The organism is Mycobacterium vicinigordonae (genome assembly GCF_013466425.1).
Taxonomy (GTDB): Bacteria; Actinomycetota; Actinomycetes; order Mycobacteriales; family Mycobacteriaceae; genus Mycobacterium; species Mycobacterium vicinigordonae.
On record NZ_CP059165.1, the window covers coordinates 2,067,350 to 2,124,202 of the forward strand.

General features: G+C 63.7%; 52 protein-coding genes, 2 tRNA genes and 1 pseudogene (1 of these 55 running past the window's edge). 30 read left to right on the top strand and 25 right to left on the bottom strand.

The genetic code is table 11. The annotated features are described in order from the left end of the window. Positions 1 to 61 carry the 5' end (the start) of an MFS transporter gene (locus H0P51_RS09425; protein WP_180917662.1) on the bottom strand. Its footprint begins 1,181 nt before the window's first position, so only the first 61 of its 1,242 coding nucleotides appear in the window; it begins with the start codon at positions 59 to 61; its stop codon lies beyond the left edge, outside the window. Positions 62 to 154: 93 nt separating this feature from the next. On the opposite strand from H0P51_RS09425, the gene H0P51_RS09430 reads away from it, so the two are divergent. Continuing rightward, positions 155 to 784 (top strand): hypothetical protein, encoded by a 630-nt coding sequence (locus H0P51_RS09430; protein WP_180917663.1) that lies wholly within the window; start codon positions 155 to 157, stop codon positions 782 to 784. A 7-nt stretch (positions 785 to 791) separates the two neighbouring features. Here the strand turns inward: H0P51_RS09430 and H0P51_RS09435 are convergent, their stop codons facing one another. Then, positions 792 to 1,964 (bottom strand): hypothetical protein, encoded by a 1,173-nt coding sequence (locus tag H0P51_RS09435; RefSeq protein ID WP_180917664.1) that lies wholly within the window; start codon positions 1,962 to 1,964, stop codon positions 792 to 794. Positions 1,965 to 2,136: 172 nt separating this feature from the next. Between H0P51_RS09435 and H0P51_RS09440 the strand changes: the two genes are divergently transcribed. The 4 genes from H0P51_RS09440 to H0P51_RS09455 all read left to right on the top strand — a co-directional run bounded on the left by H0P51_RS09440 (position 2,137) and on the right by H0P51_RS09455 (position 4,766). Continuing rightward, positions 2,137 to 2,943, top strand: a complete 807-nt coding sequence (locus H0P51_RS09440; RefSeq protein ID WP_180917665.1) for a fumarylacetoacetate hydrolase family protein — start codon at positions 2,137 to 2,139, stop codon at positions 2,941 to 2,943. A gap of 50 nt (positions 2,944 to 2,993) precedes the next feature. Beyond that, positions 2,994 to 4,400, top strand: coding sequence for a glutamate--tRNA ligase (gene gltX / locus H0P51_RS09445; protein ID WP_246398767.1), 1,407 nt, complete (start codon positions 2,994 to 2,996; stop codon positions 4,398 to 4,400). A 138-nt stretch (positions 4,401 to 4,538) separates the two neighbouring features. Beyond that, a tRNA-Gln gene (locus H0P51_RS09450) sits at positions 4,539 to 4,610 on the top strand. A gap of 83 nt (positions 4,611 to 4,693) precedes the next feature. After that, positions 4,694 to 4,766: transfer RNA gene (locus tag H0P51_RS09455), tRNA-Glu, on the top strand. Between the two features lie 11 nt (positions 4,767 to 4,777). On the opposite strand, the gene H0P51_RS09460 is transcribed toward H0P51_RS09455, so the two are convergent. Further along, the gene (locus tag H0P51_RS09460) at positions 4,778 to 5,296 is read right to left on the bottom strand and encodes a PPOX class F420-dependent oxidoreductase (protein ID WP_180917667.1); all 519 of its coding nucleotides are present in this window, start codon (positions 5,294 to 5,296) and stop codon (positions 4,778 to 4,780) included. A gap of 54 nt (positions 5,297 to 5,350) precedes the next feature. Further along, positions 5,351 to 6,052, bottom strand: coding sequence for an IclR family transcriptional regulator (locus tag H0P51_RS09465; protein WP_180917668.1), 702 nt, complete (start codon positions 6,050 to 6,052; stop codon positions 5,351 to 5,353). Between the two features lie 177 nt (positions 6,053 to 6,229). Between H0P51_RS09465 and leuC the strand changes: the two genes are divergently transcribed. The 3 genes from leuC (at position 6,230) to H0P51_RS09480 (ending at position 9,151) form a co-directional block, all read left to right on the top strand. Continuing rightward, positions 6,230 to 7,651 carry a 3-isopropylmalate dehydratase large subunit gene (gene leuC, locus H0P51_RS09470; protein WP_180917669.1) on the top strand — a complete coding sequence of 474 codons (1,422 nt, stop codon included), beginning with the start codon at positions 6,230 to 6,232 and terminating at the stop codon, positions 7,649 to 7,651. A gap of 34 nt (positions 7,652 to 7,685) precedes the next feature. Beyond that, positions 7,686 to 8,282 (top strand): 3-isopropylmalate dehydratase small subunit, encoded by a 597-nt coding sequence (gene leuD, locus H0P51_RS09475; protein WP_180917670.1) that lies wholly within the window; start codon positions 7,686 to 7,688, stop codon positions 8,280 to 8,282. Positions 8,283 to 8,494: 212 nt separating this feature from the next. Continuing rightward, positions 8,495 to 9,151, top strand: a complete 657-nt coding sequence (locus H0P51_RS09480) for an HU family DNA-binding protein (RefSeq protein WP_180917671.1) — start codon at positions 8,495 to 8,497, stop codon at positions 9,149 to 9,151. Positions 9,152 to 9,224: 73 nt separating this feature from the next. Here the strand turns inward: H0P51_RS09480 and mutT1 are convergent, their stop codons facing one another. The 3 genes from mutT1 to cofC form a co-directional block, all read right to left on the bottom strand. Continuing rightward, positions 9,225 to 10,157: an 8-oxo-(d)GTP phosphatase MutT1 gene (gene mutT1, locus H0P51_RS09485; RefSeq protein ID WP_180917672.1), complete on the bottom strand. Its 933-nt coding sequence runs from the start codon at positions 10,155 to 10,157 to the stop codon at positions 9,225 to 9,227. Positions 10,158 to 10,228: 71 nt separating this feature from the next. Next, a complete protein-coding gene (locus H0P51_RS09490; protein WP_180918854.1) occupies positions 10,229 to 12,442 on the bottom strand; it encodes an RNA degradosome polyphosphate kinase in 2,214 nt (737 codons plus the stop codon). Positions 12,443 to 12,516: 74 nt separating this feature from the next. Next, the gene (cofC, locus tag H0P51_RS09495; RefSeq protein WP_180917673.1) at positions 12,517 to 13,173 is read right to left on the bottom strand and encodes a 2-phospho-L-lactate guanylyltransferase; all 657 of its coding nucleotides are present in this window, start codon (positions 13,171 to 13,173) and stop codon (positions 12,517 to 12,519) included. 122 nt (positions 13,174 to 13,295) lie between these two features. Between cofC and H0P51_RS09500 the strand changes: the two genes are divergently transcribed. Then, on the top strand, positions 13,296 to 14,303 hold the full coding sequence (locus tag H0P51_RS09500) for an NAD(P)H-dependent glycerol-3-phosphate dehydrogenase (protein WP_180917674.1): 1,008 nt from the start codon (positions 13,296 to 13,298) through the stop codon (positions 14,301 to 14,303). 126 nt (positions 14,304 to 14,429) lie between these two features. After that, positions 14,430 to 15,539, top strand: coding sequence for a D-alanine--D-alanine ligase family protein (locus H0P51_RS09505; RefSeq protein WP_180917675.1), 1,110 nt, complete (start codon positions 14,430 to 14,432; stop codon positions 15,537 to 15,539). Here the strand turns inward: H0P51_RS09505 and H0P51_RS09510 are convergent. After that, a complete protein-coding gene (locus H0P51_RS09510) occupies positions 15,536 to 16,126 on the bottom strand; it encodes a DUF3515 domain-containing protein (RefSeq protein ID WP_180917676.1) in 591 nt (196 codons plus the stop codon). The two genes, H0P51_RS09505 and H0P51_RS09510, sit on opposite strands and share 4 nt — an antisense overlap. Positions 16,127 to 16,190: 64 nt before the next feature. Here H0P51_RS09510 and H0P51_RS09515 point away from each other — a divergent pair, with 64 nt between their 5' ends. Both H0P51_RS09515 and H0P51_RS09520 read left to right on the top strand, forming a co-directional pair. Next, positions 16,191 to 17,141: a thiamine-phosphate kinase gene (locus tag H0P51_RS09515; protein ID WP_246398769.1), complete on the top strand. Its 951-nt coding sequence runs from the start codon at positions 16,191 to 16,193 to the stop codon at positions 17,139 to 17,141. Positions 17,142 to 17,246: 105 nt separating this feature from the next. Then, positions 17,247 to 17,930, top strand: coding sequence for a uracil-DNA glycosylase (locus tag H0P51_RS09520; protein WP_180917678.1), 684 nt, complete (start codon positions 17,247 to 17,249; stop codon positions 17,928 to 17,930). Between the two features lie 373 nt (positions 17,931 to 18,303). On the opposite strand, the gene H0P51_RS09525 is transcribed toward H0P51_RS09520, so the two are convergent. Beyond that, positions 18,304 to 18,747 (bottom strand): nuclear transport factor 2 family protein, encoded by a 444-nt coding sequence (locus tag H0P51_RS09525; protein ID WP_180917679.1) that lies wholly within the window; start codon positions 18,745 to 18,747, stop codon positions 18,304 to 18,306. 518 nt (positions 18,748 to 19,265) lie between these two features. Beyond that, positions 19,266 to 20,093: a mycofactocin-coupled SDR family oxidoreductase gene (locus tag H0P51_RS09530; RefSeq protein WP_180917680.1), complete on the bottom strand. Its 828-nt coding sequence runs from the start codon at positions 20,091 to 20,093 to the stop codon at positions 19,266 to 19,268. Positions 20,094 to 20,411: 318 nt separating this feature from the next. On the opposite strand from H0P51_RS09530, the gene H0P51_RS09535 reads away from it, so the two are divergent. The 4 genes from H0P51_RS09535 to H0P51_RS09550 all read left to right on the top strand — a co-directional run bounded on the left by H0P51_RS09535 (position 20,412) and on the right by H0P51_RS09550 (position 24,563). Further along, positions 20,412 to 21,596 (top strand): acyl-CoA dehydrogenase family protein, encoded by a 1,185-nt coding sequence (locus H0P51_RS09535; RefSeq protein WP_180917681.1) that lies wholly within the window; start codon positions 20,412 to 20,414, stop codon positions 21,594 to 21,596. Positions 21,597 to 21,613: 17 nt separating this feature from the next. Next, on the top strand, positions 21,614 to 22,564 hold the full coding sequence (locus H0P51_RS09540) for an acyl-CoA dehydrogenase family protein (protein ID WP_180918855.1): 951 nt from the start codon (positions 21,614 to 21,616) through the stop codon (positions 22,562 to 22,564). A gap of 18 nt (positions 22,565 to 22,582) precedes the next feature. Then, entirely contained in the window at positions 22,583 to 23,725 is a 1,143-nt protein-coding gene (locus H0P51_RS09545; RefSeq protein WP_180917682.1) for an acyl-CoA dehydrogenase family protein, read from the top strand. 97 nt (positions 23,726 to 23,822) lie between these two features. Then, positions 23,823 to 24,563 carry a FadR/GntR family transcriptional regulator gene (locus H0P51_RS09550; RefSeq protein WP_180917683.1) on the top strand — a complete coding sequence of 247 codons (741 nt, stop codon included), beginning with the start codon at positions 23,823 to 23,825 and terminating at the stop codon, positions 24,561 to 24,563. A gap of 620 nt (positions 24,564 to 25,183) precedes the next feature. Here the strand turns inward: H0P51_RS09550 and H0P51_RS09555 are convergent. The 3 genes from H0P51_RS09555 to H0P51_RS09565 are packed head-to-tail and all read right to left on the bottom strand — an operon-like array spanning position 25,184 to position 28,416. Further along, positions 25,184 to 25,996: an enoyl-CoA hydratase/isomerase family protein gene (locus H0P51_RS09555; RefSeq protein WP_180917684.1), complete on the bottom strand. Its 813-nt coding sequence runs from the start codon at positions 25,994 to 25,996 to the stop codon at positions 25,184 to 25,186. Positions 25,997 to 26,005: 9 nt separating this feature from the next. Next, positions 26,006 to 27,166 carry a thiolase C-terminal domain-containing protein gene (locus H0P51_RS09560; protein ID WP_180917685.1) on the bottom strand — a complete coding sequence of 387 codons (1,161 nt, stop codon included), beginning with the start codon at positions 27,164 to 27,166 and terminating at the stop codon, positions 26,006 to 26,008. After that, on the bottom strand, positions 27,163 to 28,416 hold the full coding sequence (locus H0P51_RS09565; protein ID WP_180917686.1) for a Zn-ribbon domain-containing OB-fold protein: 1,254 nt from the start codon (positions 28,414 to 28,416) through the stop codon (positions 27,163 to 27,165). Before H0P51_RS09565 ends, H0P51_RS09560 begins: the two co-directional genes overlap by 4 nt. A gap of 185 nt (positions 28,417 to 28,601) precedes the next feature. On the opposite strand from H0P51_RS09565, the gene H0P51_RS09570 reads away from it, so the two are divergent. The 4 genes from H0P51_RS09570 to H0P51_RS09585 all read left to right on the top strand — a co-directional run bounded on the left by H0P51_RS09570 (position 28,602) and on the right by H0P51_RS09585 (position 33,137). Next, positions 28,602 to 29,381 (top strand): SDR family oxidoreductase, encoded by a 780-nt coding sequence (locus H0P51_RS09570; protein WP_246398771.1) that lies wholly within the window; start codon positions 28,602 to 28,604, stop codon positions 29,379 to 29,381. A gap of 3 nt (positions 29,382 to 29,384) precedes the next feature. After that, positions 29,385 to 30,530, top strand: a complete 1,146-nt coding sequence (locus H0P51_RS09575; RefSeq protein ID WP_180917687.1) for an acyl-CoA dehydrogenase family protein — start codon at positions 29,385 to 29,387, stop codon at positions 30,528 to 30,530. Then, positions 30,527 to 31,648: an acyl-CoA dehydrogenase family protein gene (locus tag H0P51_RS09580; RefSeq protein WP_180917688.1), complete on the top strand. Its 1,122-nt coding sequence runs from the start codon at positions 30,527 to 30,529 to the stop codon at positions 31,646 to 31,648. Before H0P51_RS09575 ends, H0P51_RS09580 begins: the two co-directional genes overlap by 4 nt. A gap of 346 nt (positions 31,649 to 31,994) precedes the next feature. Beyond that, positions 31,995 to 33,137: an acyl-CoA dehydrogenase family protein gene (locus tag H0P51_RS09585; RefSeq protein ID WP_180917689.1), complete on the top strand. Its 1,143-nt coding sequence runs from the start codon at positions 31,995 to 31,997 to the stop codon at positions 33,135 to 33,137. Between the two features lie 428 nt (positions 33,138 to 33,565). Here H0P51_RS09585 and H0P51_RS09590 read toward each other — a convergent pair whose 3' ends face one another. Next, a complete protein-coding gene (locus H0P51_RS09590) occupies positions 33,566 to 34,750 on the bottom strand; it encodes a cytochrome P450 (protein ID WP_180917690.1) in 1,185 nt (394 codons plus the stop codon). Positions 34,751 to 34,919: 169 nt separating this feature from the next. Between H0P51_RS09590 and H0P51_RS09595 the strand changes: the two genes are divergently transcribed. The 4 genes from H0P51_RS09595 to H0P51_RS09610 all read left to right on the top strand — a co-directional run bounded on the left by H0P51_RS09595 (position 34,920) and on the right by H0P51_RS09610 (position 39,097). Further along, a complete protein-coding gene (locus H0P51_RS09595; protein ID WP_180917691.1) occupies positions 34,920 to 35,297 on the top strand; it encodes a hypothetical protein in 378 nt (125 codons plus the stop codon). Positions 35,298 to 35,363: 66 nt separating this feature from the next. Next, positions 35,364 to 36,860, top strand: coding sequence for an aldehyde dehydrogenase family protein (locus H0P51_RS09600; RefSeq protein ID WP_180917692.1), 1,497 nt, complete (start codon positions 35,364 to 35,366; stop codon positions 36,858 to 36,860). 63 nt (positions 36,861 to 36,923) lie between these two features. Then, complete coding sequence (locus H0P51_RS09605) at positions 36,924 to 38,135, top strand: CaiB/BaiF CoA transferase family protein (protein ID WP_180917693.1); 1,212 nt, start codon at positions 36,924 to 36,926, stop codon at positions 38,133 to 38,135. Then, positions 38,135 to 39,097: a VOC family protein gene (locus H0P51_RS09610; RefSeq protein ID WP_180918857.1), complete on the top strand. Its 963-nt coding sequence runs from the start codon at positions 38,135 to 38,137 to the stop codon at positions 39,095 to 39,097. Before H0P51_RS09605 ends, H0P51_RS09610 begins: the two co-directional genes overlap by 1 nt. 15 nt (positions 39,098 to 39,112) lie before the next feature. On the opposite strand, the gene H0P51_RS09615 is transcribed toward H0P51_RS09610, so the two are convergent. The 6 genes from H0P51_RS09615 to H0P51_RS09640 form a co-directional block, all read right to left on the bottom strand. Further along, entirely contained in the window at positions 39,113 to 40,024 is a 912-nt protein-coding gene (locus H0P51_RS09615; RefSeq protein ID WP_180917694.1) for an SDR family NAD(P)-dependent oxidoreductase, read from the bottom strand. A 14-nt stretch (positions 40,025 to 40,038) separates the two neighbouring features. Further along, positions 40,039 to 41,160 carry an acetyl-CoA hydrolase/transferase C-terminal domain-containing protein gene (locus H0P51_RS09620; protein WP_180917695.1) on the bottom strand — a complete coding sequence of 374 codons (1,122 nt, stop codon included), beginning with the start codon at positions 41,158 to 41,160 and terminating at the stop codon, positions 40,039 to 40,041. 58 nt (positions 41,161 to 41,218) lie between these two features. Further along, positions 41,219 to 42,364 carry an acyl-CoA dehydrogenase family protein gene (locus H0P51_RS09625; RefSeq protein WP_180917696.1) on the bottom strand — a complete coding sequence of 382 codons (1,146 nt, stop codon included), beginning with the start codon at positions 42,362 to 42,364 and terminating at the stop codon, positions 41,219 to 41,221. Between the two features lie 154 nt (positions 42,365 to 42,518). Then, complete coding sequence (locus H0P51_RS09630) at positions 42,519 to 43,679, bottom strand: acyl-CoA dehydrogenase family protein (protein ID WP_180917697.1); 1,161 nt, start codon at positions 43,677 to 43,679, stop codon at positions 42,519 to 42,521. Further along, positions 43,676 to 45,172 carry a class I adenylate-forming enzyme family protein gene (locus H0P51_RS09635; protein WP_180918858.1) on the bottom strand — a complete coding sequence of 499 codons (1,497 nt, stop codon included), beginning with the start codon at positions 45,170 to 45,172 and terminating at the stop codon, positions 43,676 to 43,678. Before H0P51_RS09635 ends, H0P51_RS09630 begins: the two co-directional genes overlap by 4 nt. 222 nt (positions 45,173 to 45,394) lie before the next feature. Then, positions 45,395 to 46,549 (bottom strand): thiolase family protein, encoded by a 1,155-nt coding sequence (locus H0P51_RS09640; protein ID WP_180917698.1) that lies wholly within the window; start codon positions 46,547 to 46,549, stop codon positions 45,395 to 45,397. 231 nt (positions 46,550 to 46,780) lie between these two features. Here H0P51_RS09640 and H0P51_RS09645 point away from each other — a divergent pair, with 231 nt between their 5' ends. Next, positions 46,781 to 47,086: a hypothetical protein gene (locus tag H0P51_RS09645; protein ID WP_180917699.1), complete on the top strand. Its 306-nt coding sequence runs from the start codon at positions 46,781 to 46,783 to the stop codon at positions 47,084 to 47,086. Between the two features lie 71 nt (positions 47,087 to 47,157). Here the strand turns inward: H0P51_RS09645 and H0P51_RS09650 are convergent, their stop codons facing one another. Then, positions 47,158 to 48,399 carry an amidohydrolase family protein gene (locus H0P51_RS09650; RefSeq protein WP_180917700.1) on the bottom strand — a complete coding sequence of 414 codons (1,242 nt, stop codon included), beginning with the start codon at positions 48,397 to 48,399 and terminating at the stop codon, positions 47,158 to 47,160. A 145-nt stretch (positions 48,400 to 48,544) separates the two neighbouring features. Between H0P51_RS09650 and H0P51_RS09655 the strand changes: the two genes are divergently transcribed. Next, positions 48,545 to 49,162, top strand: coding sequence for a TetR/AcrR family transcriptional regulator (locus tag H0P51_RS09655; protein ID WP_246398526.1), 618 nt, complete (start codon positions 48,545 to 48,547; stop codon positions 49,160 to 49,162). 168 nt (positions 49,163 to 49,330) lie between these two features. Here H0P51_RS09655 and H0P51_RS09660 read toward each other — a convergent pair whose 3' ends face one another. Both H0P51_RS09660 and H0P51_RS09665 read right to left on the bottom strand, forming a co-directional pair. Next, positions 49,331 to 49,759: a Zn-ribbon domain-containing OB-fold protein gene (locus H0P51_RS09660; RefSeq protein WP_180917701.1), complete on the bottom strand. Its 429-nt coding sequence runs from the start codon at positions 49,757 to 49,759 to the stop codon at positions 49,331 to 49,333. Between the two features lie 46 nt (positions 49,760 to 49,805). Continuing rightward, a pseudogene (locus H0P51_RS09665) lies at positions 49,806 to 50,078 on the bottom strand (acetyl-CoA C-acyltransferase); the annotation flags it as partial. A 92-nt stretch (positions 50,079 to 50,170) separates the two neighbouring features. Here H0P51_RS09665 and H0P51_RS09670 point away from each other — a divergent pair. From H0P51_RS09670 to H0P51_RS09680, 3 genes are all read left to right on the top strand, one after another. Further along, positions 50,171 to 50,629 carry a MaoC family dehydratase gene (locus H0P51_RS09670; RefSeq protein WP_180917703.1) on the top strand — a complete coding sequence of 153 codons (459 nt, stop codon included), beginning with the start codon at positions 50,171 to 50,173 and terminating at the stop codon, positions 50,627 to 50,629. Positions 50,630 to 50,711: 82 nt separating this feature from the next. Next, complete coding sequence (locus H0P51_RS09675) at positions 50,712 to 51,902, top strand: thiolase family protein (protein ID WP_180917704.1); 1,191 nt, start codon at positions 50,712 to 50,714, stop codon at positions 51,900 to 51,902. A 188-nt stretch (positions 51,903 to 52,090) separates the two neighbouring features. Beyond that, positions 52,091 to 53,623: a class I adenylate-forming enzyme family protein gene (locus H0P51_RS09680; RefSeq protein ID WP_180918860.1), complete on the top strand. Its 1,533-nt coding sequence runs from the start codon at positions 52,091 to 52,093 to the stop codon at positions 53,621 to 53,623. Positions 53,624 to 53,743: 120 nt separating this feature from the next. Here the strand turns inward: H0P51_RS09680 and H0P51_RS09685 are convergent, their stop codons facing one another. Together H0P51_RS09685 and H0P51_RS09690 are read right to left on the bottom strand one after the other, a co-directional pair. Then, positions 53,744 to 55,099 (bottom strand): TetR/AcrR family transcriptional regulator, encoded by a 1,356-nt coding sequence (locus tag H0P51_RS09685; RefSeq protein ID WP_425488977.1) that lies wholly within the window; start codon positions 55,097 to 55,099, stop codon positions 53,744 to 53,746. Next, on the bottom strand, positions 55,096 to 55,401 hold the full coding sequence (locus tag H0P51_RS09690) for an acyl-CoA synthetase (RefSeq protein ID WP_180917705.1): 306 nt from the start codon (positions 55,399 to 55,401) through the stop codon (positions 55,096 to 55,098). Before H0P51_RS09690 ends, H0P51_RS09685 begins: the two co-directional genes overlap by 4 nt. Before the next feature lie 117 nt (positions 55,402 to 55,518). On the opposite strand from H0P51_RS09690, the gene H0P51_RS09695 reads away from it, so the two are divergent. Then, positions 55,519 to 56,721 carry an amidohydrolase family protein gene (locus tag H0P51_RS09695; RefSeq protein WP_180917706.1) on the top strand — a complete coding sequence of 401 codons (1,203 nt, stop codon included), beginning with the start codon at positions 55,519 to 55,521 and terminating at the stop codon, positions 56,719 to 56,721. The last annotated feature ends 132 nt before the right edge of the window (positions 56,722 to 56,853 follow it).

Consider the following 56,853-nt stretch of genomic DNA (forward strand, 5'->3'; position numbering starts at 1 on the left):
ACACGAGCGCGACGGCGACCATCGACCAACGCGTAGTGGCGCCGATCGCTTGCGATGACATCAAGCCATGCTTGCATACTGACGATGATTCAGCAGGCCGCGGCCGGGACCAGTTATGCGGGTCCGGCCGCGATCCCGCAGTAGATTCAGCGGTATGCCGTCCCATGCCGCGACCGTTCATGTTCGCGCTGCCATCACCAGTGCCCTGGCGGGGCCGCCCCGCGTGGTCATGGTCGAGGTACCCAACGATGGGTGGTATGTCCAGACGGTGTTTGCCGGACTGCGCCGCAATGTGCCGGTGTATGTGCATGACGCGGAGACCACGAGCAGCGCCGCGTCCGCCGAGCCGGGTTCGCCGCCGCCATTCGGCAGGTATCAGGGACTGGTGCATCCCGGCTATCCGTTTATCGCCGTGCTGGTGACCAACGGAATCGGTACGGTGCAATCCACCTGTCTGGACGAGAACCTGTTTGCCTACTACGCGGATATCGATACTTCAGACGAGGTTGCAGAGCGCGTTCAGCAATTGATCGGCCGGTTGGCTTTCTTAGAACCCGATGCGGCGGTCGACGAGAATCGGCTGGCACCGGGTGCGGGTGTGGTGATCCCGGTGGTCGTGGGGCGGCCGCCGATCGTCTACCGGTTGAATCCCGGCCCCGCGTCCGAGAATGACGGTCCACACGCCGTAATTCGGCATCGCACGTTTGTGGTGCCGCGTGCCGACGGCGAGGCCGTTCGAGCTCTGCGGCAGTTGGGTTTTGCGCCCTGGCGGCCGCCCAATTGATCGAGGGTCAGTCCGGTGGTGGTGCGTCCGCCGCTGCCTGGGGCGCCTCGGAATGCCAAGGAGTAAAGCCCAGTTCTGCGATGTAGGCCAAGGTATTGGCGTCGGGGCGCGGGACGAGGAATTCGAGCAACCAGCCTTCGGTCGGGGCTGTGGTGTCGGGGCGAAGATCGTGAACCATGGGCAGCGCGAATTGCCGCTGCGGGATGATCATGCCCACACCGTCGCTGACTGCCACCCCCTCGGAATGTTGCTGGGCAAGTATGATCTCACTGATCAAACACCTTGCGGTGTAAGCGGTTTGACTGGGCTGCGGATAGTGCGTGAAGTAGTACGCGGCCAGTCGCCGATCGAGGACGGCCGACTCGACGGTCGCATCAACGTCGACACCCAGTATCGCGACGAACGGATGATCCGGGTGCACCACGGCCTGATACAGGTCGAACCGCGGACCACCAGTGTTCCCGCGGGAGACGTAGACCGCACTGGGCCGCCCAGCGTCGGGGAAAAGGCTATCGACGAATTGTTGTTCGTCCCGGGCGGTTACCAGCACGATGCGAGGCTCACCGTGGAATGCCGCGATGATCGCCTGGCGGGCAGCCACCGAATCGACGGCTGGGTACGGCGCCGCCGGCGGGGAATAGGTTTCCGTCGCAGGGCCGACGGATTCGACGACGGTTATCGCGTATTCCGCCGTGCGCGGCCCGGCCACGGTGGGGGGCCCGGTCACGGTGGGCGGCCCGGTCACGGTGGGCGGCCCGGTCACGGTGTCAGGTCCCGTCACCGTGCGGGATCCGGTCGCCTCAGGGGTGTCGAGCATCGCGAGTTGTTCCCTGGCGTAGTCCGATACCCGGGCCTGCGTGGTAGCGCCGCCGTCGATCACTTCGACGATGTCGTCCTGGGTTGCCAGGCGTTCCCACACGCTTCGACCGGCAGCGGTGTCGATGCCGGTGAGCAGTGTGGCGGCATAGACGCGTCCGGCGGGTGTCGATTCGGTCAGCAGTCCAAAAATGCGGCCCAGATTCGCCGACCCCGCGGCACGAATCTGCTGGAACGCCTTGGTCGCCGGGTCCTCGGTATCGCCAGTGTCCGCGCCACCGAGATCCACCGCGCGGGCGCGCCGCAGCTCATTGAAGGCTGCATCCATATCCGGGCCGGCAGATCCCCCGACAGATGAAGCCATCGGTCCAGGATAGCGGCGACCACTCCGGTTGCACTCGAGCCAATCTGCTTGAATTCCTCTGACGAGCCGGTGTCAGCCAGCCGGCAGCCCGCAGCGTGATCGGATCGGGTTTAGTCAGTCGCGGGGTCGGCTGGGGGTGCCGAGCCCCAACCGCTGGAGGTAGGAGAAACGAATGCGCCTTGGTCGAGTCGCCAGCCCGGACGGAGTCGCGTTCGTCAGTATCGACGGTGAACTGGACGACCCCGACGGCATGACGGTCCGCGAAATCGCCGAGCACCCGTTCGGGACGCCGACTTTCACGGGTCGCTCCTGGCCGCTGGCCGACGTGCGGCTGCTGGCACCGATTTTGGCCAGCAAGGTCGTCTGCATCGGCAAGAACTACGCCGACCATATCGCCGAGATGGGCGGTGGCACCGGTCCGGCGCCGGCCGACCCGGTGTTATTTATGAAGCCCAACACCGCAATCATCGGTCCGAATGTACCGATTCGACTGCCCGCCAATGCATCACCGGTCCACTACGAGGGCGAGCTGGCGGTGGTGATCGGCCGGGCATGCAAGGATGTCCCGGCTGTGCAGGCGGCCGAGAACATTCTCGGCTACACCATCGCCAACGACGTGTCGGCGCGCGACCAGCAGAAGTCTGACGGCCAGTGGACCCGAGCCAAAGGCCACGACACCTTCTGCCCGGTCGGCCCCTGGATAGTGACCGATCTCACGCCGTTGGACCCGGCCGATCTGGACCTGCGCACCGAGGTCAACGGCCAGGTAAAACAACACGCCCGGACGTCGCTGATGATTCACGATGTCGGCGCCATCGTCGAGTGGATCTCGGCGGTGATGACCTTGCTGCCAGGTGATCTCATTCTCACCGGAACACCGGCCGGGGTCGGGCCCATCGAGGACGGCGACATCGTTTCGATCACCGTCGAGGGCATCGGCACGCTGTCCAATCCCGTGATACGGAAAGGTAAGTCGTGACTGTACGAGTTCGGTTTTGTCCGTCTCCCACCGGAACGCCGCACGTCGGGATGGTGCGGACGGCGTTGTTCAACTGGGCTTATGCGCGGCATACCGGCGGCACCTTCGTGTTTCGCATAGAGGACACCGACGCTCAGCGTGACAGTGAGGAGAGCTACGCGGCGCTGCTCGACGCGTTGCGCTGGCTGGGCCTGGACTGGGACGAGGGCCCCGAGGTCGGCGGTCCCTATGCGCCGTACCGGCAATCGCAGCGCAGCGATCTCTACCGCGACGTGGTTGACCGGCTGCTCGAGGCGGGTGAGGCCTACCAGGCGTTCTCGACGCCTGATGAGGTCGAGGCGCGTCACATCGCGGCCGGCCGCAACCCGAAGCTCGGCTACGACAATTTCGACCGTCAGCTCACCGCCGAGCAGCGCGCGGTATACCTGGCCGAGGGGCGACAGCCGGTGGTGCGCCTGCGAATGCCCGAGGAAGACCTGAGCTGGGACGACCTGGTACGCGGACCCACCACCTTCGCGGCCGGTTCGGTGCCGGACTTCGCCTTGACCCGGGCGAACGGAGATCCTTTGTACACCTTGGTCAATCCGTGCGACGACGCGCTTATGCGGATCACACACGTGCTGCGCGGCGAGGACCTGCTGCCCTCGACACCGCGTCAGCTGGCGTTGTATCAAGCCTTGATCCGGATCGGGGTTGCCGAACAAATCCCGCAATTCGCGCATCTGCCAACGGTTTTGGGGGAGGGTACCAAGAAGCTATCCAAACGGGACCCCCAGTCGAACCTGTTCGCCCACCGTGACCGCGGCTTCATCCCCGAGGGGCTGCTGAATTACCTTGCGCTGCTCGGCTGGTCGATTGCCGACGACCACGACCTGTTCAGCCTCGACGAAATGGTCGCCGCATTCGACGTCATCGACGTCAACTCCAACCCGGCGCGGTTCGACCAGAAGAAGGCCGACGCCCTCAACTCCGAGCACATCCGGATGCTCGCCCTCGACGACTTCACCGGCCGGCTGCGCGACTATTTCGACACCCATGGTCACCACCTCGGGTTGGATGACGCGCAGTTCACCATCGCCGCCGAACTGATTCAGACCCGCATCGTCGTGCTCGGCGACGCGTGGGACCTGCTGAAGTTCCTCAATGACGACGAGTACGCGATCGAGGACAAGGCCGGCAGCAAGGAATTGGGTGCTGCCGCGGCTCCGGTGCTGGATGCGGCCATCGGGGCGCTCGAGGCCGTGCCGGATTGGACGACCGCGCATATCGAGGATGCCCTCAAGGCAGCCCTGATCGAGCGACTGGGGCTCAAACCGCGCAAGGCTTTCGGGCCGATTCGTGTTGCGGTCACCGGCACCACGATCAGTCCGCCACTTTTCGAGTCGCTGGAGCTGTTGGGCCGCGACCGCAGCCTGCACCGGCTGCGTGCAGCGCGCGGACAGGTTCCCTCGCCGTAGGCGTGCCGAGTGGGCCCTGAGTCTTTGGTACTCTGCACTTCGGCTTTCACACGGTCTAGATCGGCTGGCCACAGCAGTCGCAGGATGCGGGCAGGTTCTCCGCGGAATCGACTCTGACCAGCAGTTATAGGCAGCCAATGGGGTATGGTGTAATTGGCAACACAGCTGATTCTGGTTCAGCCATTCTAGGTTCGAGTCCTGGTACCCCAGCAAAACCCGCCAGCGCCAGCGAGTGCTGAGTGATTAGGTGGGTTTTTCCGGGGTGGGCTATGCTGACTCCTCGGATCATGTCCGGCCCCGTCGTCTAGCGGCCTAGGACGCCGCCCTCTCACGGCGGTAGCGTGGGTTCGAATCCCATCGGGGCTACAGAAAGAGCGTCATCCCGTCTGCTGGTTACCCAGCACGGTTGGCGCGGTCGAGCCGCCCACGGGCATCGGGGGCATTCCCAGTTTGCGGTGATCCCAAGACCGGCTGCGACGACTGACGATGCGTACCCCGACCCGCTTGTTCATCATCTGGTCGACGAACGGCTTCATCTCGTCGCTGTAGGGGCCGGTGTAGCGCTCCCACACGCTGACCCCGACGCGGTGCAGCGTGTCGGGATCGTCGACGATCTCGGCTACGCCCTCGAAGGAAACCCCGCGCAGGGTGTCGTAGGTGTCGCCGTCTTCGAGCAGGAAGCTCACCCGCGGATCGCGCTTGAGGTTGACCGCCTTCTGCGACTTGGCCTTGGTTTCCAGCCAGATCTCGCCGTCGACGACGGCGTACCACATGGCCGTCAGGTGTGGCTGGCCGTCGGGGCCGATAGTGGCCAGCGTGCCGGTGCGGCTGCTGTTGACGAAGTCGGCGATCTCATCGGCGGTCATGACGATGCTCGCGCGCTGATTGGTTCCCATGGCGTCAGTGTGTCAGGTGGTTCGGCCGCCCCGCTGTCGGGTTCGCTGGTGGACTCAGAGCCGGCGGGTGAGCGTCTCGGCGGCGGCCAGCAGGTCCGTTGCCCACCGCACCCCCGGGCGCCGGCCCATCCGATCGATGGGACCGGACACCGAAATGGCCGCCACCACAACGCCGCGGCTGTCGCGCACCGGCGCGGACACGCTGGCGACCCCCGGTTCGCGCTCGGCCACGCTCTGCGCCCAACCGCGGCGGCGCACCTCGGCCAGCGCCCGGTCGGAGAATTTCGCATTGGGTAGCACAGCTTTTTGAGTGGCCGCGTCGCTGTGGGCGAGCAGCACCTTGGCGCCCGATCCTGCAGTCATCGGCAACCTCGTGCCCACCGGAACCGTATCGCGAAGACCCGCAGGCGGTTCCAACGCGGCCACACACACCCGTGTGGTGCCTTCCCGCCGGTACAACTGGACGCTCTCGCCGGTGGTTTCCCGCAGTCGTGGCAATACGGTGGCGCTGGCGGCCAGCAACGGATCACTGACATGGCCGGACAATTCGGTCACCGCCGGTCCGAGTCGCCAGCGGCCGTCCTCGTCGCGAGCCAGGAGCCGGTGCACCTCCAGCGCGGCCGCAACCCGGTAGGTGGTGGCCCGGGGCAGGCCGGTGCGCTCGCACAGTTCGGCGAGCCCGCACGGCGATTCAGTGACGGCGTGCAGGATTCCCACCGCTTTGTCCAGGACACCTATGCCGCTCTGCTGTCTCACACATCAATACTACCGTCTCATAATTTGAGATTCGGTCGCTGGGGCCTGCCAAGACTTTGTGGGAAGCCCGATGGTGCGGCTATGCTGTCTCATGATAAGACATTCGCGTCTCATATTCTGAGATTCCAGCCCAACCGGTTCAGTCGGGACGCGACGAACGAATCGAGGCAATCGCGCATGAGTTCAACCAGCGCCGGGCCGCGCACGCTGGCCGAGAAGGTTTGGAACGACCACGTTGTGGTCTCCGGCGACGGGAGCGCTCCCGATCTGATCTACATCGATCTGCATCTGGTGCACGAGGTCACCAGTCCGCAGGCCTTCGACGGCCTGCGACTGGCCGGCCGCCCGGTGCGGCGGACGGACCTGACCATCGCCACCGAGGACCACAACGTCCCTACCGTTGACATCGACAAGCCGATCGCCGATTTGGTATCACGCACCCAGGTCGAGACGTTGCGACGCAACTGCGCGGAATTCGGTGTGCGGCTATATCCGATGGGCGACATTGAGCAGGGCATCGTGCACGTCGTCGGGCCGCAGCTGGGTCTGACCCAGCCGGGGATGACCATTGTCTGTGGGGATAGTCACACCTCGACCCACGGTGCATTCGGTGCAATCGCAATGGGTATCGGCACATCCGAGGTCGAACACGTGCTCGCCACTCAGACTTTGCCGCTGCGCCCGTTCAAGACGATGGCGGTCAACGTCGACGGCGAGTTGCCCGTCGGTGTGACGGCCAAGGACATCATTCTGGCGGTGATCGCCAAGATCGGAACCGGCGGCGGTCAGGGGCACGTCATCGAATACCGGGGTCGCGCCATCGAATCGCTGTCCATGGAAGGTCGGATGACGATTTGCAACATGAGCATCGAAGCCGGCGCCCGGGCGGGCATGGTGGCACCCGACGAGACCACTTACGAGTATCTGCGCGGCCGCCCGCACGCTCCCACCGGTGCTGACTGGGATGCCGCGCTGGCCTATTGGCAGGGGTTGCGCAGCGATCCGGGCGCGGTTTTCGACACCGAGGTGTACTTGGATGCGGCGTCGTTGAGCCCATTTGTGACCTGGGGGACCAACCCCGGCCAGGGCGTGGCGCTGTCGGCTGCCGTGCCCGATCCCGAACTGATGACCGACGACGCCGAACGCCAGGCGGCCGAGAAAGCGTTGGCGTACATGGACCTTCGGCCCGGAATGGCGATGCGCGACATCGCCGTCGACGCGGTGTTCGTCGGCTCGTGCACAAACGGGCGCATCGAGGACCTGCGGGTGGTCGCCGACATACTGCGGGGCCGCAAAGTGGCCCCGGGCGTACGCATGCTGGTGGTCCCGGGCTCGATGCGGGTACGCGCGCAAGCGGAAGCCGAAGGGCTGGGGGAGATTTTCACCACAGCCGGCGCCGAATGGCGACAGGCGGGCTGCTCGATGTGCCTGGGCATGAACCCCGACCAACTTTCGCCCGGGGAGCGCTGCGCGGCGACGTCCAACCGCAATTTCGAAGGGCGACAGGGCAAGGGCGGCCGGACGCACTTGGTGTCACCGGCCGTTGCCGCGGCTACCGCGGTGCGCGGCGCGCTCTCGTCGCCGGCCGACTTGAACTGACCGAACTCGAAATCGCGCTGAGGGATAGGGAAACATGGAAGCCTTTCACACCCACACTGGCATCGGAGTGCCGCTGCGACGGTCCAATGTCGACACCGACCAGATCATTCCCGCGGTCTTTCTGAAGCGGGTAACCCGAACCGGTTTCGAGGACGGCTTGTTCGCGAGCTGGCGCAGCGACCCGTCATTCGTGCTCAATCTCAGCCCCTTTGATCGCGGCTCAGTCTTGGTTGCCGGGCCGGATTTCGGCACCGGATCATCCCGCGAACACGCTGTGTGGGCACTCATGGACTACGGATTCCGGGTCGTTATCTCATCCCGGTTCGCCGACATTTTTCGCGGTAACGCCGGCAAGTCGGGTCTGTTGGCGGCCGAAGTCGACCAAGATGGTGTCGAACTACTCTGGAAGCTGATCGAGCAGAGTCCGGGGCTGGAAATCACTGTCAATCTTCAAGATCGAAATATCACTGCGGGAACCACGGTGTTGCCGTTCGGGATTGACGATCACACCGCGTGGCGGCTGCTCGAAGGACTCGACGATATTGGCCTTACGCTGCGGAAACTCGACGAAATCCAGTCATTCGAGTCCCGCCGGCCGACCTGGAAACCGCGTACTGTGCCAACCTCATGACGTGTTGCGGCGGCGCGGATTTGTGACTCGGTTACCGCGCTGAACGAAGCTATTCCACGGCGGCGCCACCGGCCCACGGCGGCAATCGGATTGCAGAAATGGCGCCTTTAAAGGTCTGAAATTGCGCGTGGCTCTTGGCAATTTGCCAGCTAAGGGTTTACCGTGTGCACTAGTCGGTTCCAAAACGAGGACCACTGGCTTCGGAGGGTTGGATGAACAAAGCAGAGCTCATAGATGTGCTCACACAGAAATTGGGCTCAGACCGTCGGCAGGCTACCGCCGCTGTCGAGAATGTCGTCGACACGATTGTGCGCGCGGTGCACAAGGGCGAGAGCGTGACCATTACCGGTTTCGGCGTCTTTGAGCAACGGCGCCGAGCGGCTCGCGTGGCCCGCAACCCGCGTACCGGCGAGACGGTCAAGGTGAAGCCCACATCGGTGCCGGCGTTCCGTCCCGGAGCCCAGTTCAAAGCCGTTGTGGCTGGCGCACAAAAGCTCCCGGCTGATGGTCCCGCGGTGAAGCGCGGTGTCGTCGCGGGTGGCGCGAGGAAGACGGCGGCCAAGAAGGCTCCGGCGAAGAAGGCTGCGACCAAGGCTCCGGCCAAGAAGGCTGCCACGAAGGCTCCGGCCAAGAAGGCTGCCACGAAGGCTCCGGCCAAGAAGGCTGCGACCAAGGCTCCGGCCAAGAAGGCTGCGACCAAGGCTCCGGCCAAGAAGGCTGCGACCAAGGCTCCGGCCAAGAAGGCTGCGACCAAGGCTCCGGCCAAGAAGGCTGCCACGAAGGCTCCGGCCAAGAAGGCTGCCACCAAGGCCCCCGCCAAGAAGGCCGCGGCCAAGAAGGCTACCGCCACACGGCGCGGCCGCAAGTAGTACTACACGCAAATACCCTTCGGGTGGCAGCGATGTCGCCCGAAGGGTATTTGTATGGGTGCCAATAGTCGCGTCAGGCCCGCACGTTGGCGGCCAGCGCGCCACCGATGTGGTCGGCGGCGATGAGCCGGCCACCGGCCAGCGACAGTACCCAGGTGCTGCCTTTGTGGTTACGCGACTTGTCCGGACGGATCCCGTCGCGCTCACACCACCAGCTGATCAGATCCGGAATCACCTTGCCCTGCGTGCAGATCACCGGTGTCCCGGGACGTTCGGCGATTTGCAGCACCCGCTGGCGGCCGCGCTTGGGATTCTTCGCGTACGCCTCCTCAGTTAGGTTGGGCTCGTTGTGAATAGCCACACCGAGTTCGGCGGCCAGCGGTTCCACGGTCTGGTGACACCGCACTCGGTCGGCGGCATACACGTGTGTCGCGCCGAACGCGGATAGTTGGGAAACCAGCGCCTCGGCCTGGGCGCGCCCCTTTTTGTCCAGCGGCCGTTTGGTGTCGTCGCCGTGATAGCGAGCCTTGGAGCCCGCTGTGCCGTGCCGCACCACCAGCACGGTCTTGGTGTCTGCCGGATGTTTGACGAACCGTCGCAAGACCTTTCGGTCGGGCGCGTAGTCGAGTGCCTTCATGGCCTCGGACGCCGGCAGCCAGCGCAGTTGATCCACCTCGTCTCCGGGGGTGAAATCTCCGCCCAGGCTTCGGGCCGCCCAGTAGTGCACCTTCTTGATGCCTTGATCGATCGGGTAGGTGATGGTGGTGAGACACCGGCCGAGACGACTGTGCTGGCCGGTTTCTTCGAAGACTTCCCGCACGGCGGCCACCGGTGCGGTCTCACCCGGGTCGACCTTGCCTTTTGGCAGCGACCAGTCGTCGTACCGGGGGCGGTGGATGATGGCGATCTCGACCGACTTGCCTGAACCGCCGACGGGCCGCCACAGCACCGCGCCGGCGGCGTACACGGTCCGGCCCTGGCGGGCCGACGAGCTCTGGGGCGACACTTCAACTCCTGCAGGTCAATTCGAACAGGTCGCGCGGCAGTGGATGTGCTCAGGAGCTGAACCGGTTTGGTTCAGGTGCTGCGATGCTTCTCCATCAACGACACCTGGTGGTCGCGCACGCTCCGGCCCTCGTGTGGGGAGGCGGTCCACACCCCGTCGGATCCGAGTTCCCAACAGCGGGTGGCCGGGTCGAGCGCGGATTCGAACAATTCGTTGAGCTGTGCGGTCAGGCGCGGATCTTTGACCTGAGCCATCACCTCGACCCGGCGGTCGAGATTGCGATGCATCATGTCGGCGCTGCCGATCCAAAATTCATCGATAGCGTTGAAATGCAGGATGCGCGAGTGTTCCAGGAACCGGCCGAGAATAGAGCGGACGAAGATGTTCTCGGACAATCCTTCCGCCCCAGGGCGCAAGGCGCAGATGCCACGCACCACCACCTCCACCCGGACCCCGGCCTGCGAGGCGCGATACAGCGCGTCGATGACCTGTTCGTCGACGAGCGCGTTCATCTTGAGTCGGATACGCGCGTCCTTGCCCTTACGGTGTGCCTCGACTTCGCGCTCCACCCGTTCGATGATGCCGGTGCGAATTCCCTGCGGTGCCACCAGAAGATTGCGGTATCTCAGCTTGCGCGAGTATCCGGTGAGCGTGTTGAACAAATCGGTGAGGTCGGCGCCAATGTCGGGATCTGCGGTCAGCAGACCGACATCTTCGTACAGGCGCGCGGTCTTGCCGTTGTAGTTGCCGGTCCCGACATGGCAGTACCGCCGGATGTTGGGGCCCTCGCGCCGCACCACCAAGCAAGTCTTGCAGTGCGTCTTGAGCCCGACGAACCCGTACACCACGTGCACCCCAGCCTGTTCCAGCGCGCGTGCCCAGCGGATGTTGGCCTGTTCGTCGAACCGCGCCTTAATCTCCACCAGTGCCACGACCTGCTTTCCGGCTTCGGCGGCGTCGATCAGCGCCCGCACGATCGGCGAGTCACCGGAAGTGCGGTACAGCGTCTGCTTGATCGCCAGCACGGCAGGGTCCGCGGCGGCGGCCTCGATGAAGCGCTGCACGCTGGTGGAGAAGGAGTCGTAGGGATGGTGCACCAACACATCGCCTTCGCGCAGCGTGGCGAAGATGCCCCTGGTGGTTTCCAGATCGGCGAAGGCCGGGTGGGTGGCCGGGACGAAGGCCCGATCCTTGAGATCGGCCCGGTCCACTCCGTAGATCTGCCACAACGACGACAGGTCCAGCAGCCCAGGGACTTCGATCACGTCGCCGGGGTGCACGTCGAGTTCGCGGTGCAACAACTCAAGCATGCTCTCGGTCATGTCGTCGGCGACTTCAAGGCGCACCGGCGACCCGAACCGGCGGCGCGCGAGTTCTCGCTCGAGTGCTTGCAGCAGGTCTTCGTCGCGGTCCTCTTCCACCTCGAAGTCGGCGTTACGGGTGATGCGGAACGCATGGTGCTCCACAATTTCCATGCCTGGGAACAGCACTGGCAGGAAGGCGGCGATCAATTCCTCCATCGGCAGGAATCGAACGACTGTGCCGTCGGAGTTCTCGTCGCCCTCCTTCGCCTCGAGTTGGACGAAGCGGTCGACGTTGTCGGGCACCTTGACCCGCGCGAAATGCTGGGTGCCGTCCTCGGGCTGCTTGACGGTGACCGCGAGGTTCAGGCTCAACCCGCTGACGAATGGGAAGGGGTGCGCGGGGTCGACGGCCAGCGGCGTGAGGACCGGGAAAACCTGCTCGTTGAAATACGTCGATAGGTGGTCTCGCTCATCGTCATCCAGGTCGGCCCACGTGACGATGGAGATGCCCTCTTCTTCCAGCGCGGGCAATACCGCCTCAAGGAATACCTTCGCGTGACGACTGGCGATCTGCTGGGTCTGCTCGCCGATACGGCGCAGCTGCTCGCGAGGCGTCAAGCCGTCGGCGGATCGCACTGACAGCCCCATCTCGTCGCGGCGCTTGAGGCCGGCGACGCGAACCATGTAGAACTCGTCGAGATTGGAGGCGAAGATCGCCAGGAACTTGGCCCGCTCCAGCAACGGCAACGAGTTGTCGGCCGCCAGCGCCAGGACGCGGGCGTTGAAGTCCAGCCAACTCAATTCTCGGTTGAGATAACGCTCCTCCGGCAGCGTGTCGTTGATCGCAGCGGGCGTCGCGGCAGGCGGTGCGGCCGGCGCCGAGTCGCCCGGCTGCCATGCGTTCTCGTCGGGGCGTGCCTGCGGGCTGGCTTCGATTTCGGTCACCCTGCGATCATTGCCTAAGCCCGGCGATGCTGCCAGCAGTCCGCCGACATCGAACCCGCCGTTGGTGCGTGGTTCACCGCCCGGACAGATTCGCGGTGCGGACGGGGGCGCTAGCGATGTCCCACGGCTCGCGCGGTCGCCGGGCCCACCCCGAGTTTGCGGGCGGCCGCCAGATCGGCCGGTGTGTCCACGTCACAGCGCAGCCCGGGCCACGCACCGGTCAATTCGATCGCGCCCGAACGGCGGTGCCGCGCGGAAGAATCCGCACCGAACCGAGGCTCCAGCGGTGCACCGAACGCGCACAGTGCCGCCGTTCCCGTGCCCGCGCGGTCGGCGACGAAGCTTCGTGGGTATGCGCGGGCCGCGGCGATCGCCTCATCGAGCTCCTGCGTTTGCAGCGCTGGCAAATCACCTTGCAACACAACAAGATTAGATAGCGAAGCGACCTCCGAACCGGTCATTGCGCGTTCGGCGGCGGCGATCGCGCTGTTCAGCGGGTCAGGGTCGTCGGCCGGCGTGGGGTCGGCCAGTACCTCGGCGCCCAATTCTGCGGCTGCGGCGCCCGCGGCCTTGTCGGGCGTGATAACCAAGATCGAGTGCAGCGAACTCACCCGCGATGCCGCGGTCAGCGTATCCACTAGCATGCCCAGCACCACCGATTCCCGGGTTGGCGCCGAGAAAACCGGTGCGAGCCTGGTTTTGGCAGCCGCCAGGCGCTTGACAGCGATGATCACACCCACCTCGCCGTCGGTCCGTGCGCCGCTCATGAATCTCATCCTGCCAGCGCCGGACTCGGGGGTTTCGCCGAGCCGGGGAGAGCGTCGCGTGACGGCCGGCCCGTCGCTGCTCTAGGGTTGTCGGCTGCGGATGCGACATATTAGGGGAGCGGATGACCGGCACGGGAACTGTCACGGTGATGGGCGCCGGTGCCTGGGGCACCGTGCTGGCCAAGGTGCTGGCTGACGCCGGTAATGAGGTCACGTTGTGGGCTCGGCGCGCCGAGGTCGCCAAGCGGATCAACTCCACCCGATCCAATCCCGACTATCTTCCGGACACGAAGTTGCCGGCGGGCATCCGCGCCACTGCCGACGCCGAGGAGGCGTTGTCCGGCGTGACGACGGTGCTCCTCGGTGTGCCGGCACAGACCATGCGGGCCAATCTCGAGCTGTGGAACGGCATGTGGGCCGACGGCGCGACGCTGGTCAGCCTGGCCAAGGGCATCGAGCTGGGCACGCTGATGCGGATGAGCCAGGTGATCGTGTCGGTGACCGGAGTGGACTCCTCGCAGGTGGCCGTCATCTCGGGGCCTAACCTGGCCAGCGAGATCGCGCAGGGACAGCCGGCCGCCACTGTGGTGGCGTGCAGCGACTCCGGACGCGCAGTGGCGCTGCAGCGCTTCCTGAACAGTGGCTATTTCCGCCCGTACACGAACTCCGACGTGGTGGGCACTGAGATTGGCGGTGCCTGCAAGAACGTGATCGCGCTGGCTTGTGGGATGGCGGTCGGGGTGGGGCTGGGTGAGAACACCGCAGCGGCCATCATCACTCGCGGATTGGCTGAGATCATGCGGTTGGGGTTGGCGCTGGGTGCCAAGGGCGCGACGCTGGCGGGCCTGGCCGGAGTGGGTGACCTGGTGGCCACGTGCACCTCGCCGTACTCGCGCAATCGTTCGCTGGGGGAGCGGCTTGGCCGCGGCGACACCATGTATTCGGCACTGCACGACCGTGACGGACATGTTGTCGAAGGAGTGACGTCCTGCGAGTCGGTCCTGGCGCTCGCATCCAGCTACGACGTCGAAATGCCGCTCACCGATGCGGTGCACCGAGTGTGTCATAAGGGGCTCTCGGTGAACGAGGCGATCGCCCTGCTGTTGGGCCGCACCACCAAGCCGGAATAGGGCATTGAGTCTGCGCTCAGGGCGACAAAGTGCGTCTCGCCCACCGAGCCAAGGTGTGCCGCTCTGCCTGGCATTGACCTGCGCAATCCCGCGCTTCGGCGCCGCACCCGGTAGCCTCTTTAGGTTGTGACTGCCTCCAACCGGGTGCGCGTCGCCGTCGTTTTCGGCGGGCGCAGCAACGAGCACGCCATCTCGTGCGTGTCGGCGGGCAGCATTCTGCGCAACCTGGACCCGCAGCGCTTCGACGTCGTCGCGGTCGGGATCACCCCGCAAGGCTCCTGGGTGCTGACCGACGGAGACCCCGACGCGCTGGCAATCACCAACCGGCAACTGCCCGCGGTGAGCGCCGAATCGGGCACCGAGCTGGCTCTGCCGGCCGACCCGCAGCGTGGCGGACAGCTGGTGTCGCTGGGACCCGGCGCCGTCGAGGTGCTGGGTTCGGTCGACGTGGTGTTTCCGGTGCTGCACGGTCCCTACGGCGAGGACGGCACAATCCAAGGCCTGCTCGAACTCGCCGGGGTCCCCTACGTCGGCGCGGGTGTGCTGGCCAGCGCTGCGGGCATGGACAAGGAATTCACCAAGAAGCTTCTGGTCGCCGAGGGACTGCCGGTGGGCCCGTACACGGTGATGCGACCGTCGCAGTCCACGCTGCACCCCGAAGAATGTGAACAGCTGGGCTTGCCAGCTTTCGTCAAACCCGCGCGCGGCGGCTCGTCGATCGGCGTCAGCCGGGTGTCGCGCTGGGACGAGCTGCCCGCCGCTCTCGAGTTCGCGCGCCGTCACGATCCGAAGGTCATTGTCGAGGCGGCGATCAACGGTCGCGAACTGGAATGCGGCGTCCTTGAAATGCCGGACGGCACAGTCGAAGCCAGCACGCTGGGTGAGATCCGGGTGGCCGGGGTGCGCGGCCGCGAGGACTCCTTCTATGACTTTGAAACCAAGTACCTCGACGACGCGGCCGAATTAGACGTACCGGCAAAGGTCGATGACGATGTCGCTATCGCGGTGCGACAGTTGGCGATTCGGGCGTTCGCTGCCATCGACTGCCAGGGTCTGGCCAGGGTGGACTTCTTCCTCACCGACGACGGCCCGGTGATCAACGAGATCAACACCATGCCGGGGTTCACCACCATCTCGATGTACCCGCGGATGTGGGCGGCCAGCGGCGTCGACTACCCGACGTTATTGGCCACGATGGTGGACACCGCAATCGCGCGCGGCGTCGGCTTGCGTTAACGGACAGGTGCCGGGTCGATCGGCACCGCCGCCATGGTGCGGTCGATGACCCCGGAGAGGTCCTGGATCGCGGTGGGGCCCGATCCCGCGGGCAGTGTGATGGCTACGTAGACCGGCCGGTCCACGGTGTACCAGGTGGATCTGCCTGCGCCGCCGCCCGATTCGGGTGTGTCGGACTGCGCCGCCACCCGGAACCACTGCACCCGGTCGACAACCTGGATCGGCGAGCCGATCACGAATTCCTCGGGGCGTTGCAGTCCGCATCGCACGATGACGGTGTCGGATCCGGATTGCCAGGCGCTGGCCCCCTCCGGCGGGGGCTGCGCTGTGGCGGCGCGCTGGAAATCTCCGAGCCGGGCGGGCAGCGCCGCCGCCAGCGCCCGGCACTCGGCGTTAGCGGCTTGCGGGGCGGGCACCGTTGCAATCGTCACAGGCCGCTGCGGGGTGGCGCGGGTGGCCGCGAACACCAAGATCCCCGCAATCGTCGCCAGGGCGACGGCCAGCGCTGCGATCAGCACCGCGCGCGGTGGCCCGCCGGGATCGGACTGATCCGTCACCTGCCTGGCCACCTCCGACGTTTCGCCCATGACTACACTGACCTGCGCCCCAGGGGGCTTCGAGAACCAACTTACCGTCGACGGAGGAGGTGGCGTGCGCAACGAGTCCGAGACACTGCAGCAACTCGGTGAGTTCGGTGTGATCGAACGCTTGGTGCGCGACCGGCGCCAGGCCGCTGGGGTTGTGTTGGGCCCGGGCGACGACGCCGCGGTGGTGTCGGCTGGCGACGGACGCACCTTGGTGTCGACCGATATGTTGGTGCAGGACCGGCACTTTCGGTTAGATTGGTCGACTCCACACGATGTCGGGCGCAAGGCCATCGCCCAGAACGCGGCGGACATCGAGGCGATGGGGGGTCGTCCGACAGCGTTTGTGGTGGGTTTCGGCGGGCCGGGTAGCACGACGGTTGAGAAGATGAGCGCCTTGGTCGACGGGATGTGGGACGAGGCGCAACGTGTCGGTGCCAGTATCGCCGGCGGAGACTTGGTGAGCTGCCCGCAGTGGGTGGTGTCGGTGACCGTGCTGGGTGAACTCGACGGCCGCGCGCCGGTGCTGCGCTCCGGGGCACAGGTGGGTTCGACGGTCGCCGTCAGCGGCGACCTGGGGCGGTCGGCCGCTGGGTATGAGTTGTGGCGCACCGGGATCGAGGAGTTCGACGAGCTGCGCTCGCACCACCTGGTACCGCGGCCGCCCTATGGTCAGGGGCCGGTGGCCGCGGTTGCGGGCGCTACGGCGATGATCGACATCTCTGACGGTTTGATCGGCGACCTGCGGCATGTGGCCGAGGCGTCCGGGGTGGAAATCGACCTGTCGACCGCGGCGCTGACGCCCGACCGGGATGCCTTGTCCGCTGCTGCAACTCGGCTCGGGGTGGATGCTTGGGATTGGGTGATGGGCGGTGGCGAGGACCATGCGCTGGTGGCCTGTTTCGCCGGCGATGTGCCCGACGGGTGGCGGGTGATCGGACATGTGCGGCAGGGGCCGGTCCGGGTGCTGGTCGACGGGGAGGAATGGAGTGGGTATGCCGGCTGGCAGTCGTACTAGTTCCCGCGGCCGCGTGATACGCCGCGAGCGTGAGTTCAGCGCGTTCACCGGCCTGGATCTTCGCAGGGCGGTTACCGTCGGCGGCGGTGCAGCGAGGGAGGCGAAATGACCCCGCGTCCGCTGAGCGAACTCGTTGAGCCTGGCTGGGCCAGAGCACTGGGGCCGGTTTCCGATCAGGTCACTCGGATGGGCCAATTCCTTCGTGAGGAGATCGCGGCCGGGCGGCGATACCTCCCAGCCGGACCGAACGTGTTGCGCGCCTTCACCTTTCCATTCGACGATGTTCGGGTTCTGATCGTGGGACAGGACCCGTACCCGACGCCCGGGCACGCGGTGGGCTTGAGTTTTTCGGTGGCGCCCGACGTACGCCCGCTGCCGCGCAGCCTGTCCAACATCTTTGACGAGTACAGCAACGACCTCGGTTACCCGACGCCGTCATGCGGCGACCTGACGCCGTGGGCGCAGCGCGGTGTGCTGTTACTGAACAGGGTCCTCACCGTACGTCCCAGCAACCCGGCTTCGCACCGGGGCAAAGGCTGGGAAGCAGTGACGGAGTGCGCGATTCGCGCGCTCGTGGCACGCGAGCAGCCGATGGTCGCGATCCTGTGGGGCCGCGACGCGTCAACGCTCAAGCCGATGCTGGCCGAAGGCAATTGCACGGCCATCGAATCCCCGCACCCGTCGCCCCTATCGGCATCGCGCGGGTTCTTCGGGTCGCGGCCGTTCAGTCGAGCCAATGAACTGCTGACCGGGATGGGCGGCGAGCCGATCGACTGGCGGTTGCCCTGACTTGACCAGAGTCTCGGGCGCAAGCCTCGGACTTCAGTGCGGCGTGAGCTCATCGTGTTTGTCGGGGGGCGAAGCCCGGCGGTCAGAGTGGTCGGGCTTGGCCGTCGATGTATTGCTTGATGACCGACAGCGGTGGGTCTCGGCGCGAGACCGCGAAGCAGGACGGCGATCAGAGGTGTCTGCGCATGCGGGCGCGGACACAAACGCCGTGTTTTCGCGGTAGGCGAGGCTCGCGCATAGTCGGCCAGCAACGCAGCGGGCTCTCGAATTCCCCAGGGACCCAATCGGTCAGAGTCGCTTTGCGTTACGCGTCGGTCATGATCGTCGCGCGGTCAAAATAGATTGAGTGGTCCACGTGTTGTGAACTTGCGGATCAGAATTTCAGGTGGTGGCCCAGATCGCCCACCTGGTCGATGAACATGGTGCGGCTGTCGAACCACCAGACGCCGTCGATCCGCTGGAAGGTGTCCTTGTAGTGCCCGGTTACGATCACCTGCAACGGCAGATCCGGCGTGGCTTGGGTGACGCAGTAGTAGGAGGAGCTGCGCGCGGTGCCGTTGGCCTCGTCGATGTGCAGTTGCACATTGCTGGTGTTGTGGTGGGTCTTGGGGGTGCCGTCCTCGTAGAGGCGGATGCTCATCTCGTACATGGCGCGCACCCCGGTGGTTCCCCGGAAGATGGTCTCCGGCGGCCCGTCCTCCACCCCGCAGATGCGGCCGTGCTCGAAAAGAGCGGCGACACCGTCGAGGTCACCGCTGTCGAGGAGTTGCGCATAGGTGTAGATGAGATTGGTGATCGCCGTTGCGCTGTCACTCATGTCGACCACCTTGCCTGGAAGCCAGTTTGCTTCAGTGCTGACCCGCTTCGCCCGGACAAGGTCCGCCCTCGCGATCAGCACGGATATCTATAGTGCTGACCCGCTTCGCCCGGACAAGGTCCGCCCTCGCGATCAGCACGCATATCTATAGTGCTGACCCGCTTCGCCCGGACAAGGTCCGCCCTCGCGATCAGCACGGGTCTCACGTCGTGACGTTACCTTGGACCCCGAGCCGGCTCCGCAACCTGACCGGCAAGCGGGTCATCGTGACCGGCCGGGGAACGATCTAGCGAAGGTGGGCGGGCATACCGATGGGACTCGCGCGTCCCGACTTCAACGGGCGACCTCCCGCGGGCGCCCAGGGCGCCGTGAAGTCTTCGCCGGCGCGGCCTTTCCACCCTGCGCCTCTCGGCCGCCCGCCATCGGCAACGTCGCGCAGTTGAATTTTGGCGTCATCAAACGAAACACGTGGCCGCTGTTCAGACGTCCAGACTTTCGTCCGCCGCTCCAATCACCTCTCAGCGGCGGATGTCCATTCCAGCATCGACTTTGAATACGCTTCCGGTAAACGCCCGGCCCAGATCGGAGATGAGGAACAGAATCGCGTTGCTGACGTCTCTCGGCTCGATCATGGGAAGGTCAGGAAGCGCTGTTTGCATGGCGTTGACCAGGTTCGGCATCTGTTCTACCACCTTGAACAGCGCTGGGTTGTCGGTCACCATCGGTGTTGCGCAATTGGTGGGCGCGACAGCATTTACGCGGATGCGCTCCGCTGCAAGCAGATTCGCGTACGAACGCACCAGTCCGGTGATCGCTAGCTTCGACATGTTGTAGGCGTCCGAACCGCCACGGCCATCGGTGAGGTCGAGCAAGGCGGCCATCGAGCTGGTGGCGATCAGATTGCCGCCCTGGCCACGCTCCCGCAGATGTGGGAGCGCCACCTGGAAGGTGTTCCACACACCGATCAACATGATGTCGATGCCGAGGCGCAGCGCCTCGGAGGAGTCGCGCTCGTCGGGGTTTGTGAGAATAACACCGGCGTTGGCGATGACGGTGTCAATGTGGCCGAACTGCTGCACGCCGGCATCGAATGCTACTTGCAGGGCGGCCTTATCGCGCACATCCGCTTGCTGGATGTGCATGTGCTGACCTGTCTTCTCGACGAGCCGAGCGGTCTCCTCGAGGTCCTCGGAGGTGCCCATCCGGTAGGGCACCACGTCAAGGTCCTGGCAGATGTCGACGCCGACGATGTTCGCGCCCTCTTCGGCACACATCACAGCGTGTGACCGTCCCTGACCGCGCGCGGCGCCCGTGATGAATACGACGCGGCCGTCGAGTAAGGCCATCGGGTGCTCCCCTCATTTGAGTTCAACTGACTTGGGCGCGGCACCGAACTCGGGGTGCGTGCGCTATACGAGGGGGATGCTACGCCGAGGCACTTCAATCATACAACTATCTGCCTAATTACACCCGGGTTTGACTCCGAGAACGTTCCGCAATCACCTCACGGCGAGTCCGCGTGGTGCAACCTCCGGCGAGCCCGATTGGTTGCGTGGCGGCGTCAGCTACGACGCAGAATCGTGCCCGAGGCTCACTAATGCGTGAACATAGTCTATTGTAGCTAAATGTTTAGCGGATTTTGCCGCCGATTGGGGAGGTAGTCGGTGCCCTCCGAATATGGCAGATACGCGTCGGACATCGCCGGCTTCCGCCAGGACTTTCGACGATTCCTTCAGGAGTTGCAATGGGCAGCCGAATGGCGTGCCGCCGCTTTCGATAACGCCGAGGAAGGCTTGGCGTTCGATGCGAACGTCCTGGGCCGTCTGTTCGAGGCGGGGTGGTGCCGATATGGATGGCCCCCCTCAGCCGGGGGTTTAGGGGGTAACGAAATACACCGGGCTGTCTACTACGAAGAACTCGCCAACGCTACCTTGCCGGTCCCGGCCCAACACTGGACCCTAGAGACATTAGGCCCGGCACTGCTTAAGTTCGCCCCGCGCCTTGCGGCCGAACACCTGCCCAAGTACCTCAGTGGCGCGGAGTGGTGGGGACAAGGGTTCTCGGAACCCGAAGCCGGCAGCGACCTGGCCAACTTGCGCACGCGCGCGGCCGACGACGGGCACGGGGGGTTCGTCGTAAACGGCCAGAAAATTTGGACGAGCCAGGGTTCGACCGCCGCTCGACTGCTGGTGCTGGCACGCACCGGAACCGCGGAAAGTCGCCATCGTGGGCTGACGATGTTCATGATCGATGCGAACAGTCCCGGCGTCACGATCCGGCCCATCGCGATTGCGAGCGGACGGCAGGAACTAGCCGAAGTGTTCTTCGACGACGTGCGCGTCGACACGTCGCGCCTCGTCGGCGACATGGGACAGGGATGGGCTGTGGCGATGTATCTGATGCAGTTCGAACGGGGGATGTACGGTTATGCGGCCTTGACGAAGACCCTCAGTCGGCTGACTCTACTGCGCAACGAGATGGCCAAGCGCAAAACGTCTGCGGCCCATCGCCAAAGGTTTGCCCAGACCTATGTTGCGGTCGTAGCGGCGCAGGCCCGGTGCGCCGCCACGGTCCGCAAACTGGCCTCTGGAACACCGATCGGACCAGCTACCAGCGTCGACAAGCTGCTGTTCTCCACCGCGGAAAAAGACGCAGGAGATCTGATTCTCGATATCCGGCGCGACTGGATGATCGGTGGTTACGAGGAGACGGATCGAAATGAGTTGGACACCGCTCGAGCCGAATGGTGGTACTCGCGCGCGGCCACGATCATGGGCGGTACTGCCGAGATTCAGCGCGGGATCATCGCCGACCACCTTCTGCGGCTCCCGAAGGAGGTCGGTAAGTGACCGACGAATCCTGGTTGATGATCGAAGAGGCAGTTTTCAGGGTGTTCGAGGGTCTTGCCGAGAAGGGCACCGAACACACCGAGATCGGTTCACAGCTGGACGAACTCGGCTGGGCGGAGATCGAAGTGGAATATCCGACAGACGCGTGCGCTCTGCTCTTCCGTGCGCAGGGCCGGTCATTGGCCCAGACCGATTGCCTGCAGCGCACGTTGCTCAGCGAGCTCGCCGGCCTCATAGACGGCCCGGTTGACGGCATCGTGCTGCCCGATCTGGCCGAGGACTGTGAGCCCAGCTTCGACCCCATGAACATCGCGGGCGTGATCGTCGGGCCTCCGCGTGGCCGGGTGGTCGTGCCTGTTTCAAGCGATGGCGCAGTGTCGCTGGGCGTGATCGATGCCGCGCACCTGCAATCGCGGCGAATGGATACCTTCGACTCCTCCGTCTACTGGACCCGGGTGACGGGTCGACTGGACGGGCCGAGGGTTGCAGCCGCAACCGAATGGCAGCGTGTAATCGCCGCTGCGCGACGGGCCATCGCTACCGAACTGACCGAGATTGCAAGCGCCGCATTGCGCATCGCCGTCGAACACGCACGGGTTCGTATTCAGTTCGGCGTCCCGATCGGGTCCTTTCAGGCTCCCCGTCACGCCCTGGCGGACGCCTTCGCGCGACTGGAGGGCGCCAAGGCGGTGCTCGACGAGTCCTGGCGCGACGGCGGCCGAATGTCGGCGCAAACCGCCAAGGCGGCGGCCGGCCGAGCCCACCGCGAGGTGTGCGCGGCAGCCCAACAAGTGTGCGGTGCGATCGGTATCAGTGCCGAACACGACCTGCCACGCTACATCGCCCGTGGGTTTCAGCTTGATGCGCTCTGTGGCTCGTATCAACAGCTTGAGGCGTCCCTCGCCGATCGGCTGCTCGAGACGAAGGCGACTGCCCGTAGCCTTCCCATGTTTGCCGCAAGCCAATGACGTATTAGAGGAGATCAATTGCGACGCAACATATTTGATCAGATCCACGACGATTTTCGGGCAACCGCCCGCGAATTCTTCGAGCGGGAGTGCGCTCCCCACGCTGAGGAATGGGAACGCGACGGCAAGGCCAGCAGGGAGGCCTGGCTTGCCGCGGGAAAGCTCGGGTTGATTGGCTGGGCGCTGCCGGAGAAGTACGGTGGCCTGGGTATCATCGATTATCGCTTCAACCAAATCGTTTCCGAGGAATTCTTTGCTTCGGGCACCGTGGGGATTGGTCTAGGCGTCCAAAACGATATTTTGGTGCCATATCTGACCGACCTGACCACCGATGAGCAGAAGGCCCGCTGGCTGCCCAAATTCATCTCCGGGGAATACATCGGCTCGATTGCGATGTCCGAACCGGCCGCCGGCTCGGATCTGGCCGGCATCAAGACCAGCGCCAGCGACGAGGGCGACCACTGGGTGGTAAACGGCCAGAAGACGTTTATCAGTAACGGTCTGTTGTCCTCGCTGGTGCTGACGGCGGTAAAGACGGATCCCTCAGCCGGTCGCCGCGGCCTGAGCTTACTCATGATTGAAGACGGCATGGCGGGCTTTACCCGAGGCCGTAAACTCGACAAGATCGGTCAGCATTCCGCAGACACTGCTGAACTGTTCTTCGACAACGTTCGGGTACCCAAGGCAAACCTCGTGGGGGACCTCAATCGAGGCTTCTATCATCTAGTGTCGCACCTCGCCACAGAGCGTCTCGGCGTCGCCTGTTATGCGCTGCCCATGGCGCGCCGTTCCCTTGAACTCACCAAGGCCTACGCGCTTGAGCGGACCGCATTCGGTCAGCCGATCGGGAAGTTTCAAGTCAATCGCCACTTCATCGCCGAGATGCAGACCAAACTCGACGCTGCCCAGACCTATCTCGACCAATGTGTGCTGGCCGCCAATGACGGAACCCTGAGCGATGAGGACGCGGCGGGGCTGAAATGGTGGACGTCAGAGGTGCAGTGGGAGATCGTCGATCGCTGCTTGCAGATGCACGGCGGCTACGGATACATGAACGAGTACGAGGTTGCGCGACTGTGGCGGGATTCGCGGGTGCAGCGTCTCTATGCGGGCACGACCGAAATCATGAAAGACTTGATGGGACGGGCGATGGGGTATTGAGGACCCGCGAGTTGGCAAGATTTCTTGACAATGTAGGAGATAGTTAACCAAATCATTGATTTCCTCATTACCGCGCGACCGGAAGGACGGACACACCATGGAGGTCGAAAGCCTTCGAGAACCGAAGATGGCAGATCGCGTCGCGGCTGTGCTTCGTAAGATGTTGGTCCGCGGCGAGATCACCGAGGGCAGCATGTTGCCCTCGGAATCCGAGCTGATGGAGCGTTTCGGGGTATCTCGACCGACGCTGCGCGAGGCATTCCGCGTGCTCGAGTCGGAGTCGTTAATCAAGGTCGAACGCGGCGTGCGCGGGGGGGCGCGGGTCCATCGACCGCGGCGGCAGACCTTGGCACGATATGCGGGTCTGATTCTTGAATATGAAGGAGTCACGCTCAAAGACGTCTACGACGCCCGCGTGACGATCGAGACGCCGATGATCGTGCAGCTTGCACAGAACCACACGGCTGCGATCATCAAAGAACTCGAGCAGATCGTCGAGGACGAGGCGAATCTGCCACCCGGCGAAGAGGCTGTCGAGCAGCTCACGGATTTTCACGCTGCCATCGCGCGGCTGTGCGGCAACCAGACCTTGCAGATGGTCAGCGAAATGCTGCACCACATTATCGTCAAGGCCAACAGATCGCTGCAGCCGGCCACAGGAGCACGCGCCGAGCAGGCTGCACGGCGTTCCGCCAAAACTCATCGGCTGGTACTCGACCTGATTAAAGCCGGCGATGCCGAAGGCGCCAGCGAGTTATGGAGCCGGCACTTGAAGAAGGGCGAGGAGTATGTCCTGACCGGGTCGATGTTGTCCACCGTGGTGGATCTGCTCGAATGATCGACTCAAGGTCATGAGTTCTATCGCGGCGGAAAACTCGTACTCTGCTTCCGATTCGGAGAACGGCGGCCCGGATAGTCGATAGATTCGGGATAGAGATCTGCGAGGAGGACCCCTCGGCCGGCACCGCCGCCATGTCGATGCCGACGGCGGATCTGTTCAATCCTCTTACCGAGCTGCCCACCGTCGCACCGCTTGCCTTCCTGGTTGATGTCGTAGCCGGACTGGCCAACCACTTTCGCCGTGAGCCGAACCAATGGACAGTGTCTCGGAGCTGTGGCTCGAGGTTGACCCCGAGTGCACAGTTGATTTCGACGCGGGATCGCCAATTACCGCTTCTGCCAAGGCTGTAGCGGCTGCTGGAGTCACATCGCTGTCGGAGTGTGAGCTGATTGCTGGGCAAAAGGTGCTGAGCGTGGGCAGTGTGCGGTCGGTATTCGTTCCAGCAGACGGTGTCCAGTCGCAGTGGCCAGCCGACCCGGTACATTCGGACTTTCCGAGCTGCACAGGGTGCCCGGTATGAGGGCACCGCCGTCCGTCAGGGCCGACGCAGCGCCATCGCCGATGCACGGGCGGTATGCCGCGACGGTCGTCCCGCCATCACCGCGTACCGCTGAAGATCAAGATCGGTTCGAACGAGCGCGAAATGCGGCTACCCTGTCCTTGAATTCGGGGGTCGAGAACGATGTGTACTCCGCCGCCAACGCGTACTCCAACACGCCGAGCGCAGCCCGCGAAAGGTGCATGTTCATCGCCCTCTTGGTCGATTGCACAGCCTGCGAGGGCAGGCTCGCCAACCGCTCGCCAAGCGCAAGACCTTCCTCCAGAACACGGTCGTCGGACACCACCCGCGTCGCCAGGCCCACATCCTTGGCGATCTGAGCGGTAATCTGCTCACCGAGCAGCACGAACTCCTTGGCCTTAATCATGCCCACCAGTAACGGCATCATCGCTGCACCGCCGTCACCTGCGGTCAGACCAACTGCTACATGAGGATCGGCAAGATAGCTGCCTTCGCCCATCACCAACAGGTCCGACAGCAGAGCTATGGAACACCCCAGTCCGACGGCGGGGCCGTTGACGGCCGACACGAGCGGTTTGCTGAAGTTGATGATTTCCAGAAAGACGGTTCGCGCGTCGGCGATCTGCTTGGCGCGCGCGTCGGGATCCTCGATCAGCCGGCTGAACATCACCATGTCGCCGCCGGCGGAGAAGGCCTTTCCGGCGCCGGTGATCACGACGGCACGGACATCCTCGTCGTTCTCGAGCACGCGCCAGATCCCGGCGAACGCCTCGTGGACGTCCTCGTTGACGGCGTTTAACGTCTCAGGGCGATTGATCCGGATCAGATGCGCGCCGCCGATCTTTTCGACCAGCAGCGACGGCGCGAAAGCCTCATATCCCGCCAGTGTCGCAACTTCTGATGTGGTCATGACGTCTCGCTAGTTCCTCTCACTCGACAGTATGGTGATCGCTGACACAGCCGTCGGTCCACCGATGTTGTGTGCCAATGCTATTCGTGCCCCGTCGACTTGGTTCTCCGCTTCGCCTCGCAGCTGGTTGAACAGTTCGTAGCACTGCGCTACCCCGGTGGCTCCCGGTGGATGCCCTTTGGCCTTCAGACCTCCACTCGGGTTGATGGGTATAGATCCACCGACATAATTGTCTCGCGCCTCAACGATTTTGTACGCCTCGAACCGGTTGGCGAAACCGAGATCTTCGTAGCTGATCATCTCGACTCCAGTGAAGCAGTCGTGCACCTCGGCGACATCCACATCGCGGGGGGTGAGCCCAGCCATCGCGAAAGCCGCCTTGGCGGCACGGACGGTCGGCGGGAAGGTCGTCATGTCCGACTTGTGCTGGTGCATCACACGATCCATGCCAAGACCGACGCCGCGCACCCATACCGGGCGATCGGTGTAGTGGTCCACGACATCCTCGGCGGCCAAGATCACCGCCGCGGCGCCATCACTTTGCGGTGTGCAGTCGTAGAGACCGAAAGGCTCCACCACGGTGGGCGCCGCCAACGCCTGCTCGACAGTGATCTCGTAGCGCAACTGAGCATAGGGGTTCTTCAGCGCATGGAAGTGGTTCTTGACGGCCACCATCGCCAGATGTTCCTTGGTGGCGGGTGATTCATGGAGGTAGCGGGTCACATGCAGGGCGAAGTTGGCCGGTGCGACCAAACCCAGGGGGTAGTCCCATGCGTTGTCGCGAGTCATTGCTGCCCATTCCCAGAACGTGGTGTTGGTCGCGGTCTCGCGAACCTTGTCGGCACCGACCACCAAAACGACGTCGTACATGCCGGACGCGATTGCCATCACCCCACCTCGGATCGCGTCATTGCCTGTCGCGCAGGCATTTTCGACCCGCGTCACGGGAATGCCGGTGAGGTCCAGCGTGTCTGCGAGGATCCCGGAGGGAAACCCGTCGGTGGTCGACAGCTCACCGAACCACGCCGCCTGGATGTCGGCCCTCTCGATGCCCTTGTCGACGTGGGTGACGGTATTCGCATAGGCCATCGGCAGCAGATCCTTGATGCCGTGGCCGAAATGTTCACCGAACGGGGTCATCCCCGCGCCGACGATTGCGACGTTTCTCATGCCAACGCACCCTCTCTGCTTTGGTCCAAGTCGCCGGGTCCAGGCCCACGGCCTGGCCAGAATGCGTAGCCGTAGTCGGGGATGCCGCTACGCATGGCGATCCGCCGCAACACCACCGCCCCCCGCTGACCGATCGTCGTTTCACCGGCAGGCACGCCGGTGACCTTGAGCAGTACCCGTACCGGGCTATTGTCGAGCTGAATGACAGCAAGGGAGTATGGGCTGGGGAGGTCGGGCACCGGAATCCGGACAGTGGTGTGGGTATACACCGCTCCGGTGCGCGGCAGTGGCTCCAACCGGTAGTCGGCTGCCAGCACCCCGTAATCATCGACGCGTGCTCGTGGCGGAAATTGTGGCACCGAGTCAATGCCCGGTCGTTCGTCGAAAACGGCTGCTTCCCAGCGGATCTTGGGTTCGAAAGCGCGGGCGTACGCGGGGAGCGAGATCGGTATCCCGACACCCTCGGCGACCCGCACCTCGGGCAGCTCACGAGGCGGCACCTCGTCCCGGACTACGGGTGGCTGACCGTCGCCGGCGCGCAGCGAAACAGCCGTGATCTCCGACTGCTCGAAGCTCACCAGCAGGCCGAGTACCTTACGTTCGACAGCTTCCGCCAGTAGCCGCAGAGCTGCGGCGGCCGAGGTGGCAGTGGCGTGTATCGCGCCGGCCGTGTCGACGATGCCCTCCAGTTGCGCAGCGGTGGCGCCAGCAACGGCCAGCAGCGGATCAGAGTCAGCCAGCTGGAGACGGCGCGCGGTGGCGCGCAGTCCGACTTCGCGCTCCAGGCGCGGATCGACGTACTCGTGGCGCGTGCCGTCGCCGTCGCGGGTGTGCAGCGGCAGGCTGCGGGTCTGGCGGGCAGTCGGCAGGACGTCGACCCCCGCACCGGTGTCAGTCACCAGCACCGCCACCGCCCCCACCGATGCGACGTTGTCGTCGGTCGCGATGATCAGCGTGTTGGGCGAAGCGCTCGCCACCTGGTCGAGCGCGGCCGGGCCACCGCCGAGCACCTCGGTGACCGGAAGTGATGCCGACAACCCTAGGCCCGCAAGTAAGACCGCTCCGTTGCCCCCTTCGAGCAGCGGGAAATCGCGCGACACGACCACCAGGCGCTTGGCGACTGCCGCCGCGTCGGCGGCGCGGCCGGCCGCGACGGCCATCGTGATGGCATCTTCGTCAACGCCTTTGACTCTGTGGCCCTTGACCTGCCATGGCGGCAGGTAGCTTCCGATGGAAGTGACCCGACTCATCGGCGCCTCTCTCTCATATGGCAGTCCAGATTGACCACTTGGCGTGAAAATACGCTATATGTTTATATCATTGCGCGGCAGGTTGCCCGCGACAGGAGAGGAATACCGACGTGCCCGACGCTCGTCCATCACTGGCAGGCAGCGTTGTCCTGATCACGGGGGCCAGTCGCGGTATCGGACGTGAAATGGCTTTGCGGGTCGCCCGAGACGGGGCGCGGGTCGCGCTTCTGGCCAAGACCGCGACACCTCATCCGAAACTGCCGGGCACGCTGGACGAAACGGCGGACGCGGTGCGCGCCGCGGGCGGTGAGCCGCTGCCCATCGTGTGTGATGTTCGCGACGAAGCAAGCGTGTCTGATGCGGTGGCCACGGTGGCCGAAATCTTCGGCGGCATCGATGTGGTCGTCAACAACGCGGGCGCCATCGATCTGCGGCGTACGCCAGAGCTTGCTGCCAAACACTTCGGTCGCCTGCTCGACATCAACGTGTTAGGACCGTATGCCGTCGTTAATGCTGCAGTGGGACACCTTCGGAACGCGGACAATCCGCACATCGTCAACGTGTCTCCGCCGGTGAACCTCGACCCCTCGTGGTTCGCCCCGTACGTGGGGCACACAGTTGGCAAGTACGCAGAAAGCCTGCTGGTGTTGGGCTGGGCGGCTGAGTTTGCATCGATACCGATCGCGGTAAACGCATTGTGGCCGGCGGTAACGGTGGCAAGCGAAGGAATGGTAGCGGTGCTCGGCCGAGCTGAGGCGTTCGCCCAGGCACGTAGCCCGCGGACCATGGCCGACGCCCTGTATTCCATGATTATCCGCCCGGCCGCAGAGTACACCGGAAACTTTGTCACCGACGAGCAGGTTCTGCGCGAGGACGGGGTGGAGGATTTCTCGGGCTATCGGCTGGCCGACCGCGAAGAAGACCTCACCGCAAGTTTCTACCTCTCGTCCGCGACGGGCAGCTGACGCGTGGCACCGCTGGGGGAACCACAACCAGACGCCGCGGGATCGATCCAGCTACGGCAGCTGATACGCGATTTCATCCAGGCCGACGCCGAGGAATTCGGCTGGGAGCCCGAGGTCGACTCGTGGCTGGGTCAGTGGGATCCGGCGTTCAGTCAACGGCTGGCACGCGCGGGCTTTCTCGGGTTGACGATTCCGCGACGCTACGGCGGTCGGGGCCTTAGCCACCTCGACCGGTACGTGGTCACCGAGGAACTGCTCGCCGCGGGCGCACCGATTGCGGCCCACTGGGTCGCCGATCGCCAGTTCGCGCCGAGCGTCTTGGTGCACGGAACCGAAGAGCAGCGCCAGCGATGGCTGCCCGAGATCGCGGCTGGACACCTTTACACTGCGCTCGGGTTCAGCGAGCCGGGCGCAGGCTCAGATCTCGCCGCCGCCCAAACCAAGGCCGCCCGCACCGACGGCGGCTGGTTGCTCCGTGGCACCAAAGTATGGACGAGTGGCGCACACCACGCGCATCTGATCGCTGTCCTTGCCCGCACCAGTCCACCTGATCCGAAGCACCGGCACGCGGGGTTCACCGAATTTCTCATTGCCCGCGAAACACCGGGCGTCGTGATCAGCGCAGTCGAACTGATGTCGGGCGAGCATCATTTCAATGAAGTGACCTTCGACGACGCCTTCGTCCCCGATACCGACGTGCTCGGTGAGGTCGGCAACGGCTGGGCGCAGGTCACTTCAGAGCTGTCAGTGGAACGCAGCGGCCCGGAGCGATTTTTGTCCACTGCGCCGCTCATCACAACGGCAGTCGGGGAGCTGGCCCAGATGGTGCCCGATGACGGCACCGCCGCGGCGGTCGGGGCGTTACTCGCGGAGCTGATGTCACTACGTCAATTGTCGATGACGGTGTCCGAGGAGTTGCAGAACGGCCACGATGCCGCTAGCCGCGCTGCGCTGGTAAAGGACATGGGCACCGAGTTCGAACAGCGCTCAGTCGATGTCATCGCAGAGTTGCTCGCCGATCGCACGTTGTCGATCCGGCTGCAGCAGCAGTTGGCCACCGCACTCCTACACAAACCGTTGTTCACGCTGCGCGGCGGCACTAACGAGGTTCTGCGCGGCGTCGTCGCGCGCAGGATGGGATTGCGATGAGCAGCTGGCTGGCGGGGGGTGTGTTCGAGGATGCGCCGCAGGACAACCACTCAGCACTTCGGGAACTGGTCCGCGAGATCGGGCAGCGAGCCCACCGGATGCACCGGCCGGGCGCCGTTGAGTTCGACCGAAGACTGTGGCGGACGCTCGAGGACAGTGACCTCACGCGATTGACAAGCTCGCACGATCCAGACGCCGGGGCAGGAGAGCTAGCCGTCGTGCTTCACGGCTTGTCTCGCCAGGCAATCGGGGAACCGGTCGCGGACACGGATCTACTGGCGGCCTGGCTGGCCGATGCCGCCGGCCTGTCCGTCCCGCAGCGAGGCCCGCTGTCGGTGGCTATCGCCAACGGAAGGATCGACGACGACCGCCTTCACGCCACCAGCGACGCGGTGCCGTGGGCGAGGCACGTGGCGGCGTTGGTTCTCCTGGCGCGCACGGCCGATGGCTACTTGGCCGGAGTTATCGATGCCGGCGGTGCGCGGATCGAGCCGGCGCGCAACCTTGCGGGCGAACCGCGCGACCGTGTGATCATCGACGTCGGCGTGGCCGAACTGCGTCGCATTGACGCCGCGCGATCCCGCGAACTGATCCGCAGAGGCGCGTGGGCGCGCTGTATCCAAATCCTCGGGACGCTCGACGCTGCGGCAGAGCTGACGGTGGCCCACACGCGCGACCGGATTCAATTCGGGCGGCCTCTCAAGGACTTTCAAACCGTTCAGCACGCGCTGGTCGCAATGGCCGGCGACATCGAACGCGCGCGGGTGGCTACTACCGCGGCGGTTGCGGCGTCATGTCAGCACGGTTTCGCCTCCGCCCACACGGATTTCGCGGTGACTACTGCCAAGGTAGTGGTCGGTCGCGTTGTTCCGCGAGTCACAACAGTTGGCCATCAACTGCACGGCGCCATCGGCGCAACCGCTGAACACTCGTTGTGGCAGTCGACTTTGCGAGCGCAAAGCTGGGTCGGCGAATTCGGGTCGACCCGCGAGTGTGCCACCAAACTTGGGCGAGTCGCGCTCGCGCATGCGGGCGGTCGCGCGTCGTTATGGGAATTCTTGACCAAGGACACCAGCGTGTCGCCGGGAACGTCTGGACGACAGAACAATTCGCCATAGGAGGAACAGTTACCTGGCTCGCGTTCAAAGGCGCGTGCGGCATTGTGTTCAGTGAGGCAGGTCCCTTCGCGTCCTCAGCGATCTGGGCGCGCGGCTTGATGCACTCGTGAACCACGCGGAGACTGCCGTTTCGTGGGAATTGAGCTGGCCGTACCGAAGGAGCCATACGACAAAGGGATTGGTGGCTGGTAGTGGTTGCAACGTGCCCGATCGACGTGCCGCGCCGCTGGGTAAGCGTCGCGATGAACCCCAGCTCGGAAGTAATATATAGTTAAACAGATAGCTAATTATTGGTCCTTTACTTGTCGCGTTGCGGCGAGAGCGATGCAACTCAAGGAGAGCGACGATGAAGAAGAGGGCGTACGAAGCCGAGCACAAGGCCTTCCGCGAGACCGTGCGGCAGTTCATCGAGCGCGAACTCCAGCCCCATGCGCAACGCTGGGAAGCAGAAGGGATCGTCGATCGCAGCGCGTTCGTCGCCGCGGGCAAGTACGGTCTCGTCGGATTCAACATCCCAGAGGAATTCGGGGGAGGCGGAGTAAACGACTTCCGCTTCAACGCGGTGATTGACGAAGAACTCGCCCGGTACGGGGGCCCGTCACCGGGCTTGAGTCTGGTAAATGACGTGGTCGGCCCTTACTTCACGTCGCTGTGCAACGACGAGCAGAGTAAGCGTTGGCTTCCTGGGATCGCCAGGGGGGAAACGATTCTGGCGGTGGCGATGAGCGAGCCGGGCGCCGGGAGCGATCTTGCGGGAATCCGGACGTCGGCGGTTCGCGACGGCGACGACTGGGTCATCGACGGAAATAAGACCTTCATTAGTTCGGGAATCAACGCTGATCTCGTGGTGGTGGTTTGTCGGACCGATCCAGATGCGGGCCACAAGGGATTCACCTTGTTGGTCGTGGAACGCGGTATGGCGGGTTTCATCCGCGGACGCAAACTTCACAAGATGGGCCTGGGCTACCAGGACACGGCCGAGCTGACGTTCGACAGTGTCCGGGTGCCTGTGAGCAACGTGCTGGGGCAGGAGGGGCGCGGGTTTTACCACCTGATGCATAACCTGCCCTCTGAACGGCTCTCGATCGCGATTTCAGGTGTCGCGACTGCGCGCGAAGCCTGGCGTCAGACACTGCAATATGCCAAGGATCGACACGCGTTCGGTCAACCGATCGGCAGTTTTCAGCACAATCGTTTTCTGCTTGCCGAATTGGACACCGAGCTCGAGATCGCCGAGCAGTATCTGGACCGCTGCTTGCTCGCCGTGGTCGAAGGTGAGCTCACGGCCGTGGAGGCGGCTAAAGCGAAGTGGTGGTGCACCGAGGTCGCTCTTAAGGTGATCGACCGGTGCGTGCAGCTGCACGGCGGTTACGGCTACATGATGGAGTACCGCGTTGCCCGTGATTATGTGGACAACCGCATACTGACGATTTTGGGCGGCAGCACCGAGATCATGAAGGAGATCATCGGCCGTGACCTCGGATTGTGAACCGCGGTGAGTCGCTGTTTCGGGACATGTCAATGAAGATGTTTGCGTCGATCCCGACGGGTGGCCGGCTTCCGCTTTCTAGACCCGATTGCATCTGGTGTAGGAGCCTCCGCTATTGGTTCCGAGTGTCATATGTGTGCAATCCGAACGCCACACTGCAGTTGTGCGCCGAATGCGGCTACACCGTTTCGGGAAAAGCCGGTGAAAAAGTTTGGCGGACATGACGATCCGTCAAGACGGCGTGGTCATCGAGTTAGCCGCAGTCATTGAGGGCGCCGCTGTTGCAGTGGTGGCCCGAAGGGAAAATGAATAAATCCCTCACCCCTTGATGTCCAAGGACGGTCGCGCTACGGGTCGCCGGTCCAGTCGACGCAACCGTGGCGCCGCCTACCGGGAGAATCCGGTAGGTCGGGGTGATCACGGCAGCACTATTTGTGGAGAAGCAGTGGAAGCCTCGCGAGGCCGAATGTATTCGCCGGCCAGTTAATGCAGGGTACGAAACCGGGCTCCACACTGAAGTCCGGCACTCGTGCCAGCCATTCATTGACGATGAGCGTGAGTTCCATGCGGGCGAGGTGCGAACCCAGACACCGGTGTGGGCCTCCACCGAAACCCCAGTGCTTGTGCACCTTTCCGTCCATGACGATATGGTTGGCCGACGTATCGTCACTTTCGTCGCGGTTGATGCCGCCCATGCACAGCTTGACAAGGGATCCCGCCGGAACGGTCATGCCGCCGACCTGCACTTCACGTGTGGTAGCGCGCACCACAAGCGGGGCGGGGGGTTCCAGTCGCACCATTTCTTCCACGAAAAGTCGTGTGTCCTGGGGATGTGTGCGCAAATGCGTGCATATCTCGCGATTGCGCGCGAGCTCTAGCAGAGCCATCCCTAGGGCGCCGGTGACAGTGTCGAGGCCTGCCAGGATGAAGAGGAAGGCCAATCCCAGGGCTTCGTTGTCGTCGAGGGGATCGGCGCCCCCGAGCAAGCTGGACAACAGGTCATCGCGTGGATTGGCCCGGTGGTCGGCGATGGACTCAGTCAGGTACGCGAAAAGCTCCAAGGCCGGCGTCAGGTCGGCGTTTGCCATATCCGGAATTTCCGACAGGTGGATAACCGCGTCTTTCCAGGCGATGAGGCGATCGCGGTCAGCCAAAGGAAGACCGAACATGGTTAGGAAAACCTGCGAAGGGTAGGGCATGGCAAGTTCGGAGATCACCTCGCAGCGGTCATCCGCGCACGCTCGTTTGATGATGTCAATTGCCTGCTGTTGCAGGGACGGCAGGATCTTCGACAGCGTTCCTGGGCTGAAGAAGGGCTGCAGAATCTTGCGGTAGCGGGTGTGTTCGGGAGGGTCGTAGGACAACGGAAGCAAGGGCAACGGGCTGCCAAGCACATCGTAGGCCTTCTTCGACGAGAAGACCTCCGGGTTGCGCAAGGCTTCGAGAACATCCTCACGACGAGTGAAGTAGTACCAGGGATCCTCGTATACGACCGGTCCGGCGTCCCTGAGTGCCGCCCATCCAACGGCGCGATCCTCGGCGAACGGCAGCTCGGGCCATGAGATGTGGGGGATCGAGCTTGTGTTGGCGCTGGTCTGGTTAACGCTGGTCATGCGACTTCTTCCAGGGTAGGGCGGTCGGACGGCGGACACCGGCGGGCGTTACTGCACCACAAGTGCTTTGGATTTGTAAACGCCTCGATCGCGCGCTGATATGGCGCGTGGAAACGTCGGAGTGGTGAGATCCACGTCACGACGATAGCAAAATCCGTTGATTGTTTAAATGTATCGAGCAGCGCTGGTCGCGGGCGAGGTGGCCGCGGCGCAGGTCACGGGCCCGGTGCTCGCAGATGGGCAGGATGACTGGGAGGGTCTTGGTGCGCGCGTGTGGACTCGCAACATGAACCTTGGTGGTGGCGTCGTCGGTCTCGCCGCGCTGGCGGGTACGGCGAATTCTGTGCGGCGTCCCAGCACGCCGACAAAACGGTGGCACCAGATGGAGGTGGATGCCAATGGACAGGCCCAGACGAACCGGCAATGCCGTGGCGGCGTGCGCGAACGACCCATACCCGCGGTCATCGTATCCGGCAGCTTCCTTGCTGAGCGCGGCGTGCTACCTAGCCCGGATGACGCCGCCGCCACCAATTGCGCACCGCAGTAACAGCTAAACAATTATCTATAAGAGGCTACAATGCGTCACGAATCATTTTTGCGAGAGGGAGTAGCCATGACGGCTTCATCGGTCGCTGCCACCACGGTCCAATTCAATCCCGAGACCAGGTTGTACATCGACGGTCGATTACGCGATGCGGCGAGCGGTCGCACCGCTGAGAACATCAATCCGGCCACTGAGGAGGTCCTCGGTCTGGCGACGGACGCGGGGGCAGAGGACATGGACGAGGCGATCGCTGCGGCCCGCCGTGCCTTCGATACCACCGACTGGTCGACGAACCCCGACTTCCGCCAGCACTGTCTGATGCAGTTGCACGATGCGCTGCAGCAGGATCGCGAGGATATGCGTGCCGAGCTCATCGCAGAGGTGGGGGCCCCACTCGGCTTCACCTACTTGGCACAGCTGGACTGGCCGCTGGCCGATGCGCTGCGTTGGCCCGCAGAGTACATCTCGCAATTCGGTTGGGAACGACAGCTCGATGTCGACGACAAGTTTGGGGTGCCCTACCATCGCGCGGTCGTCAAAGAGCCGATGGGTGTGGTCGGCGCGATCACTCCGTGGAACGTTCCGTTCGAGATCATCGCTAATAAGGTTGGACAGATCCTCGCCACCGGCAACACGATGGTCCTCAAGCCAGCGATGGAGACGCCGTGGAACGCGTTGCGTTGGGGCCGGGTCATCGCCGAGAGGACCGACATTCCCCGGGGTGTGGTCAACATCGTTCCGGCTTCGGACAACAGCGTCGCGCAGCGGCTGCTCACCGACTCGCGGGTGGACATGATTTCGTTCACCGGCTCCACGGTGGTCGGCGAACTGATTCAGCGGTTGTCCGCCTCGACGATGAAGCGCAACCTACTCGAACTCGGCGGCAAGTCGGCCTTCCTGCTGCTCGACGACGCGGACCTGAATGCGACGGTGCCCGGCTGCATCGCCGCATTGATGAATGCCGGTCAGGGATGCGCACTGACGACCAGGATGCTGGTGCCCAGCCAGTTCTATGAGACGGCCGTCGAGATCGCGACTGCCTCGTTCTCCTCAGTGTCTTGCGGTGATCCCGGCGACCCCGCCAACCTCTACGGTCCGGTCATCTCAGCCAAGCAGTATGACCGAGTGATGGGTTACCTGCAGATCGCGAAGGAAGAGGGTGCACGGATCACCACCGGCGGCGGCAGACCCAAAGGGCTCGACAGGGGCTACTTCATCGCCCCCACGGTGCTCGCCGACGTGGCACCGCAGCACCGCGTTTTCCAGGAGGAGATCTTCGGGCCGGTGCTGACCGTAACCCCGTACGACGGCGGCGACGACGGGGCTGTCGAGATGGCGAACAACTCCATGTACGGGCTGGCCGGCACCGTCATGGGTTCTACAGACCGGGCGATGGCCGTCGCGCGCCGTATCCGCGCCGGGTCGATCAACGTCAATTCCGCCTTGTACTACGGCGCGGACGCGCCCTTCGGGGGCTACAAGATGAGCGGCATCGGCAGGCAAAACGGCGTCGAAGGATTCGAACAGCACCTGCAGACCAAAGTGATCGCGTACCCCGTCGACTGACCTCGCCAACTAAGGAATTCTGACCTCGCCAACTAAGGAATTAATGATGCAACCAAGGAACCAATGACCGACATTCTCAGTGGGATACGCGTCGTCGAGTTGGCGTCGTGGACCTTCGTTCCCTCCGCCGGTGCTGTGCTTGCGGACTGGGGAGCCGACGTCATCAAGATCGAGCACCCCGAAACCGGTGATCCCCAGCGCGGCCTGATCAGCTCAGGCGTCGTCGCCAGCGGGGGCGGCGTCAACCACTTCATCGAGCAACCAAATCGCGGCAAGCGCAGCATCGGTATCGATACGTCGGGCCCCGACGGACTTGAGCTACTGATGAGGCTGATCGAGACTGCCGACGTGTTCCTGACCAACTTGTTGCCCGATTCTCGTCGGCGTATGGGCGTGGACGTCGAACAGGTGCGGACCCGAAACCCCAGGATCATCTATGCGCGCGGGCACGGCTACGGAGCCAAGGGGGATCTGGCTTCCCAGGGCGGGTTCGACCTCGCCGCCTACTGGGCGCGGGGCGGGATCGCTGACGCGTATGCCGTCGGTGACGGTTCCTACCCGCCGGTCCAGCGGCCCGCGTTCGGCGACGTCTACGGAGGACTGGCGATAGCAGGCGGTATCGCAGCGGCACTGGTAAAGCGCGAACGCACCGGCGAGACTTCGGTGGTCGACGTCTCGCTTCTGAGCTCCGCCATTTGGCAACTGGGGATGGATATCGTGGGTTCAGGCGTCACAGGCCGGGATATCCCGAAGTTCAACTTGGAAGAAATGCCGAATCCGGTTGCCAGCGTTTACAAGACCCGAGACGGCCGGTTTATTGCTTTGGTGCTCTTGCAGTCAGACCGGTTCTGGTCGGAGTTCTGCACGCGCCTGGGCAGACCCGAGCTGATTGACGATGAGCGCTTCGCCAACGCCGTCGCGCGGTTCGGCAATCGCAAAGAGTGTATTGCAAAGCTGCGAGCCGCCTTTGAGTCCGAAGATCTAAGCCACTGGGAGAAGGCCCTCGCCGGCTTTGGCGGAGTGTGGGACGTGGTGCGCACCGCCCACGAGGTGAACAACGACCCGCAGGCCCTCGCCAACGGATACCTGCCACGCGTGACCGACACAAACAACAACGAGTTCGCGGTGGCGGCGAGCCCCGTCCAGTTCGATGAGACTCCATTGAGATTGACGTGTGCACCTAACCACGGCGAGCATACTGACGCGCTACTCACCGAATTGGGGTTTAGCGAGGACGAGATCATCGAGTTCAAGATTAATTCTGTGGTCCTGTGATGACTCTCGCTGGCGGAGCTCGCGTGGGGGACTGTCTCGCGCGACGATTTCTCCACGTCAATCTCAACTGCGCCTCGCTGGAGGCAACCGAAGAGATCTACGGGAAGGCTATGGATCTCGTCGCGCGGATGCGTACCGACCCGACCGTAGCCTCCGACGGTTCGGTCCTGGGGCTCGACGGCGAAACCTATTGCGAGACAGCGTTCTTATATGATTCGCGAGGTGCACGGGGTGGCTGCGCCCTGGAGATCATCGAGTACCGCGTCCCTGTGCTGGCGCGCGATACCGACACCAACCCCGCGCGTCCCGGCATCCGGGCAGCACACCTGGCGGTCTCCGACCTGCATAGAACTGCTGCGACATTGCGCCGTGCTGGGCTCACAGTAGGCGAGCCAATCGATGGCCTGATCGGTGGCGTCACGTCGATTCTCGCCGTCGATCATGACGGGGTAGTCATAGAATTGTCCCAGATCGAAGGCGGCGGCGCGTCGAACCTGGTGCAGTTCAACGGCATCCGAATCTGCGCGATCGACGCGGCAGCGACCGGCAGTTTCCTTCGTGCCATCGGATTCGCGGAGCTGATGCCTCCCATCGCCGTTCCTGTCGCCGGCGAGCAGCTTAGCCCTCACGGACCGACCGACACGGTGGACTGTGTGGTCGGCCGGTATGCCCTCGCCGAGGATCGTCATCAATTCTCGCTAGTGGTTGTCGAGCATCCAAACACTGATTCCGCGCCGGTGCCGTGGGGGGGCAACCGTCAGGGAATCTACCGCTGCGCGCTGCGGGTCGAAAGCGTGCACGATGCCCTCGCTCAGATTCCCGATCACGTTGAGCAGGTGGGCAGTCCAGTCTGGATTCCTTTGCCGGGAACCAAGATTGACGGCTTGTACGTAGCGTTTCTGCGGTCCCCTGAGGGCGTCGTGTTCGAGCTGGTCGAGCGGCCGCTCGCCTACTTCAGCTGATGGACGCCGCGGCCGCTAGGTCGGCAGCAAGGGGCCGGCCAGACCGCGGGGAAGTGTGTCCCAAAGCCAGCTGACCGCTTGGCCCACCTCAGAGTACTGAAGGTGATTCTGATCTTTGGCATGGTAGCGCTGCGGAGCCTCGGAGAACCCAACGATACGGCTCAGAGAGCTGCCGTTGACCCGCAAGATCTGTCCCGTCAGCCACGCCGACTCGGCAGACTGGAGCCAAGCCACGACTGCGGAGCTACGAGCAGGATCCAATGCCGGGTCGGCGGCCTTGTCAGCGCCGAAGAAGCCTTCGCTGATGCGCGTGACCGCCAACGGCGAGATCGCGTTGGCAGACACGTTATAGCGCCGCATCTCCATTGCTGTTACCAGCGTCAGGTTGGCGATGGCGGCCTTGGCGGCTCCGTAGGCGCTTTGGCCGACATTGCCCCAAAGACCTGCGCCGGAAACGGTGTTGACGATGCGGGCGTCGACGGGGTTGCCCTGCTTGGCTTGTGAGCGCCAGTAGTCGCAGGCGTGTTTGGTGACGGCGAACGTGCCCTTGAGATGCACGGCCGTGACCGCATCGAAATCGGCCTCCGTCGCGCTGGTGATCATCGCGTCTCGCACGATTCCTGCGTTGTTGACCACGCCGGTCAGCGTGCCGAACTGCCTGACGGCGGTGCTAACCATGTCGGCGGCGTCATCCCAGGATGCCACTGAGCCCGTGTGCGCGACGGCCCTGCCGCCCGCTGCTTCGATTTCCGAGACAACTTGTGCCGCAGGGCCATCCGCGTTATCGCTCGCGGTGCCGTCACGGCTGACGCCGGGATCATTCACCACCACCGCGGCACCGTGCGCGGCCAGCTCCAGACAGTGGGCACGGCCGATGCCACGCCCGCCGCCGGTGACGAGCACAACCCGTCCCTCGAGTGACCCCATGAAACTTCCTTTCCTCAGGTGAAAAGCTTGGTGATGAGCCCGCGGCGCTGTGCCCAGTCGGCGCCGCGCAGGTCGACGTGGCCGGATTCGGTGACGATCATGTCCACGTCGTAAGCGGGTGTTGATGCTGGACGGCTGAGATGATCGACCAACGGCGAACGGCCGTTGATGACCGACGGAACCGCGATGATCGAGAGGCCGCCTCGGCTCAGCCGCGCACCGGTGCAGTAGTCCGGATGTCCACCGATCCCGCCGACCACCTTCTCGCCGATGCCTTCGACGTTGATCTGCCCGAGCGGGTCGATCTCGATTGCGGTGTTCACCGCGATCAGTGGTTGACCGCGCGACAGACGAGTGATGTCGTGGGTGTAGTCGATGCCGCGCAGAATCTTGCGACCATCGGCCCAGTCGTACAGCGCTTCGGTGCCCAGGAGATAGGTTGCCGACGGCGCGCCCACGAGCAGCCCCCGCCGGTCCAATTCGACCACCTCATCAGTCAGCAGGCCGGTATCGATACCCAGCGGAACGCGGGCGCGCCGCAGCAGCGCAGTGCCTAACTGGCCCGGGCCATACTGGAGTCGGGCGCCCCGTGGGATCAAACGCAACACCTCATCGGCGAGAGCGAAGTGAATCGGCTCAGGTTCTTTTTGGGGAACCTCGGCCAACCCCTCGGTCGTCGCGCCGAGCAGGCGAACTTGGTCGACGTGTTCGTGAGCGCTGGCGGCGGGTGCGTTGGCGTCGATGACGCCGAAAACCTCAGCGCCGCAACTAATCGCGGAACTCTGCCAAGATACTTCGCTACTGAACTGCAACCCACGGGGTCGTCGAACCAGCCGGGTGATCAGGATGTCAGGGCGAAGTACGTCGGTCAGAAGGGCGGGGATCGCCGATAGCCGTGTTGGGACAAACCGTGCCGACGAGCTGCGCAGCGTATCGCGCAAACCCCACCCCGGCATCAGCGCCACGACGTCAGCGAACGCGTCGGCGTCCAGGCCGGCGATTGAGGTGGGAAGCCAGCCGATGACTAGGCGCACCGACCCCACCTCACGGGCCGCTGCGCTCAATGCGGCGCCCACCGAAGTGCCATCATCGAGGCAGCCGAGCGCGCCGACACCGTCGCCCAACGCGACAGTCATTCCGGGACGGAGAAGAGCGCGCAGCGCGCGCGAAGCGCTCGTCGAGGTCAATCTGCCGTCACCGAGGTTCTTTGGGCAGGCCAAGCACACGCTCGCCCAAGATGTTGCGCTGGATTTCACTGGTGCCGCCGAGGATGGTCTGCGCCCGACCCACCAACATGTGATGCACGAGTTCGTTGTCGGCCGGATCGGCGCAGGCGTCGGTGCCCAGCACTTCGGTCGCCATATCGCCCAGGTCGCGGTCGGTTTCCGAACTCATCAGCTTGAGTACCGAAAAGGCAGGAGACGTGAGGTCGCCGGAATCGATGGCTCGCAGCCAGGTGAACCGCAAAAGCCACATCCGCGCCCACAGCTTCGTCATCGACCGCGACAGGGCAGGATCGAGTAGATCATGGTCACGGGCGGCATCGATCAAGCGCCTGTGGAGGCGAAACATCCCGACAGCCTGCGAACCGAGGGTCAGGCGTTCACGGCCTAGCGTCACCAGCGCCAGAGTCCAGCCCTGCCCGACCTCCCCGATCAACGCGTCGTCGGTCAATTCGGCACCGTCGAAGAACACTTCGTTGAATTTGCTCTCGCCGTCCATCTGGGTGAGTGGGCGCACCGTGACCCCGGGTGCATCCATTGGCACCACGAACATCGACAACCCGCGATGCTTGTCGGGACCGGTACGTGCCAACAGCAGCCCGTAGCGGGCCGGCACCGCCGCAGAACTCCACACTTTCTGACCGTCGACGCGCCAGCCTCGGTCGGTGCGCTGCGCGCGGGTGCGCACAGCGGCTAGATCCGATCCCGCCCCCGGTTCGGAGAACAGCTGACACCACACATCGTCACCCAACCGGATTGGCTCCAGATAACGGGATTTCTGCTCGTCGCTTCCGAACTTGATCAGCACGGGACCAACGAGGTCGGGGCCGGTGATGTTGACTTGTCGCGGAACACCGGCACGCGCGCACTCCTCGGCGAACACGGCCTGGAACGCCACTGTCGCGTCAGCGCCGCCGACGTCGTGTGGCCAGTGCAGACATGTGTAGCCGTGCTCGGCGAGGTGGCGGTGCCACTGGCGGCCGGCACTGACGTCGGCGGCCGTCGGCGTGGGTCCGTAGTTGCGTAGCCCCGCCGGCTTGGGAGCGTTGTCCAGGAAAGCTCTGATCTCAAGGCGAGAGGCCTCGATGTCCTCGGCGACTGAAGTGGCTGCGGACATAGTTACTCCTCTGCACAACGGGCGCGATTTGCCCGTCGAGATCGTCGGGGCATTTCTCTGAGATCGACTAAATGCCGGGGAAATAAGCCGGAAACGCGACGTCTGGCCTGCCGATTGGCCGGCTGCGGATCGTGCTTGGCCGGGTGCACCGTCGTCACGTCAGCTCGGCCACCGGCGTTAGGCGGTCCCAGTGTTGGGCCGGCGTGCCGAACAAGACTTCGTCCGTGCGAGCGCGACGCAGATACAGGTGCGCCGAATCCTCCCAGGTGAATCCAATGCCGCCGTGGATCTGCACATTGGCGTGCGCAGCATTGCGCAACGACTCAGAGCACACCGCCTTGGCCATGCTGGCGCGCCAACTGCCCTCGCCGGCCGCCACCGCTCCATAGTCGAATGCCTGCAGCGCGGCTTGAGATGCCGAGCGCGCCCACTCGAGATCGACCAGCATGTCAGCGCACTTGTGCTTGATCGCTTGGAAGCTTCCGATCGGACGACCGAACTGTTCGCGGGTCCGGGCGTAGGCTGTCGCGATCTCGAGCACTCTCTCACAAGCTCCGACTTGCTCTGCTGACAGCACTGCAAGAGTTAGATCGAGCGTCCGCTCTATCAGCTCATCGACGGGCTCTGGCCCCGAAAGCCGAATGGCCGCCGCCGCGGTGAAGGTCAGTGCTGCCATCGGTCGAGTACCGTCGAGCACCCGTTCCGTTGTGGCGGTGACACCGTCGGCGGCGGCTTCAATGAGGAAAAGCGCTGGCTCGCCACCTGCTTCCGCGGCTACGACCACGAAGTCGTCGGCGGCCGCCCCGCCCAGGACATGCCGACTCGAGCCGTCGACGCGCCAGCCGTCGCCGGACGGCGCAGCGGTCAGCGTGATGGACTCGCGGCGCCACAGACCTCCGTCGCCAGTGAGCCCGGCAGCAGCGGTCCGACGGCCTTCGATCAGACCGGTGATCCGCTTCTCCGATTCGCGGTCGCTCTCCAACAGCTCGACGAGCAGGCTGGTGGCTAGGACAGCGGAGCTGAGAAACGGTACCGGGGCCAGGGCGCGTCCCAGTTCATGAGCGACCACTCCGAGCGCTGACGCCCCCAAGCCGGCGCCGCCCCACTCCTCGGGCAGTGCAATGGCCGCGATCCCGACCTGGGCGCACAGCACATTCCACAGCGCGGTGTCGAAACCGGCGACGGTTCCCTGGCTATCGTCGGCGCACTCGCCGTAGGCAACCTGGCGGACCCGTTCTTCGGTGGCGCCGCGCGCACACGCTGCTCGTACAGAACTAGCCAGCTCTTGACGTTCTTCGTCGGACAACGCTGTCATCGGATTGCTCCTGCTGAGATCTGTTGAGCGAGGTGGGATTTTGCGACTTTGCCCAGCCCAGTCATCGGGAGTTCGTCGACGACGACGAGCCTCTCCGGCCACTTCTGTTTCATCAATCCGCGCTCGTCCAAGAACGCGCAAAGCTCATCGAAGGTGATGTCGGGATGGGAGAGGGACCGCCGCACCACCGCACACACCATTTCGCCGCGGAACTCGTCGCGCAGACCAACGACCGCGACCTCGTCGACGAGCGGGTGAGCGAGCAAATCGTTCTCGATCTCTTCCGGCGCGATATTTTCGCCCTTGCGGATGATGAGATCTTTCGTGCGGCCGGTGACCACGATGTGACCGTCGGCGCGTAGTCGCCCACGATCACCCGTACGGAACCAGCCGTCGGCAGACAGCGCCTGCGCCCACTGCTCAGCGTCGGTATATCCCCTCCCCAAAGTGTCGCCGCAGACTTCGATTTCGCCGCATTCACTGATCCGGACGTGCGCTCCTGGTACGGGTCGCCCGGACGTGTTATGCAGTTGTTCCTCGCTGTCGCCGTGGTGGCTGACGCATACCATCGGTGCCTCGGTCATCCCGTAGGCGTGCATGATCGGGATTCCCATAGAGCGGCGGATCTGGCGGTGCACCTCAGGTGGGCAAGCCGCCCCTCCGCCGATGATCATCCGCAGCGTCGGGATCAAGGGCTCTGCGCGTCCCGAAGCCAACTGTGCGGACAGCAGCATTTGGTAGAAGGTCGTACTCGCACCCGCGACCGTGACGCGGTGACTTGCGAGCACTTCCGGCAGGTCGTCGGAAACCTTCGGGATCAGCAGGACTGGGAAGTCACCGAGCAAGGCCCCGGCGAGGTAGACCAGACCACCAACATGCGCGATCGGAAAGGTTATTGTTCCGACTTCGTCCGGCAGACTGCCTAGCCCGTAGTGGTCGACAAAACCACGGGACGCGCTGAGCAGTGTGGTGTCGTCGTGACACACACCCTTCGGCTTACCAGTCGTGCCCGAGGTGAAGTACAGCCAATAGGCAGCATCGTCGGCGCGGTGGCCGCATAGTCCGTTGTGTGGCTCGGCGTCTCCTTGGCGTCCCAGCCGCTGGATCAGGTCGTCCGGGACGACGATCGTGTCCGCTCTCGGAGGGGCGTTGCTGGCCGTGCTGCGATCGACGATCAGGATGTCGGCGGATGCCACGTCGAGCGCCGCACGCACCTCCCGCTCGCGGTACAGGTGCAGCAGTGGCGCCTGGGTAACCGCAGCGCGCGCGAGCGCCAGCATGATCACTGCCGCACCGGGATCGGATGGCAGTTGCCACGCGACTGTCATTCCCGGTCGCACACCGGATTTCCAGAGCCAGCCGGTGGCGGCACTGACCAACGCAGCGACGTCGCCCACCGTCAGCGAGACGCCACTGGCATCGAGCAGGAGGGGCCGGTTTGGCCGCTGGGCGGCGCATTCGTCGAGCAATGCAGCGATGGTGCCAGCCGTCACCATGACACCCTTTCTCCTTGAGTCTAATCTATAATCATATAGCTGTTTAGTTATTTTTTTACCAGGTTTCCGGTTCCCATCCAGCGCGGGATAGATTCGGGCAAAGGGGATTTGGCACCAGGCCTGCTGAGCCGGTTGCCGCTTCTCTCATATGACGCTCTGTCATGGGCGCCGAAGGATCTAGATCGTGCGACGTCGCAACTGCGCTGTCGTTCATGCCTGTTATCGCGACAGGATGGCGACTGCGCCTGTGCCTGGCGCCCCATAGAGCTGAGCCAACCCCACCCGGGGTTTGTCGGGCACTTGGCGGTCACCGGCGGTGCCCCGAAGTTGCTGGACGAGCTCGTAGACCTGGCGCAAGCCCGACGCGCCGACCGGTTCGCCGTTGGCGAGCAATCCACCGTCGGTGTTGATCGGAAGGCGACCACCGATCCTGGTGGCGCCGTCGGCCAGTAGCGCCTCTTGCTCACCGTCTTTGCACAGCCCGGTTTCGGCCATGTGGATAATCTCTGAGCCGGAATCGGTGTCCTGCAATTGCGCGATGTCGATGTCGTCAGGCCCGATGCTGGACTGTTCGTAGGCAGCGCGGGCGGCTTCCGCGGTCGTACCCGGCACAAGGGGCAACTCGATGGACGTCCGCAGCAGCTCGTAGGCGCCTTCGCGGCGACTCCGCAGGGCGGTGGAGCGCACGTAGATCGGAGTGTCGTTGTACTGCTTGGCCTTATCGGCCCGGCAGACCACAACGGCCGAGGCGCCTTCATTGGGGTTGCAGTACATGTACTGCCGTAGCGGCGCGTTGACCACCGGGGAAGCCAGGACGGATTCGATGCTCATCGCTTTGCGACGCCACGCGTGCGGTGCCAACGAACCGTGGTCGAAGTTCTTGACCGCCACGCGCGCCAGTGTTGTCTCGCTGATGCCGTGGTCGTGCATGTAGCGCATGATCTTGGTGCCGAAATAATGCGTGGTGAGGAACATGCCTTGGTCGCCATACCATTGGGGGAGTCCTGACACCGCAGGGTCGGCACCGAACGCGCCGCGGGGGTGTTTGTCCAGCCCGACCCCCACTGCGATGTCAGCCTCGCCGAGTTCCACGTCGCGTGCTGCCAGGGTGAGCAGAGAGTTGCCGGTCGCGCAGCCGCTCAGTGTCGCGCGCGCTGGAATGCCGGTCATGCCGACGAGTCCGGTCACCGCCTCGGGATTGGACACCTCGAGACTTCCGGCGTACAGACTTCCCACGTCCGACCAGGCCACCCCCGCGTCACGCAGTGCTCTGCTGATCGCCACCGCACCCATCTCTAGGGCAGAGCGGTCAGGGTATCGACCGAACGGGTGAAGTCCGACGCCGATGATGGCGACGCTGGGTGTGTCAGGCATGGCGCTCCTTAGGCCTTCACGATGACTCTGCTGCAGACGGTTTGGCTTGACTAGGCCGAACAAGTCTATAACTATATATCTGATTTGTGACGGCCAGTCTATGGCGCGGCCCAGGCGCCGTGGCCGCTGCGGTCTAAGCCATCACGAGGGCGGCGCGAGATCGTCGACGAGTTGACGACGCTCGCCGGCACCGAAAAATGAGCCCTCCGAACCGAATAGCAGGGAAATGCGATGATCCAAAATGGCACGCGATTGCAGAGTCAGGTCTGCGACACCCAGGTGATTGTGGTGAGAAGTGACGAGTGCCTTGACGACTTGCGTTGTGGTGGCCACCCGATGGTTCCCCTGGGGGCGGCGGCCCCGGTTACGGGCGCCACACTGGACCCCTCCCTGGCCGGCGGCACAGTGATGGGGAAGCGCTACGTCGGCCAGGGCGACGCCGAGGTGCTCGTCACGAAGGCGGGCGCTGGGACTCTCAGCGTCGGCACGGCCGTGCTGTCGGTCAAGGCAGCAAAACCGTTGCCCGCCAGTGACTGAGCCGCAGGGTCAACGTTGTCGACGAGGATGCGCACGGCGCTGAGCCAGGCGCATCGTCGCATTGTCGTGTTCTAAGCGTTCGCCAGTTGCGGTGGAAGCAGGGCGGCCGGATCCGGGTTGGCTATCGGCAGACCGATGAAACGGCGCGCGTTGTCGCCCATGAAGTCGTAGGTTCGGCGCTCGTCCATCCCCTCGGCGTACTTGAAGTAGCCTTTCGGAGTCTCTAATCCCTCAGGATGCGGCCAGTCGGACCCGAACATTACTTTGTCCCATCCAATGGTGTCGACGACGTCGGCCACCGAGCCCTCCCAGAAGGGACTCACCCAGCAATTGCGGCGGAAGACCTCGTGCGGATGCTCCGGGAAGTTCTGCGGCATCTTGTGGTATGTCGACTGGAGATCATCGAAAAGTGGTTTAATCCAAGAACTTCCGTTCTCGACGCTGGCGATCCGCAGCTTGGGGAACCGGGTCAGCGTGCCGTGGCAGATCAAACTGGTCAGCATGTCGGCGATCTCGCGGTGGCCAAGCGCGGTCCATTTGAACGCCGACATCTCGAAAGCGTTGTGGGTGTTCGCCGGTTCCCACTTTTCGATGTATTCCTGCAACGGCGGCTGGCTGGCATGCAACACGATAGGCAGTCCAGAGGATTCGACCTCCCGCCAGAATGCATCGAACTCCGGCAGTGCCGGCGAACGCCAGCCCTTATAGCCTTTCACTGGTGCCGGCTTGATCAGAGCGACTTTGGCGCCGTTCTCGAGGATGTACTCGAGCTCACGGAGGGCGTTGTCCACGATGCCCAGGGTCAGCACAGGCGTCGAGTAGATGCGGTTTTCATGGCTGAACCCCCAATGTTCGAGCATCCATTGGTTCAGCGCGTGGATGATGGCGGCGGTCAACTCTGGGTCCTCGGCTGCGGAGTGCTCGACAAGGTTCGCCAGCGTCGGGTAGTTGAGGCAGGAATCGACGCCCTGCTTGTCGAGTTCGACAATCCGGTCATCGGGGTTCCGAGAACCGAGTGGCGCCTCGATGCCACGACCGGACATCTCCCGCATCGTCAAGCCTTGCGGGTTCTGACCCGAGTAGAACCGTTCGTGCGCTCCGGGGGCGGCGACTCTTTCGAATGTTGGATTGGGCATGTAATCGGTGATCTTGCCGAGAATCGCTATCCGAGTGTGCCGCCCGACCTGAACGAACTGGACCTTCGACTTGTACTGCTCGGGAAGGTATTTCAATAGCGCATCCGGGGTCTCGTACATGTGTTGATCGGCATCGAACACCGGTGCGTCGTGGAACTGCTCGGTGGGATGCGTCATTGGTGTGCCTCCTACTCGGCTGTCGCTCGCTCTTAGCATGGTCCTGGCTTGACGCTACTGTCAACTTAGTTCAGATTTCAACCATGAAAGTAAGCATGAAGTAGAAGTATTGGTGTATGACACAAACGTCATATAAGGTCTAGGGGTGACCAGCAACGCTGCCGAGGTGAATGCGGAATTGGAGGTGACTCGTGGGGAACGCACTCGATCGGCGATTCTGAGCGCCAGCCGACGGTTGTTCCTCGAGCGTGGTTACGCCGGCACGCCGATCAACGCGATTACCGAGGCCTGCGGCATCTCGCGAGCCGGCTTTTACACTTACTTCAAGGACAAGCGCGAAATATTCAACGAGCTCGGCAAGAACGCCTACCACGACGCGATGGCTGTCATCGCGGAGTGGTCCGATGCTGACGTCGCGTTTGGTGTTGATGAAATTCGCGACTGGGTGGCGCATTATTTCGATTACATGGACCGCCATGGTGCCTTCGTGATGGCATCGGATCAGTCGGCACCCGACGATGAAGGGTTCCGACTGTCTCGCAATCGCATGGTCTCGCGGGCGTCATGGAAGTTGGGCCAAGTCGTCGCCGCGCGCGGTGTGCACTCACCTGACGTCATCGGGGTGACCATCATGGGATTGCTCGACCGCGCCTGGTTTACTGTGCATCGCCAGACAGTGGCCGTGGATCGCAACGAGATGATCGCGGTTGTCACCGAAATGGTTGCCGCTATGGCAATCCCCGTCGGCGTGGCGGCGCACTAACGGCAGCGGCCTTGGCGCCGAACTGCTTTGATGGCGCGCAAACTGTCAGCGGGTGTTGCGCCGCAATGGATTACTCACCGTGGGTTGATGGATGCCATGGATGCCATGGATGCCATGGAGGGGATGGAGTCCGAACCGCGGCGTGCCCCATGCGGTCACGCCGTTCGCTCAGTTCTGCGGGCGGAACGCAAATGTCAGGACGGACTCTCCGTCGGCCTTTTTCAATGTGGTGGTGGTCGACACCATGGGCTGACCGATGCGCAGCTCTGCTGCGGAGGTTCCGACGATCAACGACTCGACCATCACGGCGTCCGCCAACTCGACGAAGCCGAGGATGTAGGGCTTGAACAAGTCCGGATTGCGATTGCCCCGGTATGGCATCGGCGGCGGGAATTCCTGGGTGGTGTAGGTGTAGAGCGTTCCCTCTGTGGCCAATTCGATGGCCTCGATGTCCTGTTGGATCGTTGGGTCGCCGTCGAATAGATCCGGCCGCTCGGCAGGGAACTTCACCACCCCAGTCGATCGCCGACGCGATCCGAGCAATACGGCGCGATCGCCGTCGACCCGAAACAGCCCCTCGGTAATCAGTTCAGTCATGTCACGCAACCTCGATGGCCATCGCCTCGCGCAGACCGCCGCCAGTCTTTCGCTTCGGCAGACGCGTTGCGGTCGAGCATGATTCCATTTCTCCTGCGAGGAAACGCTGACCCATACCCGCGGCGATCTGGGCGGCGCCAACGGCGATCGCCGACAGGCTCGGCGCGCATTGGCGATTGACGGGCTCACGTCCCGACCGCTCGACGACAGGCTTCTCGAGTTCCACAGCCGCAGCGCCAGCCATCGTTGCGCGTCGCGCTGTTCCGATCGGTGTGCAAGCAGCCGCCACGATCGCTGCCCTGGAAGTCGATGGGAGCATGTGTCTCCAAGATCTGTTGGGGGATTGTCACGTAGCATGAACCACCATATAGCATTAAATAATTATCTGTATATTCGGTTAGAGGAGCTGAAATGAAAGTGATCAAGTCCATCGACGAAGCATTGGCGACGATGGGCGAGGATTTGGGCGTCAGCCGATGGGTGGAGGTCGATCAAAGCCTCATCAACTCGTTCGCCGAAGTCACGAGGGATCATCAGTGGATACACGTCGACGTGGCGAAGGCGGAAAGGGAGAGTCCCTACGGGGCAACGATCGCACACGGCTTTCTCACGCTCTCGCTCATTCCCGGTGTGAGTAAGGACAACTACCGCATCGAAAACTCCAAGATGGGCATCAACTACGGCCTGAACAAGGTTCGGTTCTTGTCCCCAGTAAGGGCGGGCACTCGGATCCGGGTGCGTTCTCACCTTGTCGACGCCGCCCAGGTCGCCGCCGACACCGTGAACCTGATCGTGCGGCACACCGTCGAGATCGAAGGTGCCGATAAGCCGGCTGCGGTCGCGGATTTGATCGCGCGGTTTGTGTTCTGATGCCGGTACTCACTCATCAGAGCGGTTCAGCGATCGGCCTAGCGGAGTCGAGCGCTGACGTCGCAATAGGGGAGGCACCAGCATGACCCGAGGCCCGTTCGACGGCAGAGCGGTCTTGACCGGCGCTGGCAAATCGCAAGTGGGTCGGCGCCTCGGTCGAACTGGCCTGGACCTAACGCTCGAAGCCGTGCAGCGCGCGATCAACGACGCCGGGCTGAGTGTCGACGACATCGACGGCATAGCAAGCTATCCCGGACCGGGTATGTCTGACGCTGGGTTCTCCGGTGCCAACATTAACGATGTCCGCAATGCGCTGGGCTTGCGCTCGCGCTGGTACATCTCGGCGATGGAGACCGCGGGTCAGGTCGGACCGGTTATCGAAGCGTGTATGGCGGTGAGCCTGGGTTTGGCTAACCACGTCGTGGTGTTCCGCTCAGTGTGGGAGTCGACTGCCGCCGAGCAGGCTGGCGGACGCGCTTCGGTGTTGTACAGCGGTGGAAGGTTGCCGGCGCACCTCGAGTGGGTCGCACCTTACGGTGCGCTGTCGGGGGCGAACTGGCTGGCGATGCCCGCGCAGCGATACATGCACGAATTCGGCCTCACCCGCGAACATCTCGGCCATATCGCTATCAACGCGCGGACGAACGCCGGACGCAACCCGGACGCGGTCTACCGCCAACCGATGACGATGGATGACTACCTCGGTGCGCGGATGGTCTCTGAGCCGTTGTGCCTTTATGACTGTGATGTGCCGTGCGATGGTGCCACGGCAGTAGTGGTCTCGCGGCGTGATGCCACGGCCGGATTGCCCCGGCAGCCGCTGACCGTCGAGTCCGTCGGGCCAGGGATATTCGAACGCGCCACCTGGGACCAACGCTCGGACATCACGACGATGGCGGCCCACGACTCGGGTGTCACCTTGTGGGAGAACACCAGCCTGTCGCCGGCTGACGTTGACATGGCGCAGCTCTACGACGGCTTTTCTTTCCTAACGGTCGTCTGGCTGGAGGCACTGGGGTTTTGCGAGCGGGGCAAGGTCGGGCAGTTTCTCGACGATCCTTCCCACATCGCCCTCGACGGGCCACTCCCGCTGAACACCAGCGGCGGCCAGCTTTCAGGGGGTCGGTTGCATGGGATGGGATTTCTGCACGAGGCCTGCATCCAGATGTGGGGCGAGGGTGGTGACAGGCAGGCTCCGCAAACCCCGGAGGTAGTCGCTGTTGCCGTGGGTGGCGGACCGATCGCTGGGTCGATGCTGCTCAGCAGTCAGTAGCCGCGAGCCGACCCCGATCATGACCGTCGGTTGTCGTCGCTACATCGCCCAGTGAAAATCATTATCGAAGTCGGGACGCACTCCGCCTCACTCGGTCACGATGGTGGCCATTGCCGGGCTGGCGTGCGAAATATGATCCCTGTGATGCGAATGGAGGTGCGTTGACGATACGCGCGGATCTCACCGATATGACGCTCGGTGACATCGTCACCGACAACGCGGTCCGGTTCACCGACGTCCCCGCCTACCGGCACGGCCGACGCAGCCTGACCCATGCGCAGCTGCGCGAGCGGGCTGTGCGGTTGGTATCAGCGATGGTGGGCGCGGGTGTCCGGCACCAAGATCGCATTGCTGTGCTCAGCCGCAACAGCATCGAATTCGGTGAGTTGATCGCCGCGACTCAGCTCAGCGGTGTGATCATGGCCACGATCAACTTCCGGCTAGCGCCGGTCGAGATGCGCGCCGCGTTGGCTCGGGTGAGCCCGTCGCTCGTGTTCTGTGCCGACGAGTTCGTCCCGGCGCTTGCCGGGTTCGGTGCGCAATCGTCGCCGTCGCCGCGCGTGGTCACTATCGGCGGGGAGCGCCACGCCGGCCAAACGACGTACGAGGATTTCCTCGACAGCGGGCAGGGTGAGGTTCTTGAACTCGTTGCGCACCCCGGGGATATCGCGTGTCTGCTGTTTACCAGCGGCACCACCGGCGCATCTAAGTGCTGCATCCTCGGACAGCAGGAGCTGCGTCGAGTGGCCCTCACCATGAACGGCGAAATGCGATGTGGCAGTGGCGATCGGGGGCTGATCAACATGCCGATGTTTCATGTCGGTGGGCTTGCCATCATTGCGGGTTTGCATGCCAGGGGCGGAACCGTAGTACTCCAACAACAGTTCGCCGCAGCCGAGGCAGTTCGGCTGATCGCCGACGAGCGAATCACCGTGCTGCACTTGGCGCCAGTCATGGTCAAGACGTTGCTCGACGAGGTAACCGACATCTCGGCCATGGCATCGGTGCACACTATCGTCTACGCGGCCGCGCCGATGTCCAAAGCTACCTTGCAGCGGGCCCTGGGCGCCTTGCCCGGAGTCGGGTTCCTCAACCTGTACGGGCAAACCGAGGCAATCGTGTCCGGACTACCTCGCGAGCTTCACACGCTGCGCGGACCGGACGCCGATCGGGCTCTATCGTCGGTTGGTTACCCTTTCCCCGGCACTCGGGTGCGCATTGTCGATGATGACGGCGTTGAGATGCCCACCGGCGAAACCGGCGAGATCGTCGTCACCTCCGACGCCTTGTTCCGTGGGTATTGGGACGATCACGCGGCAACGCTGACGACGTTGAGAGACGGCTGGTGCCACACCGGCGACATCGGCCGCATTGATGAGCGGGGGCTTCTCTACCTGGTCGACCGCAAGAAGGATGTTGTCATCTCGGGTGGAGAGAATGTGTACTCACCCGAAGTCGAAGATGCCGTCAACACCGTGGCCGGTGTCGCGGCATGTGCGGTGATCGGAATTCCCGACGACCGATGGGGAGAGGCGGTCTGCGCCGTTGTCGTCGCGCATGACGGCATGTCAGTGACGTTGGAGGAGATCCAGCGGGCTGTCCGCGAGCGCCTGGCTGGGTATAAGGTGCCGCGGCGACTGGTGGTGACCACGGAATTGCCGCTGCTCGCGACGGGAAAGGTGGATAAGAAGCGTCTTCGCGGGGATCTGGCGAACAATTGAGACATGATTTGCGGTGACCGCCTCAGTCGAAAATTGAACTGCATCAACTCGGCCAGGGCCGTGGGGGGTAGGGCTTTGCGACGAGGTCCTGTGTCGGCATCCTCTACCGGAGGGCACTGCCTAAAGCGGCCGGGGGACCGACCGCAAGATCGAGCGAGTAAGCAAGTCCATCATGAGGCGGGCCGCGCGTGCATCGCATTCGGCGCCCCCGACAAAGGTGGGTTCGGTCATCCGGCCGAGAACAGCGAGAAACACCACCGCGGCCACGTCCAGATCCATGCCTGCCGGCAAGTCGACGGTGTCAAGCAAGCCTTTGGCAGCCCCATAGATTGCTGAGACCCCGTGCCTGACCGGCGCCTCGCACAGCTGCGTGGCCACTGTGCCGTCGAACCAGGCGCGGGTGACCCCGCGTGCCTGTCGTTGAAAGCGAACGTAGTCAGCGATCCACTCCGTGAGGGCCCCGATACCTCCCCGCGTCAGCGTTCCAGCCAGCCTTTCGACGTCGGAGACGGCCCGCTGGGTCAGCTCCGCGAGAATTGTGTGTTTGGTGCTGTAGTAGCGGTAGAGGGTAGCGCGACTGATGTTGGCCGATGCGGCAATGTCTGTCATGCCCACCGCGTGGTAGCCGCTTTCGGCGAACAACGCGGAACTGGTGCGCAACACGGCTTGGCGCACCGGCGACGTCGGTCCGAGGCTGACATCGGGGATCGGTCGGTCATGCTGCGCATCAGCCTTCGATTGCAGCATCGGGGAGCGGGCAGGCCGCAACGCTCTCAATACCTCACGAAAAGTGCGTTCGGGGGTGTCTGGAAACAGCATCAATTGCAGGGCGAGTGTTAACGATTCGTAGATGCCGGTCGCGGGCAGGGGGAACATCGCCCGCGACCGGTAGACATGGACCATGTGCGTGATCCGCGTCAGGGCCGCTGTCGCATCGTAGGGGTGCAGGCCTCTCAGGTCAGCCGTCCTCAGGCGCGCTTCGACCTGGCTGGTGAATGTCGCTGCCTCCGCTCGGACGTCACCTATCGCCAGTCCGCGGGATGTTCCGATACCGGGGAATTCGGCGAAGACGGCGGCGTGGGCGTCGTAGATACCCGCCCAGTCTTTCAGCCAGGAGAACAGCGCTGCAACGCCCTCCGGATCTGGACCTAGTCGACCAAGTCGGCCACCGAGACTCAGGACGTCGCGGGAGGCGGCCTTACTGAGCGCAAGGAAGATGTCCTCTTTGTTGGCGAAGTACTGGTAGACGGTTGCGCGGGACACGTTGGCCGCCTTCGCGATCATATCCAGCGACGTGCTATGGAAGCCATTGCGCAAAAACGCTTTTGCCGCGGAAGCTAGTATTTGTTCTCGCGTACACAGCCCCCTATGCCCAACGCCGTCGTTGGCCGGCGTTGCGTATCCGGGGCGGCGCGCTACCGGCGGACCTTGCGACGCAGCGGCCAGGCGAGCCGTATCGGGCCGGACGACGGTCACCCGGCCGGGCCGGGACCTGGGAGATTCCGTTTCGCTTTGCCTTGGTAGCCGAAGAACTTTTCGAAGTTCGCGTCGTTGATCGCCTGGGCGCGGTTGCGTACAGCGGCGGCGCGCAGCGCCGCGAGCCGCTTGATGGCTTTTTCCACTTCTTGAATCGATCCCGTCTCTCGGAGCCGCTCGACCGTGGCTGCCGTTCGGTTGATCTCGATGCGCAGACGCTCACCCGCCTCACCGAAGGTCAGCAGGTCGTGATCGTCCTCGTCGATCTTCTGCCGGTTGGCGTTGCTCGTGGGACCAGACACGCAATACCCCTAAACATATAACGATATAAACAGGTAGACGTTTTGGGCTTTAACACTCTATCCTATGAGACCAGACGTCAGAAAGTAAGACGTCAACTCGGACTCGAGGGAGGCGCCGTGCCACTGCAAGACCACCACCAGATCGTTTCGGTGGACGACCACCTGATCGAACACCCCCGCGTTTGGCAGGATCGACTGCCGAAAAAGTTCCGCGAGGCAGGTCCCCAAATCATCGAAGTCGACGGCAAGCATGCCTGGCGCTACGACGGCCAGGTCTATCCGACGATCGGAATCAACGCGGTGGCCGGTAAGCCGCGTGAGCAGTGGGGCATGGACCCGGTCCGCTACGAGGACATGATCCCCGGCTGCTATGACCCTGTCGCTCGCGTCGCGGATATGGATCTCGATGGCGTGCAGGCAGCACTGTGCTTCCCGTCCTTCCCCGGCTTCGCTGCGAGCACATTCCAGCGCGCAAACGACATGGAACTCGCGCAGTTGTGTGTGAAGGCGTGGAACGACTTCTACATCGATGAGTGGTGCACCACCGCACCGGATCGGTTTATCCCAATGGCTATCCTGCCGATATGGGATGCTGAGGCGTGCGTGGCCGAGGCCGAGCGGGTCGCCGCCAAGGGGGCGCGCACGGTCTCGTTCCCGGATAGCCCAGTACCGATGGGTCTTCCGTCTTTCCATTCGGATCACTGGGACGGCCTATGGCGGGTGTGCTCGGATGCGAAGATGCCCGTTTCGTTGCACTTCGGCTCCGGGTCGTTCGTGCCAGGCTTTGACTATGCCGCTTTGAAACCCGAGACAGAAATAGCTAACGCGCTGCCGGACGCGCCGTTCGCGGTCGCCATAGCGCTCTTTGCCACCAACTTGATGTGGAGCACCGTCGATCTACTGTTCTCGGGGAAGTTGCAGCAGTTCCCAGACTTGCAGTTCTCCCTTGCCGAGGGTGGTATCGGTTGGGTTCCGTATATCACGGAGAGATGCGATTTCGTGTGGGAGCGCCACCGCTACTACCAACCGATCGATTTCGATATCCGGCCGTCCGACCTCTTCCGCAAACATTTCTGGGGCTGCTTCATCGATGATGAGCATGGGCTCAAGAACCGCCACGACATCGGTATCGACCGCATCATGCTTGAGATCGACTTCCCGCATAGCGACTCGAACTGGCCGAACTCGCGCAAGCGTGCCGCGGAGGTATTGGCCGACGTTCCGGATGATGAGTGCTCGCTGATCGTCGAGGACAACGCCCGGCGGATGCTGAACTTCCCGCGCGCATCAGCCGATGATCGCGAACTGACTGCCTTCTAATATCCATCGAATTGCGTCGTTTGGCCCGCAGACTCGTTGCGAGCGGCACCTCGCGCGCCGTTTACTCCCCGGCTCGCGGCCTGACCGGCCGCAAGATGCGCTCCGAGGCGACCGAACCAACGGTGATCGGGT

Coding starts and splice junctions, on each gene's coding strand:
- H0P51_RS09600 (WP_180917692.1), top strand. CDS start 35,364: ATGACGGCTTCATCGGTCGCTGCCACCACGGTCCAATTCAATCCCGAG.
- H0P51_RS09660 (WP_180917701.1), bottom strand. CDS start 49,759: ATGACTGAACTGATTACCGAGGGGCTGTTTCGGGTCGACGGCGATCGC.
- gltX (WP_246398767.1), top strand. CDS start 2,994: ATGGTGCGGACGGCGTTGTTCAACTGGGCTTATGCGCGGCATACCGGC.
- H0P51_RS09510 (WP_180917676.1), bottom strand. CDS start 16,126: ATGGGCGAAACGTCGGAGGTGGCCAGGCAGGTGACGGATCAGTCCGAT.
- H0P51_RS09650 (WP_180917700.1), bottom strand. CDS start 48,399: ATGACGCATCCCACCGAGCAGTTCCACGACGCACCGGTGTTCGATGCC.
- H0P51_RS09565 (WP_180917686.1), bottom strand. CDS start 28,416: ATGAGTCGGGTCACTTCCATCGGAAGCTACCTGCCGCCATGGCAGGTC.
- H0P51_RS09580 (WP_180917688.1), top strand. CDS start 30,527: ATGAGCAGCTGGCTGGCGGGGGGTGTGTTCGAGGATGCGCCGCAGGAC.
- H0P51_RS09630 (WP_180917697.1), bottom strand. CDS start 43,679: ATGACAGCGTTGTCCGACGAAGAACGTCAAGAGCTGGCTAGTTCTGTA.
- H0P51_RS09530 (WP_180917680.1), bottom strand. CDS start 20,093: ATGGCCTTACTCGACGGCCGCGTCGTATTCATCACGGGCGCCGCGCGC.
- H0P51_RS09560 (WP_180917685.1), bottom strand. CDS start 27,166: ATGAGAAACGTCGCAATCGTCGGCGCGGGGATGACCCCGTTCGGTGAA.
- H0P51_RS09610 (WP_180918857.1), top strand. CDS start 38,135: ATGACTCTCGCTGGCGGAGCTCGCGTGGGGGACTGTCTCGCGCGACGA.
- H0P51_RS09640 (WP_180917698.1), bottom strand. CDS start 46,549: ATGCCTGACACACCCAGCGTCGCCATCATCGGCGTCGGACTTCACCCG.
- cofC (WP_180917673.1), bottom strand. CDS start 13,173: ATGAGCGGCGCACGGACCGACGGCGAGGTGGGTGTGATCATCGCTGTC.
- H0P51_RS09435 (WP_180917664.1), bottom strand. CDS start 1,964: ATGGCTTCATCTGTCGGGGGATCTGCCGGCCCGGATATGGATGCAGCC.
- H0P51_RS09540 (WP_180918855.1), top strand. CDS start 21,614: ATGATCGAAGAGGCAGTTTTCAGGGTGTTCGAGGGTCTTGCCGAGAAG.
- H0P51_RS09480 (WP_180917671.1), top strand. CDS start 8,495: ATGAACAAAGCAGAGCTCATAGATGTGCTCACACAGAAATTGGGCTCA.
- H0P51_RS09555 (WP_180917684.1), bottom strand. CDS start 25,996: ATGACCACATCAGAAGTTGCGACACTGGCGGGATATGAGGCTTTCGCG.
- H0P51_RS09625 (WP_180917696.1), bottom strand. CDS start 42,364: ATGTCCGCAGCCACTTCAGTCGCCGAGGACATCGAGGCCTCTCGCCTT.
- H0P51_RS09670 (WP_180917703.1), top strand. CDS start 50,171: ATGAAAGTGATCAAGTCCATCGACGAAGCATTGGCGACGATGGGCGAG.
- H0P51_RS09525 (WP_180917679.1), bottom strand. CDS start 18,747: ATGAGTGACAGCGCAACGGCGATCACCAATCTCATCTACACCTATGCG.
- H0P51_RS09430 (WP_180917663.1), top strand. CDS start 155: ATGCCGTCCCATGCCGCGACCGTTCATGTTCGCGCTGCCATCACCAGT.
- H0P51_RS09620 (WP_180917695.1), bottom strand. CDS start 41,160: ATGACTGTCGCGTTGGGCGACGGTGTCGGCGCGCTCGGCTGCCTCGAT.
- H0P51_RS09605 (WP_180917693.1), top strand. CDS start 36,924: ATGACCGACATTCTCAGTGGGATACGCGTCGTCGAGTTGGCGTCGTGG.
- H0P51_RS09550 (WP_180917683.1), top strand. CDS start 23,823: ATGGAGGTCGAAAGCCTTCGAGAACCGAAGATGGCAGATCGCGTCGCG.
- H0P51_RS09500 (WP_180917674.1), top strand. CDS start 13,296: ATGACCGGCACGGGAACTGTCACGGTGATGGGCGCCGGTGCCTGGGGC.
- H0P51_RS09675 (WP_180917704.1), top strand. CDS start 50,712: ATGACCCGAGGCCCGTTCGACGGCAGAGCGGTCTTGACCGGCGCTGGC.
- H0P51_RS09645 (WP_180917699.1), top strand. CDS start 46,781: ATGATCCAAAATGGCACGCGATTGCAGAGTCAGGTCTGCGACACCCAG.
- H0P51_RS09590 (WP_180917690.1), bottom strand. CDS start 34,750: ATGACCAGCGTTAACCAGACCAGCGCCAACACAAGCTCGATCCCCCAC.
- H0P51_RS09680 (WP_180918860.1), top strand. CDS start 52,091: ATGACGCTCGGTGACATCGTCACCGACAACGCGGTCCGGTTCACCGAC.
- leuD (WP_180917670.1), top strand. CDS start 7,686: ATGGAAGCCTTTCACACCCACACTGGCATCGGAGTGCCGCTGCGACGG.
- H0P51_RS09460 (WP_180917667.1), bottom strand. CDS start 5,296: ATGGGAACCAATCAGCGCGCGAGCATCGTCATGACCGCCGATGAGATC.
- H0P51_RS09615 (WP_180917694.1), bottom strand. CDS start 40,024: ATGGGGTCACTCGAGGGACGGGTTGTGCTCGTCACCGGCGGCGGGCGT.
- H0P51_RS09570 (WP_246398771.1), top strand. CDS start 28,602: ATGGCTTTGCGGGTCGCCCGAGACGGGGCGCGGGTCGCGCTTCTGGCC.
- H0P51_RS09520 (WP_180917678.1), top strand. CDS start 17,247: ATGACCCCGCGTCCGCTGAGCGAACTCGTTGAGCCTGGCTGGGCCAGA.
- H0P51_RS09440 (WP_180917665.1), top strand. CDS start 2,137: ATGCGCCTTGGTCGAGTCGCCAGCCCGGACGGAGTCGCGTTCGTCAGT.
- leuC (WP_180917669.1), top strand. CDS start 6,230: ATGAGTTCAACCAGCGCCGGGCCGCGCACGCTGGCCGAGAAGGTTTGG.
- H0P51_RS09585 (WP_180917689.1), top strand. CDS start 31,995: ATGAAGAAGAGGGCGTACGAAGCCGAGCACAAGGCCTTCCGCGAGACC.
- H0P51_RS09595 (WP_180917691.1), top strand. CDS start 34,920: ATGTATCGAGCAGCGCTGGTCGCGGGCGAGGTGGCCGCGGCGCAGGTC.